Below are 41,998 nucleotides of genomic sequence, written 5' to 3'. Positions count from 1 at the left end.
GGCCCTCAGACGGGATGAACAACCTCCTCAGATCTCACAGCTAGTAAGTGAGTGGGAGTAAGTCGTTGGTATCGGACGGGGCTGTCGCGCTCTACGCCATCAAGAACTGCGACACGATGAAGAAGGCGTGCGCTTGGCTCGATGCCAAGGGCGTCGCCTACCGCTTCCATGACTACAAGGCTGAAGGCATCGACCGCTCGCGGCTGGAGACCTGGGCTCGCGCCGTAGGCTGGGAGGCGCTTCTCAACCGGGCCGGCACGACCTTTCGCAAGCTCCCGGAGGCTGACAGGGCCGATCTGGACGAGCGCAAGGCTCTCGCGCTGATGCTCGACCAGCCGTCCATGATCAAACGCCCCGTGCTCGAGCTCCACGGCCGCATCCTCGTCGGCTTCAAGCCGGAGCAGTACGAAGAGGCGGTTCGGTAGGGATCTGCTGCATTCCTCCCCGTCGTGCCCGGCCGTTTGCCGGGCATTTCGCTTTTGGGGCCCTCTCACGGCCTCGTCCTGAGGAGGACCGTCAGGTCCGTCTCAAGGGCGGGCGTCTCCAGTGTATTCTGGACCTTCGAGATGCCGCTCCGCGGTTCCTCAGGAATGAGGGCAGCAGGGTATGACCAAAGAAAAAGGGCGGGCTCGAAGGCCCGCCCTTTTCTATGACTGTGCGAACCACCTCACTGGATCGTCGGGGGTCCCAGGTCGAGGTTCAGTTCCGGCAGGCCGGGAAGGCCGCCCGGGGCTCCCGGGTCGCCGAGGCCGGGCACGATCAGGTTGTCAAGCTTCTGCTGCACGGCGGCAGGATCCACCACAGGCCCGGCAGCCTTGTAGTGCGTGACGATGCCCGGGAACAACACGACGATGGCCACCATGATGAGCTGGATTCCGACGAAGGGCACTGCGCCCCAGTAGATCTGCCCTGTGGTAATCGGCTCCATGCGCTTGCCCGTGACCTTGTCGAAGTAGGCCTGCTTCGGTGCGACGGAGCGCAGGAAGAACAGGGCAAAGCCGAAGGGCGGGTGCATGAACGAGGTTTGCATGTTCACGCCCAGCATGACGCCGAACCAGATCAGGTCGATTCCAAGCTTCTCCGCCGCAGGTCCCAGAAGCGGGATGATGATGAAGGCCAGCTCGAAGAAATCGAGGAAGAAGGCCAGGAGGAAGACCAGGATGTTGACGAAGATCAGGAAACCGACCTGACCGCCCGGAAGCGAGGTCAGCAGGTGCTCCACCCAGATGTGCCCGTTCACGCCATAGAAGGTGAGCGAGAACACGCGGGCGCCGATGAGGATGAAGAGCACGAACGCAGAGAGCTTCGCCGTCGCCTCGGTCGCTTGGCGGACGATGGTGAAGTTGAACCGGTTCGGGTTGTTGTCGAGCCGGCGCTTGATCGCCGCCAGGATGAGGGAGCCCAGCGCACCCATCGCGCCGCCTTCGGTCGGGGTGGCGAGGCCGATGAAGATGGTGCCGAGCACGAGGAAGATCAGCAGCAGCGGGGGCACCATGACGAAGGTGACCTGCTGGGCCATGTTCGACATGAGCCGGAAGCCGGTGAACCGCTGGACGAGGCCAACCACGAGGGCGTAGACCGCGCCGGCGATGACCATCTCCAGCAGAAGCGCCAGCGTGCCGTAATCCTGCTGCTGGAGCACGAAGTAGAGGCCGATCAGCGCTGCCGTGACGATGGCCGTCATGACGATGCGTTTGGCGCCGAATGCGTAGTTCATCAGTGCGCAGATCAGGGCGACCACGGTGGCGGTGCAGATCGTGAGGATCACGAAATCGGCGCCGGCGCGGGTCTCCGTCTGCATCAGCACGTAATAGCCGACGAGGCCCGAGAAGGCGACGAGCACGCCGAGCTGCCACACTCCGCGGGCGCCGTTGGGCTCGAGGTAGCCGATAGCTTCCTTCGGCAGCCCGGGAGCCGCCTTGGGGTCGATCATCGAGGCCAGGAAGATGTAGCCGGCATAGAGGCCCGAAAGGATCAGGCCGGGAAGGAACGCGCCTTCGTACATGTCGCCGACGGAGCGGCCGAGCTGGTCGGCCATGACGATGAGAACGAGGGAGGGCGGGATGATCTGGGCGAGCGTGCCGGAGGCAGCGATAATGCCTGTGGCGAGGCGCCGGTCATAGCCGTAGCGCAGCATGATCGGCAGCGAGATCAGGCCCATCGAGATCACGGAGGCCGCGACGACGCCGGTCGTGGCGGCGAGCAGGGCTCCAACGAACACGACCGCATAGGCAAGGCCGCCGCGCAGAGGGCCGAAGAGCTGTCCGATCGTGTCGAGCAGGTCCTCCGCCATGCCGGAGCGTTCGAGGATCAGCCCCATGAAGGTGAAGAACGGGATCGCCAGCAGCACCTCGTTCGACATGGTGCCGTAGATGCGGTCCGGCAGGGCCTGCAGGAGAGGCCAGGACAGGGTGATCGTGTCGGGCGCGAGGGGAGCGAGCTCCACCGCGATGAAAAAGAAGAGCAGGCCGTTCGCCGCGAGCGCGAAGGCGACCGGGTATCCGAGGAGAAGGAAGATGACGAGCGCCGCGAACATGATCGGCGCGAGGTTCTGGGCAATGAGCTCAGCCATGGACGGAAACTCCGAAAATCAACATCAGGGCGACGGGTTCAGCGAACACCGTCGCCTGGAGGCTCACCGCCATCCGGGTGCCGGGGATCGGCCATTTCCTTCAGGAGCCGCTCGGCCTCGACCTCAGGGCTGTGGCCGGTCGCATGATGCTCGTCCACGAGCTTGCCCTGCATGATGGCGATGCGCTTGATGAGCTCGCTCGCCCACTGGAAGAACAGGGAGATGAAGCCGAGCAGGATGAGTCCCTTCGCCGGCCAGATCAGCAGGCCGCCTGCATTCGATGACACCTCGCCGGAGACGTAGGAGCGTTCGAAATAGGGGACCGAGAGGTAGAGCATCAGCGCTAGGAACGGGAACAGGAAGAAGATGTGCCCCAGAATGTCGATCCAGTCGCGCCCCCGTTTCGAGAGCTTGTTGGAGACGATGTCGATACGGATGTGCTCGTTCGCCTTCAGGGTCCAGGCGGCGCACAGCATGAACACGGCGCCGAACAGGTACCACTGCAGCTCGAGCCAGGCATTGGACGAGACGCCGAAGATGCGGCGGATGATGGCGTTCACCGCCGATACCAGAATGGCCGCCACGATGGCCCAGGCGACGATCTTTCCGATGCGTTCGTTCACGGCATCGATGGCGCGGGATAGTTGAAGGAGCGCTGCCACCTGTTTCTTCCCCTTGATCTTGATCTTGTTGGTTTGACACGGCCGCCTAGCTACCGAACTTGGGGTCCATCCGCCAGTGCCGCCCTAGTCTATATGTTTCGTTGCGGGTCAGTAGCGGGGAAATTTTCGTGCCGCAAGTCACTGCCATGTTAAAAGTTTAGGCATTCCAAGCCTTTCGCCGGGAATCGAAGTTTCTAGTCAAACCTTTTTAGGACTTCCGGCCTAAGATTGTGCTTCCGAGCCGGATCATGTGACCTCGCATCCGGCGGAAGGCTTTGATTCCCAGATGGAGGGGCGTCGGTGGGACTGCTCGTACTTGGCCTGATCATCTTCATTGGCACGCATTCATTCAGCATGGCGCGCGACAGGCGGGCTGCGGTCATCAAGCGGATCGGGGAGGGGTCCTACAAGGGGCTCTATTCTCTTCTCTCTCTCGCCGGGGTCGTCCTGATCTCCATCGGCTACGGCCAGTACCGGGCCGAGGGCTACATCCCGGTCTGGGAGCCGCCGATCTGGACGCGGCACCTTGCGCTGCCGCTGGTCTGGGGCGCCTTCGTCTTCTTCGTAGCGGCCTATTTCCCCGGCCATATCACGCGGCGGCTGAAGCATCCGATGCTGGCGGGCGTCAAGATCTGGGCCTTCGCACACCTCCTCGCGAATGGCGACCTCGGCTCGATCATCCTCTTCGGCTCCATTCTGGCCTGGGCGGTCGTGGCGCGCATCAGCGCCAAGCGCCGGGACGTCGCGGCCCAGCACGGCGCGCCTGCAACCCCGCCCGCAGGGTTCCGCAACGACGTCCTCGCAACCGTGATCGGCACCGCGGCCTATATTGCCTTCGTGATCTGGCTGCACCCGGTCCTGATCGGCGTTCCCGCCCTGCCGATGCCGGCCTAGCTCGGGCCGTCTCTGATGACAGAAAGCCGTCCGGGGCTTTTCGGGCGGTATTGCCATTTCTATTGAACACTTTGAGAGAAATCGCTTGAGACGCGATCTGCCCCTCGCTTTGGAAGGGGGGCTGTGCTAGGCGACCCAATTCAAATAAGCCCACTTCGGTGAAGGAGGCGGCTCTTTTTTGGGCCGCAGAGTGAGTATGGCCCCGAACGACGAGTTTATCCGCGAGGTTGACGAGGAATATCGCCGCGATCAGATCGCCCAGATCTGGCAGCGCTACAACGGCGTCATCATCGGCGTGGCCCTTCTCGTCGTGATCGCCGTCGCCGGCTGGCGTTATTGGGAGTACCGGCAGCAGAGCCTCGCCCAAGCCGCCGCCGTCCAGTACGAGCAGGCGCTGAGCCTTTCCCGCGAGGAGAAGAGCCAGGAGGCGCAAGCCGCCCTCGAGGCGCTCGCCCGCGAAGGCGAGACCGGCTATGCGCAACTTGCCCGCTTCCGTCTTGCGGCCGAACTCGGTCAGCAGAACCCGGAGAACGGCGCGACCGCTTATGACGCGCTCGCCAACGATGCCTCGCTGCCGCCCGTCTGGCAGGACCTTGCGCGCCTTCGCGCCGCTTGGCTGAGGCTCCCTGCCGGCGACGCAGCACAAGTGCGACCCGCCATCGAGCGTCTTGCCGTGCCCACGAACCCGTGGCGGCACTCGGCCCGGGAACTCCTTGGCCTCTCGGGCCTTAAGGCCGGTGACATGGATTACGCCGGGCGCTGGTTCGACCAGATCGCGGCGGACCGCGAGACGCCCTCGGCCTTGAGGCAGCGGCTGGCGGTCTACACCGCGCTCGTGGCAGGCGGCCCCGTTCAGGTCACGCAGTAAAAAGGCGAGGCACAGGGACATGACGCCTACCGTCGCCATTGTCGGGCGGCCGAATGTCGGCAAATCGACTCTCTTCAACCGCCTCGTCGGCAAGAAGCTCGCGCTCGTGGACGACCGGCCCGGCGTGACCCGCGACCGCCGCGAGGGCGAGGCGCGCCTCGGCGATCTCGAATTCCGCATCATAGATACGGCAGGGCTGGAGGAGGCGACGGAGGAGTCGCTCCTCGGCCGCATGCGGGCCCAGACGGAAGCGGCCATCGAGGACGCCGACGTCATTCTTTTCGTCATCGACGCCCGCGTCGGGATTCTTCCCGCCGACCGGCCCTTCGCCGAGATGGTTCGCCGCTCCGGCAAGCCCGTCATCCTCATCGCCAACAAGGCCGAGGGCGGGGCGGGAATGGCCGGGGCCTACGATGCCTTCTCGCTGGGATTGGGCGACCCGGTTCCCCTCTCCGCCGAGCATGGCGAGGGCTTGGCCGACCTCTTCGAGGCGCTGATGCCCTACTTCCCCGATCCGAACGAGATGGAGGAAGAGGAGGACGACCCGAACAAGCCGCTGCAGGTCGCCATCGTCGGCCGCCCCAATGCGGGCAAGTCCACCCTCATCAACCGCATGGTCGGCGAGGACCGCCTGCTGACGGGCCCCGAGGCCGGCATCACCCGGGATTCGATCTCTCTCGACTGGGACTGGCGCGGCCGCCCAGTCCGCCTCTTCGATACGGCAGGCCTGCGCAAGCGCGCCAGGGTCGAGGACAAGCTCGAGAAGCTCTCCGTCGCCGATGCCCTGCGCGCCGTGCGCTTCGCCGAGGTCGTGGTCGTTCTGCTCGATGCGACCATTCCCTTCGAGAAGCAGGACCTGTCCATCGTCGATCTGGTGGAGCAGGAGGGCCGCGCCCTCGTCATCGGCCTCAACAAATGGGACCTCGTCGCCGACCAGCAGGGCCTCCTGAAGGACCTGAAGGAGAAGGCCGCCCGTCTGCTGCCGCAGGTGAGGGGCGCTCCCGTGGTGCCGCTTTCAGGGCTCGCCGGCAGCGGCATCGACCCGCTGATGAAGGCGGTGTTCCAGGCTTACGAGACCTGGAACACGCGTATCTCGACCGCCAAGCTCAACCAGTGGCTTTCCGAGGCGATCGACGCCAATCCGCCGCCCGCCGTCTCAGGGCGCCGGATCAAGATCCGCTACATGACCCAGGTGAAGTCGCGCCCGCCGCATTTCGCGATCTTCGGCAACCAGCTCGACGCTCTGCCGAAGAGCTACACGCGCTATCTCGTCAACAACATCCGCGAAGCCTTCGACCTCCCGGGCACCCCGATCCGCGTGTCGCTCCGCATGGGCCAGAACCCTTACGACAAGGGGCGGAAGTAGGACCTCTTGCGACCGCGCCCGGCCTCACCGCCGGGCGGCGGTGGCGGCGTAGATCCTGCGGGCGATGAGGAGCGCCAGGGGAATGGCGAGGAGGAAGCCGGCCGCGGTGGCGGCGGGGATCATGGTCATGCTCCGGTCGGCCAGAGACGGGACGGTGAGGACCGGCACGACGAGCATTCCCGCCAGGGTGGTTCCCAGGATGATCCAGATGAGAGGTGCGAGTTTCAGCATGGCAGCGCCTCGGTTGAAGATGCCTCACGGTAGCGCTTGGCGCGGCAAGACGCGTTGAGCTGAGTCAAATCCCTGGACAGGGGGCATAGGCGCGGCCCGGCCGCAGGACTCTGTCCATTATCGTACCGAGCCGAAACCTTGTCCGGATCCCTCCGTGCTGGCGGCGATTACCCAGCATTGGGGGCGCTACAGGAGGAGAGATCATGCACAGACATTCCGTTGCCATGCTCGCGGCCGCTTTGCTGGCGGGCAGCTCGACGGTCGCGCTCGCCCGGACGGGATATGGCGGCTATCAGGCAGGGCAGGGTTATCCGGCGCAGCCTTATCAGGGTCAGGACGAGTACCGTCGCCAGTGGGTTCCCGGACCCGTGGAGCCGATGGCGCCGAACCAGACGAACGCTCCCAATCCGTACAGCAGGCTCTGGGCGCCCGGCCCCGTCGAGCCGATGGCGGCGAATGCCCGGGGCCGGATGAGCGCCGGCCAGAGCCGCTATAACGACCGCGTGATGCTGCGCCGGCAGCTGCGGCAGGTGGGCTTCCAGAACATCCGCATTCTCGATGCCGCATTCCTGGTGCAGGCCCGGACGCCGCAGGGCCGGCAGGTCGTCATGATCCTCAGCCCGTCCGGGGACCAAGCCATGGTCACCAGCTCCGTCGGCGGGATGAACCGCTCCTTCGGCGGGCAGGGTCAGGCATTCGGCATGAACCAGCCTTACGGCATGGGCCAGCAGAACCGGCAGTTCGGAGCCGGCCAGCAGGGCCAGGCCTCCGGGATGAGCCGCCAGGGTCAGCAGTCCAGCATGAGCCAGAGCGGCGGCGGGCAGGCAAGCGACGACATGCAGAATGTCGGCCCGACCGTGGACCTGCGGGAGCTCGCCGCGCGGATGGAGCAGCCGGGGCTGGTGCCGCGTGGACAGGTGCGCTCGTATCTGCGTCAGCGCGGCTTCACGAACATCTCGGACCTGAGCCGCAACGGCAACATCTACAACGGCACCGCCAACTGGTTCGGCGAGCAGGTGAACCTGCGGATCGACGGGCGCAACGGCTACGTGATCGAGCCGAGCCACATGACCCGCGGTCAGCTGCGCAACATGCTGAGCAACAACGGCTTCAGCAATATCCGCAGCGTCGAGCTGCGCGACACCAGCTACCGCGTTCAGGCCTCCCGGGACGGCACGCCCGTCAATCTCTGGATCGACGCCAGGACCGGCGAGATCAACCGGCAGACGGCAGCCAACCAGGGCGGCTGATCCGCAAAGAGCAGCACCTTCGGGCCCGGAGCCTGTTGGCTCCGAGCCTGAAGGGGTGAGGGGGCGCGAGAGGCGTCCGGCTCAGAAATGGGTGAGATGGAAAGAGCCGGGTGGCCCCTCGCGCACGGCTTTTTTAGGCGGTCCATCACCCTCATCGGATGCGACTGGCCTCCCGTCGGGAGCGCGTGCGTCTCGCCCTCCCGCAGGACCGTGCCTGCTCCCGTTCTTGCTACGCCTCGCGAGCGCGCCCCTCGTGGAGCAGATCTGATGCAGGTTATAGCAAAGCTTGTCCCACCAGTCAAGAACAAAATGAGAACATTCACTCTGCATACCCGTTCACCCGTCATGGCCGAGCCTGTCCCGGCCGTCCCGGTGCGGCGAGGGGAGCACCTTTCCTACCAAGGCCGATCCGATGGATGTGGCGGCAAGGAAAATTGTCTGACTTGCGCGCGACTGCGGGTTATAACCTCTCCATTCAGGGGGCTGCAGCAATGACCATCTACATCTCGGACGCACAGAACACGACACAGACGCTGAACGACAGTCTCGTGGTCGAGCGAAGCGGCATCGTTCGCGCCGGACCGACGGCCATCGATGGATCATCGGGCTCATTCGCGGTCAAGATTTTCGGGTCGGTTTACGGAATCGGGAACGCAATCACGGTGGGCGATGCCTCCTATGTGGGCGTGGGCTCGACCGGCCTCGTCTATGCCGAGGCCAATGCCATCAGCATCGGCGTACAGGCCATTGTCCAGAATGACGGCCTGATCGCGACCCCTCACGGCAGGACCGGCACCGGCATTCTGGCGGCCGGGTTCAATAGCAGGATCACGAATACCGGATCGATCGAGGCCTATTGCGGCATCCGCGTGGGAATGGGAACTTCGCAGGAAACCGTCGTCAACGCTGGCAGGATCTCGTCCATCGATGGTTACGGCATCGACGTGAATGGCGCCGGTTGGATCACCAATAGCGGCTCCATTCATTCCATTGAGGGAATTGGCATCCGGATCGGGAACACGCCCTCCGGCCGCAGCAGCGTAATCGACAACACTGGCACCCTCTACGCCAGGACGGCGATCGAGGGATCGGAGCGGTCCGATGTCGTCAACAACTCGGGAAGCATCACGGGCGTGATCGACCTCGGAGACGGCAACGACCGCTACGAGGGCGCAAGCGGCGTGTTCAGTGGATCAGCCCTATTGGGGAGCGGCAACGACACCATGCGCGGCGGCGCAATGTCGGAGACGGTGAGTGGCGGAGCGGGCGACGATCTGATCGACGGCGGAGCGGGCAACGCCGACTCGGTGTTGTTCCAGGGCAGCGGCAATATCCGCGTCGACCTGCGCCTCACCGGTCCGCAGCAGACCGGCGAGGGGTTCGACACTCTCATCAATATCGAGCACGTCTACACCGGAGCCGGGCAGGACCGGCTGATCGGGGACGGCCAGGACAACGGCTTCCATGGCGGCGACGGCAACGACATCCTTGATGGCGGCCTTGGCGACGATACGCTCTACGGCGGCGATGGCATCGATACCCTCGTCTTCAGCGGCCGCACGGGCGCGACGCTCAACCTCAATCTCGTGCAGGTGAAGCAGAACACAGGCCATGGCCTCGACATCATCAGCGACATCGAGAACGTCGGCGGCGGCTCCGGCGCGGACCGGCTCACCGGTGACGGGCATGCGAACCTCCTGAGCGGCAACGACGGCAAGGACCGGCTCTCGGGGGGCAGCGGCAACGATACGCTGAAGGGCGGAACCGCCAACGACATCCTCGCTGGCGGCGCGGGCGTGGACGTGTTCGCGTTCAATGCGAAGCTCGGCACGGCCAAGACCGACCGGAAGGTGAACCTCGACACGATCAGGGACTTCCGGGCCCAGGACGACAGCCTCTGGCTCGACAACAGGTACTTCTCCAAGCTCGGAGCCAAGGGCTCGGAGAAGGCGCCGGCCAAGCTCAAGAGCAGCTACTTCCGGGAAGGCAAGGCCAGGGACAAGAACGACTACCTGCTCTACGACCGCAAGACCGGCATCCTCTCCTATGATGCGGACGGCTCAGGGTCCAAGCAGGCGATCGAGTTCGCCAAGCTGTCGAACAAGACCAAGCTCACCGCCAGCGACTTCTTCGTCGTGTGAGCGGGTTTGGCCCGAAGGCATGGGACCTACCCCTCCCCTCCCTGGTGCTGCGCCTTTGAGCAACAAAATAGGGCGGTCGTCAGGACCGCCCTTTCTGTTTTAGATCCTGCTACCCAGCCCAAGAGGCCGTCCACGAACAAGCCCCAAGCACCTGGCAGGCGACAAGGCCTACAGCTACCGACCAGTCTTTGCATCTTTGCGGCGGCGCCATATCCGGCCTATCATTCCACCTCGGACCGGCGGCAACATGGGTAAGGGCTGCGCTCGATCCTTCGATCTTGATCTTTACCGCAGACGCAACGTCATTGAGCGCTGTGTCGGATGGCCGAATTGATGCCGATCCATCGCCACCCGGCACGAGAAGCTTGCCGTCAACTTCGCAACGATGGTGAAGCTCGCGTTCTTGCGTCAGAACCTGCGCACGATTAGGCCGTCAGACAGGATCTAGATACGACCGTGCCAGGGTCACTGTTGACACCCAGTTCTACCTCATTGCCCACAAACTCCGATCAATGTCTTACCGAGATTGAACCGTCGATCCATGGCCGGATGCGAGCTGCCGTGCCGGAAGAAGACAACAGCTCGCATTGAGGCCTAGATTGTTTCCTTAAGATCCTTGGCAGGCCGGAAGGCGATTTTCTTTGAGGCCTTGATCTTCACGGGCTCACCGGTCTGCGGGTTGCGGCCCATGCGGGCAGCTCGCTTGCGAACCTGAAGAATGCCAAGGCCGCTCAGGCGAATTTTCTCGCCCTTTTTCAGGCTCTTCGTGATCATCTCGACCACTTGGGTCAGCATCTCGTTCGCCTGACGTTTCGGAAGCTCATGCGCTTCTGCAAGGTTTTCGGCAATGTTGCGCAGCGTCAGGACAGGAGACGCCTTCGTGGCCGAAATCTTGGCGGTACTCCGGACCGTCTTCCTCGCGGGCGCTTTTGTGCTGGCTTTTGGAGCGGCTGCCTTTGTCGCCTTCTTCGCCGGCGTCTTCGCGCCAGCCTTTACTGCCGAGGCTGTGCGGGCCGAGGTTGTCTTAGTCTTAGTTGCTGCTCTCGCCACTGTGTACTCCTTGATCAAGTGATTATCTGACAGTCAGGAATATACATATTCTTGTCAGCAAAAGAAAAGCTGCCCGAGCCTCTGAAAAAATCCATTCTAGTGCTCAACTTTAGGAATTGCTTTCACCGGTGTGGCGGGTCGGGTGAGGCCACCCTCGTCGACTGGTCAGGCTTTGATATCCTCTCGAGCAAGCACTCGTCTTGGATCCGAGCACCCACGCATTCCACTGTCAGATGGGACTGTGGCAGCAAAATCAGCCATATTCCGTTCAACAGTTCGCGTATCCTCTGACTTATCTCGCTCCTGAGTGGGCGGTGAGGTGCTCAAGCGCGTAGTCGCAGCAGTATCGGGGGGTAGCGCACGGAGGCGGCGGTGGCAGTTCTATACGGTTCGTATTGGGATGATATCATCCTTGGCTCTGACGGCCCCGATTTAGCGTACGGCTTCGACGGCGATGACGATATCTATGGCTACGCCGGAGACGACGATATCTATGGCGGCTGGGGCTATGACATTCTCGCTGGGGGATCTGGCGACGATTACCTGAACGGTAGCAATGGTCCCGACGACCTCTATGGCGGGTCGGGTGAGGATACCCTCGTCGGAGGGTCCGGCTTCGATATCCTCTTCGGGGAGAGCGGAAATGATGACCTTTACGGCGGCTCCGGTTACGATGATCTCTATGGAGGTTCGGGGCGGGACTACCTGTCTGGAGGCTCCAGCGATGATCTCCTTGTAGGAGGATCCGGCAGGGATACTCTTAGTGGGGGGACCGGAGCAGATATCTTTGAGTTCAGATCCGGCACATCCGGGATCACTCGAACGACGGCTGACCAAATCACTGATTGGAACCCGGCCAATGACTGGATTGACATGAGCATCAGAGGGACATTGGGCAACTATCGCGAGGCTCGCACGAGCGTCACCTCGGTTGCCGCTGCTGCGGCTGAGGCTGAAAGCTTGTTCCCGAGCGTCGGCGTAGCGCACGTGTTCCTCTATAATTCGCGAGCCGACACCGGTTATCTGCTATCGGACCTAAATATAATGATAACCGGTTTGAGACTGGCGTGGTCCTGGACGATGCAGGTCGGGCCTCAGACATGAGTTACCTCTACATCATATAGGATTATCTGGTCTGACGCGGCCCGCACTGATACCTATAGTTCGAGAACTTGAAACTATGACCGCTGCCTATTCGGGGGCGGCAGGGGTTACGACGCCAACCGGAGCGCCGCACACAACGTTGCGGCGCGGCCCTTCTGCCACGATACGGCGCCGGCAGGACGTCAACGCAGCACTGGCTGGCCTGCTCAGAAGAGTGCGCAAGAAAATCAGGTAGTGCGGCCGCCGCTAGCGACCACCGGACGCTCCCTTGTTACTGCCTCACGGTACCTGCTGGCGCAGTAGACGGAGATTGGATCGAGAGCACGCTGGCCCTGAGACTCGCCATGGCGAGGACTAGCTGCGAGTGTATCTAGCGTCGAGGTGTCCTAAAGCCTCGTGGAGGGCGTACAAGCTCTCAAAGGCTCGGTAAGTCATGCGGTATAACTCAGGATCAGTCGCAATGAACGGGGTTCCTGCCAATTGATCATCAATCGCCTTCATCAGTGTGAGAGCAGTGCAAGCAGTTTCGGAGAGGCCTCGAGGAGGCACTTGTCGAAGACATTTTACGCGGTCCAAGCGAGTTGCCTCAATGACCTCGTCCGAGTCGGGCTGAAGCATTATCGTCCCTCCGTGTGGACGCAGTTGCTGATGTCGCGTTCGCCTCAGTTCTTATCCGCAAATCACTAACCATATGTTTGCGTGGTATTGGCAATAGTATACGCCTGGGTGACTGCGTGGGAGGATCTGTCACAGTTGCCGCGGCTCATAACGTGGTTCACCGGCTGCTTGCATTAGGGCGCTCTGCCATCCGAGAGTAGTGGGGTGAGGCCGAAGACTTTCCAGTCGGTGCGCAGAACCCCCGAATTGGCGGATCACGGCAAGTATCCGGCTGAATAGATATCGACCGGCACCATGCTTTTGATAAAGCTAAAGAGTCCTATGCGGCGGAGCATCACCTCTTCTTTATCGCTCCTACGCAGACTGAGACACACTGATCGTAACCAGGATCTAGCTATGATCTAAATTGTGGAAAGGCTTGCCGCCTCACTTATCGAAAATTACGCGTTGTTATCTGAATTACTGGCTCCAAGGGTTCTTTGGGATTTCTCGAAATTTTCGGATCTCCGATCTCTCGGCGGCTCTTTTGGTGCACATCCCGTGTCCCGGTCTTCGCCTCATCTCCACGCCCGGTCGGCGTAATCAGGGTCTCGCTTCGGCCTCCGACTGAGTGCAGGAGATCCGTCATATCGATAAGGTGCTCGGCGATAAGATGCGTGACCCCGCCTTCGCGCTGAAGCCTTCCCCGGCAGCCGATCATGCCGGTGGACAGGATCAGCCGCCGGTGCTTCTCGAACACGGTGGACCAGATCACGATGTTTGCCACATCAGTTTCGTCCTCGATGGTCATGAAAGTCACGCCCTTGGCCGAGCCTGGCTTCTGACGCACCAGCACGAGGCCTGCCACTGTGACCCTCTGGCCGTCCCTGATGTGCTGGAGGTCAGCACACGAGCGGATGCGCCGTTCCGCCAGTTCCTGACGCAGGAAGGCGAGGGGATGCCGGCGCAGGGTCAAACCCTTCGAGCGGTAGTCCTCCACGACCTCACGGCCCTCGGTCATCGGCGCCAAGGCGACTTCAGGCTCCGCCGCCTCGGGCCGGATCACCCGCTCCCGCTCGTCGGCAGCGGCAAATAGCGGCATGACCTCATCGGATAACCCTTTGATGGTCCAGAGCGCTTCGCGACGGTTTACCCTGATGGAGCCGTAGGTATCGGCCTCGGCCAGCCGTTCGAGAGCCGAGACCGGGATGCCGGCCCGGCGCCAGAGATCCTCAATGGACGCGTAGGAGCGCTCCGCCCGGACCAGCGGGATCAGGGCGGCATCGGCATTGGCGAGGCCGTGCACCATCCGAAGACCGAGACGGACGGCATAGCGCTTCGGATGTCTGGTCGGCTCCAAGGTGCAGTCCCAGCGGGAATGGTTGATGTCAACGGGACGCACCTCGATTCCGTGTCTCTGGGCATCCCGCACCAGCTGGGCGGGCGCATAAAAGCCCATCGGCTGCGAGTTCAAGATCGCACAACAGAACACGTCCGGATGGTGGCACTTCATCCAGGACGAGGCATAGGCGATCTTGGCGAAGGAAGCCGCATGGCTCTCTGGAAAGCCGTAGGAGCCGAAACCCTCGAGCTGCTTGAATGTGCGCTCGGCAAAGGCCGCGTCGTAGCCGCGCGCGACCATGCCCGTGATCAGCTTGTCGCGGAACTTCGACACGCCTGCGGTGAACTTGAAGGTCGCCATGGCACGCCGGAGCTGATCGGCTTCCGAGGGCGTGAACCCGGCGCATTCGATGGCGACCCGCATAGCCTGCTCCTGAAAGAGAGGCACGCCAAGCGTCTTCTCCAGCACGCGTCTGAGTTCCGGTCGGGGGTATTCGACCTCTTCACGCTTTTCTCGGCGGCGCAGATAGGGATGCACCATGTCGCCCTGGATGGGACCGGGCCGGACGATCGCCACCTGAATGGCGATGTCATAGAAAGTCTTCGGCTTCATGCGCGGCAGCATCGCCATCTGTGCACGGCTCTCGAGCTGGAAGGTGCCCACCGTGTCCGCCTTCTGGATCATGGTGTAGGTCGCCTTGTCCTCACCCGGGATGGTGGCGATGTCGTAGCTCTCGCCCTTGTGCTCGCGCAGGAGATCGAAGGCGCGGCGCATGCAGCCGAGCATGCCTAGTCCCAGCACGTCGACCTTCATGAACTTCAGGATGTCGATATCGTTCTTGTCCCACTCGATCACCTGCCGGTTCTCCATGGCGGCCGGCTCGATGGGAACGAGATCGTTGAGACGATCCTGTGTCAGGACAAAGCCGCCCGGATGCTGCGAGAGGTGGCGCGGTGCGCCGATGAGCTCGGAGGCGAGCTCTAGGGTCATGCGCAGGCGCGGATCGTCAAGGTTGAGGTTGAGCTCCTTCGCCTCCTTCTCTGTCACGCCGTCAGCACCCCAGCCCCAGACGAGACTGGCGAGACCCGCCGTCACATCTTCAGGCACGCCGAGTGCCTTGCCGACCTCACGCACGGCGCCTCTCGCCCGGTAGGTGGAGACCACCGCCGTGAGCGCCGCCCGGTGCCGGCCATAGGTGTCGTAGATCCATTGGATCACTTCTTCCCGCCGCTCATGCTCGAAGTCGACGTCGATGTCTGGCGGTTCTCGCCGCTCCTGGGAGACGAAGCGCTCGAACAGCAGGTCGTGCTCTGTCGGGTTAATGGAGGTGATCCCGATCACGAAGCAGACGGCGGAGTTCGCGGCCGAGCCGCGCCCCTGACACAGGATGCCGCGTGAACGGGCGAAGGAAACGATAGCATGGACGGTGAGGAAGTAGGGGGCATAGCCCAGTTCCTCGATCAGGCGCAGCTCATGGCGGCAGGTGGCCGCGACCACGTCCGGGATACCGTCCGGGTAGCTGCGCCGGGCTCCCTCCCAGGTCAGTCGCTCCAGCTTCTCCTGCGCCGTCTCGCCAGGGTCTGTTTCGGACGGATATTGGTAGCGCAGCTCGTCGAGCGAGAAGGTGCAGCGAGCGAGGATCTCCTGACCCCGCCGGAACGCTTCCGGGTGGCGCTCGAACAGGCGCTCCATCTCGACCGGATCCTTGAGGTGGCGGTCGGCATGACGCTCGAGGCGATAGCCCGCCTCGTCGATGGTGCAGCCCTGCCGGATGCAGGAGACTACGTCCTGCAAGCGCCGGCGCGAGGGGTGGTGGTAGAGAATGTCGCCCATGGCGACCGTCGGCACCCTAGCTGCCTGAGCCGCCTGTTCGACATGATAGAGGCGCAGGTGCTCGTTGGGGGCGAAGCGCCGGATCAGGGCCATGTAGGCGCGATTGCCAAAGACGGCTTTGAGACGTGTCAGGTTTGCCTTCAGGACAACGTCGGCTTCATCGCCGAGCAGGATCGCGAGCATTCCCTCGTTCCAGGCCACCACGTCGTCCCATGTGAGGTGGCACTGGCCCTTGCCGCCGCGGCTCTTGCCGATGCTGAGCAGCCGGCACAAGCGGGAATAGGCGGCGCGGTCCGTCGGATAGACGAGGAGCGACGTCCCGTCGGTGAGATCGAGCCGGCAGCCCACGACGAGGCACACGCCCGTCTCTTTTGAGGCCTCATAGGCCCGCACGATGCCGGCCAGCGAGTTGCGGTCGGTGATGCCGAGCGCTGTAAGGCCGAGGAGTTTGGCCTGCTCAAACAGTTCCTGCGGGCTCGAAGCACCACGCAGGAATGAGAAGTGGGTCGTGACTTGAAGCTCGACATACACCGATCCGGTAGCACCTCTCGTCATGCGAAGAACCCGTGCATCCACCAGCGCCCGCCCTGATCGGCCGGGGCATCGCGGAAGATCCAGAAGCGACCGCCTTGCTCAGTCTCGAGGCGGTAGTAGTCACGAGGCGTCGAGCCACTGTCGCCATTCCACCATTCCGGGGTGATCCGCTCCGGCCCATCGGCCCTGGCGACCATGTGGCGAATCTTGCGCCAGACGAAAAAGCGGGGCGGGTGATCCGGGAGCAGGGCGGTGGCTACCACAGGCTCGGGTGGATCGAGCAGGCGCGTGGGACGCGGCAGATTCTCGGGCCAGACTGAGCCTGTCGGTGGGGCAAGGGCAGGGATTCTACGCGCCATGCGCTCCGGCACGAGGCTCGGAACGGGAGCGAGGCGGTAGACCTGGCCCGCACCGACGCGCGCTCCGAGACGGTCGACGAGCCGGCCCATATCGGCCTCGACCTCGCTCTCGCCCGCAAGGACGCGTGCTTCCGTCTGCGTCTCGGTGAGAGGCTCGACCCTGCTGGCGATCAGCACAATCTCCTCAATGCCGAAGCCCGGGTCGATGGTCTGGAGCCGCTCGTCGAAGAGCCTGGCGAGGTGAGCCGCATCCCGGTTGGCTCTGGCTGTCCCGATCCGCAGGCTGGCGCCTCGCTGGTCAACGCGCTGGACCACGAGATCCAGCCGGCGCACGCCTTCGCTGCGCCGCTCCAGTTGCCGGCACAGATCCTGTGCGAGATGCAGCACGACCCTTTTAAGATCCTCGAGCCGGCCGATGGGCTCGGCAAAGACCCGGGTAGCCATCGGGGTCTCCTGCGGGATCAGCGGCGAGATCGGCTCGAAGACATGGCCCATAGCCTGATCGAGCCGCAGCGCTACGTCCCGCCCGAAACGCCGGACCAGAGGCGCACGCGGCATGGCCGCCAGCTGCCCGACACGCTCGATGCCAAGGCGGTGCAGGGCGCCGAGCTTGTCGGCGGCAAGCCTCAAAGAGGCGAGGGGGAGTGTTGCAACCGCATCCACCATGCGTCCGGTCGGCACGATCCCACCCGGTCCGAAGCGTGCCACGGCCCAGGCGGCTCCTGGCGCATCGGCGACAGCGGCTTTGGCGGCAATGCCCTGGCGCGTCAGGCGGTCGGTCAGGTCCTGGAGCAGGGCCTCCTCGCTGCCAAAAAGATGCGCCACGCCGGCAATATCGATCCACAGCCCGTCCGGTGGATCGGGAGCGACCACGGGCGAGTAGCCGATGGCCCAGCGCGCCAGCTCCCGCAAGGAGGCCTCGTCCTCCTCCGGTGTGGCATTAGTCACGTGCAGGTTCGGCACGAGCGCCTGCGCCTGGGCAAGCGCCATGCCGGTATGCAGCCCCAGGGCTTGAGCGGCCATGCAGGCTGCGCGCACGAGGCGGCGTGATCCGACTGCGTGCACGGTCACAAGCGACTCATCGCGCGGTGGCTCGCCGGTTCGCCGCCTGATCCGGTCGGTCGGCCAGGTCGGCAGGTAGAGCGAGACGACCCTTCGCATCGCAGGCCTCCACAATCCAGGTACGGGGTTCGGCGCTGCGGCAGCGCAAAAGCTCGATCTGCCAGCGCTCCCGTCCGAGACCGGGCGCCGGCATGGGCTCAGAAGGAGCAGGGGCGATACGCCAGCGAGTGACAGCAGCAGTCGGGAGGTGCACCAAGTCCTTCTCGGCCACCGTCCACCAGCGCCGGATGACGAGAGCGGGTACGCCCGAACTTTCAGCCGCCAGTTGCAGGCGGCGGGAGGCGGTGAGCCCCATGCGCGTGACCTCGCCAATAACGACAGCAAGGCCTTTCTCCTTCAGGCCTTCTTCAATGAGGGGAAGGATGTCCCGATCCCGTGCAGCCTCGGCATAGATCACCCGGTCGGGGTGCAGTCCGGCGCGCAGGAGACCGGGAGCAAACAGATCCCGGCGCGTGAGGCACCAGAGCACGGGCCCTTTAAGACGGGCGGCGATGCCGGCGGTGAAGAGCGTGGCGCAGCCGGCAAACTCGGCGGCGAGTCCCGCCTCTACCATCTCGTGTAGAGCGCCGCGGGCGAGGCCATTTCCTGGCAGATGGCTGTCGATAGCGGCAACGCCGAAGGGCAGGGGGCAGACCTTGGAGGAGCCACCTTCGAGCCGGGCAATCCGGAGCCGTAAATCGGCAAGCCTATCCTGTTGCCCGGGATCCATGATCCGTGCCTGCTCGCGTGTTCTATTGACGATGTTCCTATTATGTTCTCATGCTTGAGTGAGTCAACTGCACGCAGCGGTAGCTGTGAATTCCGGGGAGAAGGATATTGCTCAAGCCCGTAATCAGAGAGGCGCTCGCGGCTTTCTGCCCGTTAGAAGTCCGGACCAGCGAAGACCTCTGGCTGGACGTGGTGAAGCGCACGACACACTGGCCGGCCGGCGCTCAGGCAGCGATTGCCTGGGACACCTCTAACTTAGCCTCAACCTCTCCACGCACTACCCTGGCTCGGGCTGACCATTGGCAGCCGCAATCCCGCGGGCGAGGGGAGTGCCCTCTTCCTCCTGCCGGTCGCGGCCGGCTTCTAGAAAAGTAAGCTCCGGCCGCAGGGCAGGGAGGCGCCCTATAGAGGGTGGTGGGCTTCTGTCAGGTCTCCGAGGAAGCTGTCGAGATCGGGAACGCGGATCTAGTTTCACTGCTCTTGGCGTGTGAGTTTATGACCCGGGTCACGGACCAATACCGCAGCAATTCCAAGCTGCTCGAATTCGTCGAGCTGTTTCTGTCCCGTCCGCCGGTGAAGGTCACACTGGGCGTGAAACTCATAACGTGACGTCGAAGGCTGTCGCTCATGGTGGCACGTCAACCGCCACTATGAGCGCGAGATCGGCTCCGATCTCGCTAGCTCCACATACCAGCTGGTAACAGCAGAGCTATAGAGCAACCTGTCAGCGCTGATATCCTCAACTCCCAATCAGCACTCGGGTGATGGAGCTAACGGGATCATGTGCCGGGCTGACGAGTTGCCGGATAGTGTCGACATCCCATCCGAGAGTGCGGATTGAGGTGCTTGTCATCCTTCGGCGTACTCCAATCTGCAAGCAGAGGACATGAACCAGTCCAAACCTTCCCGTGCAGCTCAGAGTGTTCTTCAACCAGGGCGCAACTGCTGGCGCATCGAAACAGCCCACCGCGCTTCCTGCCTTATAGACGGCGAAGAGTATTTCCCAGCGGTCAAGCAAGTCCTGCTGCGAGCGCAGCATTCAGTACTGCTCCTCGCCTGGGACTTTGCCGAACGCGCACGGCTGGAGCCGGGCAACCCGCATGCGAGCGAGCCTGACCGGATCGGCGATCTGCTCCAGACACTTGTCGCCAGCCGCAAGGATCTGCAGGTTCGGGTGTTGGTCTGGGATAAGGCGATGTGGCTGGCCCTTCGTCGCCAGCGCATCCCTGGTATGCAGGCCCAGCACCTCAATGACGAACGCTTGCGTTATATTCTGGATGACCGGCATCCCACCTTGGCGTGCCACCACCAGAAGGTGCTGGTTATCGACGACACCATTGCTTTCTGCGGTGGCTTTGATCTTGCCGCAAACCGCTGGGACACCCGCGCCCATCTGAGACACGACCGCAGACGCCATAAGCCGTCCGGGCAGCCCTACCAACCGCATCATGACGTGATGATGGCTGTCAACGGCCCAGCAGCAAGGGCCCTCGGCGACCTGGCCCGGGCACGGCTCTACCGGGCGACGGGCGAGCGGCTCGAGCCAGCCGCACCGGGACAGGATCCCTGGCCTGAATGCCTTAAGCCAGACTTTTGGGATGTTCCGGTTGGGATCGCGCGGACCATACCAGCCTGGCAGGATCAGGTTGGCATCCGGGAGGTCGAGCAGCTCTACATCGATGCCATCGCCTCCGCGCGGCAGACGATCTACATGGAAAACCAGTACCTTGCCTCACATCGCGTCGGTGATGCTCTGGCAGAGCGCCTGACCGAGCTGGATGGTCCGGAGATCGTGATCATCAATCCCCAGCATGCGCCGAGCACAATCGAGCAGATGGCGATGGATCATGCCCGGACCGTGATCGTGCAGCGCCTGCGGGATGCTGACCGGTTTGGCCGCTTACGCTGCTATGCCGCCCTGACTGAGGACGCCGAGATCGTCGTCCACTCCAAGGTCATGGTCGTGGATGACCGTTTTCTGCGGATCGGATCATCGAATTTGAACAACAGATCCATGGGCACTGATACCGAGTGCGATCTGGCCATTGATGCAACACCCGGCATGGAAAGAGAGGCGGACATCCGCAAGGCAATCCGGCATGTCCGCAACCGGCTCGTTGCTGAGCATGTTGGTGCTTCGATCCGGGATCTCTCGAAGGCCACGAATGAGTATGCGTCTGTCATCGGCGCCATTGAGCGTCTGAATGGCCGCAGCTCTCGGAGGCTTGTGAAGTTCCCAGAGGCGCAGCCTAGTCACACATCCACATATGCCCACGACCGCCTCACTGACCCGGCTTCGCCGCCCGTCGGCGAGCTCAGAAGACGATTTCGCCTTGGCAGAAAGGGGGGCGGCGCCAGACTGGCCGTGGGCGGGCTGATGTCTCTTTCCGTCTGCGTCCTCCTGTGGTGGATGGATGCGCGATCTCGTCGGAGCAAGAGCTCGTAAGCAATCTGAGATCTGGGTGACTCGCAAGTCAACCGAGATCTGTCTTGCCGAAGCGTACTTTGCTGCCAGCTTCGCCCTGCTCACGTCCGTGGATGGCCGGGTTGTGCTGCTCAAGTGTACTGGGAGGCGAAGTTCCCCGCACGATAACTCGTGGAACAAAGGGGATTTCTCAACAGCGGATTGCCGTGCACTGACACAGTTGCCGCAATGCGAAGCGAAGTCCTTCCGCATCAGGGCTGATGCGTTGGATCAAGAGCAGTGTCCGAACATAAACCAACAGCAGACTCTCCGAAACAGTGGCTCTACGCGCCCGATTGACCCGCAGCGGTCCATTCGGTGACGCTGCATTCCATAGGGCCCGTTCCGCGAAATTGCTAAAGCGCGCGTTCCATGATGATGGTCCGCTCATCTCCATGATAACTGTCACGAACGGCCTTGAAGCCCAACTTGGCATAGAAGCCTTCGGCCGTGACGGATGACGGAACCACCAGCGTGGTGTTCCCCTTCTCTCGGGCCAGACGGTCGAGCACCCGCATCAGCGCTGCCCCGATCCCTTTTCGCTGACAGTCAGGTGCCACGAACAGTTCGCACAACCTTGCCGTCCAGGCTGGCTGTCCCGATAATCCTGGATCCCTCTACGGCCACAAAGACATCACGCCGCGCTATGAGGGTGGCGATGCCAGCAGGGGAAAAGCTCTCGGCGCAGCAACCCTCATCGAACCGGACGTTCTGAAAACGCAGGGAATCTCGGTTCCTGACCCAGTGCAGACTTGCAGGGCGAATATCCGGTAGCTCTAGGCATTGCAATGCCAGAGGCAGAAAGCCAGGTCAGCTCCGATAATCAGCAAAGGTGATCGGTCGCATTCCATCTCTGCATTGGTTCTCAGTCGATTCCGCTGGTAGGAAATGGCCGAGTCCAATTCTCCTTCGGAGCCTGCTGTGCCCCGCTTTCCGTACGAGACTGTAGACGTCTTCACCGACCGCGCCTTCGGCGGCAATCCGCTGGCTGTCTTCACCGATGCGCGTGGGCTTTCCGACACCCAGATGCAGGCGCTGGCGGCGGAAATGAACTACAGCGAGACAACGTTCGTCCTGCCAGCCGACGATCCGGCCAATGACGCCCGTGTGCGCATCTTCCATCGCACGGCCGAGATGCCCTTTGCCGGCCATCCCAATGTCGGCACGGCTTATGTGCTAGCAAGCCATGGCCGCGACCGCGATGGCGTGCTGCGGTTCGAGCAGAAGGCTGGCCTCGTCGAGGTCGCTGTCGAGCGCGATCCAGCCGGGGCGGTGACAGGGGCAGTTATTGCGGCGCCGCAGGCCTTGTCGCTCGGTATGGAGTTGCCTATCGACGAGATCGCCACCTGCGTCGGGCTTTCACGTGATGATATCGCTACAGCAGCCCACAAGCCGGTGCACGCCTCGGTCGGCGTCAAGTTCGTGCTGACGCAGGTCAGGCCGGAAGCTCTTGCCAGAGCGGCGCCTGATCTCGCCGCTTTTCGCAAGCTCGTGCGGCTGCGTGGCGAGCTGGCCGGACGCTTGTCTCTGTTCCTCTACGCGCGTGACGGCGATACGATCCGAGCCCGGATGTTCGCCCCGCTTGCGGGCACCTGGGAAGACCCGGCCACAGGCAGCGCGAGCGCCACGCTTGGTGCGCTGCTGCTCTCGCTCGATGGTGGCGACAAGGCCGCCTTCAGCATTACACAGGGCGTCGAAATGGGCCGGCCGAGCTTGCTCAAGGTGACGTCGTGGCGCACTGAGGAAGGCTGCCACTCGCGCGTCGGCGGCAGTTGTATCCCGATGTTCCGAGGCGAAGCGCTGCTTTAGAGAACCCAGTGCACCAAGAGCGTCCCTCTGTAGCATAAAACTGGAACCCGGGAAGAGCCGCTTCTGGCATGAGGGGGACCTTCTCCTGACTTCCGTGTTCGGCCACTAAGCGGATGTTCATTCTTTCAACGAGCAGATTGCCGCTGACTGGCAAGGTATTCCCTCATGAACTCTAGGAAACGGGCATCATTAGCGTATGCGACATTGATACGCATCATCGGGCAAAGCATTGTCTTCTCAGGCGTGAAAAGTGATCCAGGTGCAACGAATATGCTTTGCTCGGCGGCTCTCTTTGCCAGATCGCGCTCATCCACTCCCGGCGGCAACTGTCCCCACAGGTAATATCCGCCGCTGGGCGCTATCGGAAATTCGATCCCGATTTCCTTAAGGCGTGCAACCGCTGCCTCCGTGGCGGTCGCAACACGGGCCTTTAATCGGCGCAGATGACGCAGATACTGCCCTCCAGTGATCGCGCTGTAGACAACCCTCTCTACGAATTCCGACGTGCTGGTGATCGTCACCATCTTCAGATCGCAAAGCGTTTTCGCGAGCGATGGTTCTGCCGCGATATAGCCGACCCGCAGGCTTGCCGACAAAGTCTTCGAGAAGGTCCCAACGTAGATGACCCGCCCGAGCTGGTCCAAGGCCGCAAGGCGCGCGCTGGACGAAGGAAGGATGTCCGCGAACGGGTCATCCTCCACGACGTAAAAGCCGTGGCTTTCGGCGACTTGCAGTAGGCGATGAGCGACTGGGAGCGAAAGCGAACTGCCGGTCGGATTATGCGCGAGAGATTGGGTAAAAAACACCTTCGGCTTGACGATTGCGGCTTTCGCAGCGAGGTCGTCACGGTCCGGACCGTCGCCGAGGCGGCGGACCCCAACGATGTTGACCCCCAGAAGCTTTAGCTTAGCAAAAAGCGGGTAGTATCCAGGATCATCGACCAGCACTGTATCACCTGGTTGCAGAAGACGACGCGCAATGAGGTCGAGGGCGTGATTGGCGCCGTGTGTCAGGATAATCTGCTCCAAGGAGACCTGGATTGAGCGCTCAGCGAGAGCGAGCGCCACCCGTTCCCGAAGCGGGGCAAATCCGTGAGGGGTCCCGTAGCCATGGTCACTCTCGCCAGTTGGGGATAGATGGCGAGCGGAACTCCCCAGCTCGATCCGCTCCGTCCACGATGCTGGCGGGCGGCCGTCCCCGACTCGGACAGCATAATGCTGCACGAGTTGCTCTTCGAGGAGTGATACGAAGTCGACAGCCTCTATCACATGCGGCGGCCGTTCCGTTGCCAATGGCCTTTTCGTCTGAGCAACATAGTAGCCGGAGCCCTGTTTCGCGGAAAGGTAACCAAGCGCGACAAGGCGGTCATAGGCTTCCGCCATTGTGTTTTTGGAGACGCCGTACTCGATCCCACCCGCCCGAACAGACAGAACCCGGTGACCCGGCTTGAGGATGTCGCTGTCGATGAGGTGAATGATCCTCTCGACGATGCTGCTGACGCGGGTCATTACCGATTGATCCGTGGCTCTATTCCCATCTGTACCGACCATATAACTGGGACAGTGTCGCCGACAAACAGGCAAACTGTCCCTTGAGCTGTCCCGAACTGTCATAGACGATAGCGCGTCAGGAAGGGTACCGATAAGGCCCTAATTCAAACATAAGGGAAAACGCCATGACCTCTAATGATCGTCGTAAGATCGTTAAGACGCTGGGACTTGGGATAGCAGGAATCGCTATGGGTCTCGGTCTAGCGACGTCAGCCGTCGCCCAGGAAAATGTGACCTGGCGCATGCAGTCGCTTTGGGATCCGGGCACCACTCCCCAGAAATTTGAGGAGCAGTTCGTAAAGCGCGTAGGCGAGTTGACGAACGGACGCTTCAAAATCGACCTGTTCGCCGCCGGGCAGATCGTTCCTGCCGCTCAGATGTTCGATGCGGTACGCGGCGGTGCCTTCCAGCTCATGAAGACCTTCGACGGGTATGAGGCTGGTAAAATTCCGGCATTTGCCTTCACAAGCACCGTCCCCTTCGGCTTTCCTGAGCCGGAGCAGTTCGAGGCTTGGTTCTATGAGGGCGGAGGGCTCCAGCTGGCTAAGGAGGCCTACTCACCTGCCGGTCTCATCTACATTGCCCCCACAGTTTATGGCCAGGAGCCGATTCATTCAAAAGTGCCGATCAGCAAGATTGCCGATTTGGCCGGCAAGAAGGGTCGTTTCGTGGGCTTGGCGTCGGCCGTGATGGGTGCCTTCGGCGTCAGCGTGACTCCGCTCCCGACCTCTGAAGTCTATTCAGCCCTGGACAAGGGTGTGATCGACATTGCCGACCGTGGCGATCTGACAGCGAACTACGAGGCCGGTCTGGCCGAGGTGGCAAAGCACGTGGTGCTGCCGGGCGTGCATCAGCCGACGACGGCGACGAGCTATGTGGCTAACCGCACCGCTTACGAGCGCCTGCCTGCTGAATTCAAGAGCGCGCTGGAAACGGCCGCAAAGGAGACTTCGAAGGCTCTGCGCGAGCACATCCGGGAGCAGGACAAGACTGTTCTCGACAAGTACCGCGAGAAGGGGGTCACGATCCATACCCTCGATCCAGCCGACATCCGTGAAAACCGGGCCAAGGCCGTAGAAGCTTGGAAAGCTGCCACCAAGGATAACGCTCTCGCGAAGAAGGTCCTGGACAGCCAGATGGACTACATGAAGAAGCAGGGTGTCTTGTAAAAGGTTCATAAAAACAGGCGCCGGGCTTCCGGCGCCTGACACCTTTCCGTGTTTTCCTGCAGGAGTGGCTCGTGCCATCGCCCGTCGCTGTCTTTGCGGCTGCGGTGACGGCCGTCAACAGGGCGGCCTTCAACCTCGCCGTGGTTCTCGTCTTCGTCATCGTGCCAATCATGCTGATCGAGGTCACGATGCGCTATCTGTTCAACAGCCCGACCGTGTGGGGAATGGAGCTCGCCACATTGCTGTTCGGCCCGTATTTCCTGCTCGGCGGCCCTTACGTTCTCCATCTGAGGGGGCATGTCGCTATGGACCTCCTTTACCAGCGCCTCAGCCTCCGCGCGAGGCGCACGGTGGATCTCGTGAACCTGCCCATCATCATGGCGTTCTGCCTGATCCTGCTCTGGTACACAGTGCCCGTCACCCTCGATTCCTTCATGTATGGCGAGACATCATTCTCCGCCTGGAACCCGCCGATCTGGTGGACGAAAGCCGCCGTTCCAATCGCGCTTTTCCTTCTTCTCGCCCAGGCTCTCGCCGAATTTTTGATGACCCTCACAGGTGGAGTCGAGGCTGCGCCGATGGATGCCGGCCTATGAGCTCCACCGCCATTCTCGTTCTCATGTTCGGCGGGCTGATCCTGTTCATGCTCTCTGGTCTGCCGATCGCCTTCGTTCTGGGTGGGTTGTCCCTTCTGGTGACGGTCGCCCTCTGGAACGCCGATGCCGTCGTGATCATCGTCCTCCAGGTGTTCGACACGATGCGCTCGGAGGCGCTCCTTGGCATTCCTCTCTACATCCTCATGGCGGGCATTCTCTCCCGCTCCGGCGTAATCGAGCAGCTCTACCGAGCCATGGAGCTATGGTTCGGCCGCCTGCGGGGCGGGCTTGCCATCGGCACTGTGGTGATCTCGGTCGTCATGGCGGCCATGACGGGTGTGGTTGGTGCCGCAGTCACCGCTATGGGGATGCTGGCCCTGCCGGAGATGCTTCGCCGGCGTTACGATCCGGGGCTCGCGACCGGAACCATCTGCGCCTCCGGGACGCTCGGCATTCTCATTCCTCCGTCCGTTCTGACCATCGTTTATGCCGTGACCGCACAGGTCTCGATCGGCAAAATGCTGATTGCAGGCATCGTGCCGGGCCTCATTCTGGCGAGCCTTTATATCAGCTACATTGTGATGGTCTCCTGGCTCAGGCCAAAAGCCGCTCCACTACCGGATGACTTTGAGCCTGCGCCTCTCTTGGTTCGGCTCGCGGCGCTCAAAGCGCTGGTCCTGCCGACCTTGCTGATCGTTCTCATTCTCGGCTCAATCTTCTTCGGTGTCGCAACGCCGACGGAGGCCGCTGCCGTCGGCGTGCTCGGGGCTTGCATTGCCGCAGCAACGCAGCGCCGTTTGACGCTCAGCGCTCTCTGGGGCGCAGGCGTCGATACCCTCAAAGCAACGTCGATGATCCTCTGGATCACCATCGGCGCGAAAGCCTATGTGGCGATCTTCACTGGTCTTGGCGGGGCGGACGCGCTCTTGAACTTCATCAAGACTCTTGAGATCGCTCCCTACTTTATTCTTATCGTGATGATGCTGATCTTGATCTTCTTGGGCACTGTACTCGATGAGATTGGGATCATCCTTCTCACTGTTCCGGTGTTCATCCCAATCGTGAAACTACTGGGTTTCGACGAAATCTGGTTCGGCGTCCTTTACGCGATCACGATCCAGATGGGCTACATCTCGCCACCGTTCGGCTACACCCTGTTCTACATGAAGGGCACGCTGCCCCCGCATCTGAACATGGGTGTTGTCTATCGCGGAATCCTGCCCTTCTGGATGCTTCAGACCATAGGCCTTGCGCTCGCGATGGCGTTCCCCGGCCTCATGACCATCCTTCCTCGCATTATGGACCAATAACAAGAGCTGGAGTCCTCTCATGGCTGATATGCCGAACCCTTCGAAGCGCTCCTCGCGCATCTCCGGATTTCACAAGAACACGACCCCTGAGCGCCTGAAAATCGTGGCGGAATTCTGCGGTCTCGACGAGCAGGCAATTGAGTTGCTGTCGAATACCGGAAATCTCGATCCCCACATTGCAGACCATATGATCGAGAACCTTGTAGGCACCATGACGATCCCGATCGGTGTGGCCACCAATATGCAGATTGATGGTAAGGACATCCTGATCCCGATGGCGACTGAGGAATCCTCAGTCGTCGCGGCCGTTTGCAATGCGGCGAGGCAATGCTATGACGCCGGAGGCTTCACGACCTCTATGTCCGGAGCGCTGATGATCGCTCAGGTGCAGCTGGTGAGCGTGAGCGATCCAGAAAACGCGCGGATCAAAATCCTCGAGCGCAAGGAAGAGATCAAGGCGATTTGCGATGCCTGCGATCCTGTGCTCGTGAAGTTCGGCGGCGGCTTCCGCGATCTTGAGGTTCGCGTCATCGAGAGCCGCGGCGGTCCCATGGTCATCACCCATCTTATTGTCGACACCCGCGACGCCATGGGCGCCAATGCGGTCAACACAATGGCCGAGAAGCTCGCGCCCAGTATCGAGTCCTGGACCGGTGGCAAAGTTTTCCTGCGCATCCTCTCGAATCTGGCCGACCGGCGCGTTGCACGCGCACGGGCCGTCTGGCCCGCAGAGGCTATCGGCGGTGAGACCGTTCGTGACGGCATTATCAGCGCCTATCATTTCGCGGACGCTGATCCCTACCGCGCGGCCACCCACAATAAGGGCATCATGAACGGAGTCTCGGCCGTCGTTCTCGCAACCGGCAACGATACGCGCGCCGTCGAAGCCGGTGCTCATGCCTATGCCGCTCGATTCGGCCGCTATTCCAGCCTTACTCGATGGGAAAAGACGTCAGAAGGCCATCTCGCAGGTGTCCTCGAGATGCCAATGGCCGTCGGGTTGATCGGCGGTGCAACGAAGGTGCACCCAGTTGCACGCGCGTGCCTTTCTATTCTCGGCGTCAAGACGGCGGAGGAGCTGGCGCGCATCATTGGAGCAGTAGGCCTCGCCCAGAATTTTTCGGCTCTGCGCGCGCTTGCTACAACCGGAATTCAGAAGGGGCACATGGCTCTCCATGCACAGAACGTCGCCATCATGGCGGGTGCACTGGGCCCGGAAGTCGACGCCGTCGCCCGCGCTCTCGTTGCCGCTGGCATTGTCCGGGTCGACGCCGCAGAGGCGGAGTTGGTAAAGCTACGGAAGGGCTAGAAAGATGAGGGATCAAGTTCGCCTTGTGGAGGTCGGGCCTCGTGACGGGCTCCAGAACGAGTCCTCACACCTGCCCACCAACGTGAAGATCGAGCTGATCCGCCGGCTGTTCGGCGCTGGCATCCGTCACATAGAGGCGGGGGCCTTCGTGTCGCCGAAGTGGGTTCCGCAAATGGCGGACAGCGCAGCCGTGATCGATGCACTCAACGCGCCCGAGAGGGCAGAAGTTCTGGCGCTGGTTCCAAACGAGGCTGGGCTGAAATCGGCATTGGCCAGTCAGGTTGAAACTATCGCGGTGTTCACCGCCGCATCGGAGACGTTCTCCAAACGCAACACGAATTGCAGCATTGAGGACGGTCTCGCGCGTCTTCGTCCTGTTGTCCAACAGGCGAGGGATGCAGGACGGCAGGTGAGGGGCTATGTGAGTTGCATCGTCGGCTGTCCCTATGAGGGGCGAGTTCCTATCGCTTCCGTTGTTCGGGTCGCCGAGGAGCTCTTCGCTATGGGGTGCGATGAAATTGCGCTTGGTGACACAAACGGTGTTGCTCGTCCTGCCGAGATCCGAGCTCTCCTTAAAGCTGTCACAGCGGGTATCCCGGCTAGTCAGATCGCGATCCACGTTCATGACACCTACGGAATGGGGCTCGCCAATGTACTGACTTCGCTCGAACTCGGGCTGCGCTCAGTTGATGCCTCCGTGGCGGGCCTCGGGGGATGTCCCTATGCGCCAGGCGCAAGCGGCAATGTGGCGACAGAGGACGTCGTATATCTTCTGGAAGGTCAAGGCCTCACGACGGGCATTGACCTCGACGCGTTGATCCAGGTGGGAACGTGGATCTGTAATACGCTCGGGCGAGTCCCGTCATCGCGCGTCAGTGCTGCCAGATCGACAAGATCATAATCTCAAGAACTTGCCACCTGAACAAGGGTGCTCTCCTATTGGCCCGAAGGAATGGATCAACCGGATTTGCTTCGAGCAAAGATCATGCGAGCGGCACTGAACGAGAAGATAGAAACGTCAGCAGAAGCTAGAAGGCTCCAAAGAACTTCAGGTTTGGCACGAGGCGAAATAAGTCGGAGGTCGCTTTGAGACAGGAGCAGCCGACATTCGTAAAGAGCAGGGGGGTTCGGGGCTTGACCCTTAGGAGACGTTCAGTTGTCTCTCTTCTGACTTGTGTGAGTTCCGGTGCTGGGCATGACACATGTCGTCCCGCCGGCTCGGCCGGCAGGGCGACACCCTCAAATGCTTCAGTGAGGAGAGGCTCTCAGGCCGCCTTCCAAGCCTGCTGTGCCGTCAGCTTCTCGGCTTGCTCGTCCGCCCGCTTTGCGGCAGGGCGATGGACATGTCGCTCGCTATACGTCTGGAACACAGGACGCTTCTCGATCAGGCCCGTCATCATGCCCCATTGAAGGTGGCTCGCGAGCAGGACATCGGCGGCCGTGAAGCGATCACCCGCGACATAGGTGCGGCCCTCCAGCCAAGCGGATAACGTATCGAGCACACGCGCATAGGAGCCGTAGCCGAAGCGCATTTCCATGTCGGGCGAGGGATCCCAGCCGATGGAATGGTTGGAGATGGCGGGCTCCAGGCAGCCGGCGGTGAAGAAGAGCCAGCGGTAATAATCGCCGCGATGCCGGGGCTCGGGCGCAAGGCCGGCCTCAGGGAAGGCGTCGGCCAAGTAGGCGCAGATGGCGGCAGCCTCCGTCACGACCGTGCCGCCGTGCTTGATTGCCGGTACCTTGCCCATGGGATTGATGGTGAGATAATCCGTCTCTTTCATGGTGGTCGTGAAATCCAGCACCCTGAGGGTGTAGGGACGGCCGATCTCCTCCAGCATCCAGTGCACGATGTTCCCGCGCGATTGCGAGTTGGTGTAGAAGACGAGGTCTGCGTCCTTGGTGTCCTGGCTCATGTGGGTGTCTCCCTGGTGTGGTGTGAACGGGAGACTGAATAGCGCATCCCACTGTCAGATTCTGGCAGTAGCGTTTGCTGCCATTCCTTCATGAGCTGCCGGCGCGGCCTCGGCAGGCGCTCGGGCAGGATCTCAGCCGTCTCAATCCGGTCAGCGCGGAAATGGCGGAAGTTCTGACGCAGTTCGCACCAGGCCACCAGTACGCGGGTCGACTCAAAGAAGCCGAGTGTGGTGGGCCAGACGATCCGTACGGTGCGTGCGCCCTTCTCGTCGGCGTAGGAGAGGGACAGCTTGCGTCCCTCGTCCAGCGCGCGCCGGAGAAGCGCGAGATCGACCGCCTGCGGTCGCTCCCAGCCAGGACCGACGACCATAGCATCATCTTCCAAGCGCTCTCGCAGATCAGCGGGAAGGACGGCGGCGACTTTGGCCATGGCGTTGCGGGCCGCCTGACCCATTCCCTCATCGGTGCGCTGCCCGACCCATTTGAGGCCGAGCGCCAGCGCTTCGATCTCCTCGGGCGAGAACATCAGGGGCGGGAGCAGAAAGCCTGGCTTCAGCACATAACCGAGCCCTGGCTCGCCCTCGATCTGCGCGCCCATGGCCTGAAGCGACGCAATGTCACGATAGAGCGTGCGCAGCGAGATCCCCGCCTCGCGTGCCAGGGTCGCCCCACTTACAGGGCGTCGGTGGTGGCGGAGGATCTGAAGGAGATCAAAAAGGCGTTCGGCTCGGGACATAGACCAAGCCTAACACGGAATGCTGTCAGATCATGACAGTAGGATCGATCGGGCAGCACCGTCCTGTAAGAGCCGATTAGCCTTCACGTCCAACCAGCGACGATTAGTAGATGTCCAGATGTCGTTGCACAAGGTGCCAGCTCAAACCCACACCATAAAGGTCCGCATTTAGCACTTCTGGGAAGTAGGCCGACGGTCTGCTTCAGCAAGGAGCAGCGGATGCTCCCGGAGGGCAGGGGATCCGTCACTGCATGACCCGCACCGGACCTTCAGCCACAGAGTCTATCGACCCATCCTGGACCATCAAGCATCATCTCATCACACGTCCCCATCCCGAACGCTGCGGCTGACGTGGTGGGCCGTGATGGACGTGGGTGGTTCTCCTGCACGTGAGATTGGCCTATCCAGGCGATAGCACTGCACAAGACGTGTGTTGAAACCGGATTGAAGGTTGGTGCGGCGATGAGCCGGCCGTACCGCTGAGATGCGGCGCGGTATGTTCGAGCCTGGCTCCACTCGATGAGGACCCTCCTTTCTCACTTGGGCGTCGCCTCACAAACTCCCTTGTGGCTACGGGATGATGCCTCTGCTCGCCAGCGCCTGAATGACGTGCGATGTAAGCCGTTCAGGCTCCTCCGTTCCTGATGCGAGCACCAGATCCGGGTGCTCGGGCGGTTCGTAGGGGCTGCCGATCCCGGTGAAGTTCGGGATCAGACCGGCGCGGGTCTTCCGGTAAAGGCCTTTGGGATCCCGCGCCTCACAGATTGCCAGGGGCGCATCCACGAAGATCTCAAGGAACTCGTCCTCCTCAACTAGGCTGCGGGCCATCAGCCGCTCGCTGCGGAACGGCGAGATGAGGCTCACCAGTACAATCAGCCCTGCCTCGACCATGAGCCTCGCGACCTCCGCCACACGGCGGACGTTTTCCACCCGATCAACGTCAGTGAAGCCAAGATCCTTGTTCAGGCCGTTGCGGACATTGTCGCCATCCAGGCTCATGGTCCGGCACCCCCGGCGATGCAGCTCCTGCTCGACGAGATCGGCGATAGTGGACTTCCCGGCTCCGGATAGGCCGGTGAACCACAGCACGCAGGGCTTTTGCCCGCTGGCCGCCGCGCGGGCTGCCTTGTTCACCGTCATCTTCTGGCGGTGGACATTCGACGCGCGGCGCAGGGCAAACTCGATCATGCCGCAGCCCACCGTGGCATTGCTCATCCGGTCGATCAGGATAAAGCTACCCATCGCCTGGTTCGTTCTGTAGGGCTCAAGCGCAATCGGCTGGTCCGTCGCGAGGTTGCAGACACCGACTTCGTTCCGGGCAAGGCACTTGGCAGCCACACGCTCCTGCGTGCTGACGTTTACCGCATATTTCAGCTCGGTTACCTGAGCTCCGACGCTCGCGGTGCCCAGGCGCAGGAGGTAGGGACGGCCAGGAAGCAGGGGCTGCTCGCCCATCCAGACCACGTGGGCCAAAAACTGGTCGCAGACCTCGGGCCGATCGTCAGCGGAGGCAATGACATCCCCACGTGAGACATCGAGGTCGTCTGACAGAACCAAGGTGACCGCATCGCCTGCGTTAGCTACCTCTAGGACCCCATCCATGGTGACGATTTGCTCGATCCGGGTGGTGCGGCCGCCCGGCAGGACAGCGACAGGATCGCCCACCTGGACGCAGCCGCTGGCGACGGTGCCCGCAAAACCGCGGAAATCCTGGTGGGGTCGGTTGACCCACTGCACCGGCATGCGGAACGCACTGGACCTTGCAGGGAAGGCGATCTCAACCGTCTCAAGATACTGGAGGAGACTCGGACCGTCGTACCACGCCATCGCAGGCGAGGCGGACGTGACGTTGTCGCCCGTCAGAGCCGACAGGGGGATGCACGTCACGTGCTCCAGCCCAAGCTCGCGGGCAAAGGCCCGGTACGCCGCGGTGATGCGCTCGAACACTGCCCTATCCCAGCCGATAGCGTCCATCTTGTTGACAGCCAGAACCACGTGGCGGACACCCAGCAGCGAGACAATGTGGCTGTGGCGCCGCGTCTGGGTGAGCAGGCCCTTGCGTGCATCCACCAGCAGCACGGCTGCTTGGGCTGTGGAGGCGCCCGTTACCATATTACGGGTATACTGCTCATGCCCGGGCGTGTCGGCCACGATGAACCTGCGGCGGCCGGTTGCGAAGAAGCGGTAGGCAACATCAATGGTAATGCCCTGCTCACGTTCGGCGGCCAATCCATCGACGAGCAGCGCCAGGTCGAGCTGACCCGCGCCCGTGGTGCCAAAGCGGCGGGAGTCCGTCTCCAGGCTCGCGAGCTGATCCTCGAACAGGAGCTTGCAATCGTACAGGAGGCGGCCAATGAGGGTCGACTTGCCGTCGTCGACCGAGCCGCAGGTGATGAACCGCAACAGATTGGTGCGAGTGTGCCGGGGCAAGTCCGGCTGCCCGCCGGCGGAGTGATCCCGTGTCGGGCCTGCCATCAGAAGTAGCCTTCCTGCTTCTTGATCTCCATGGACGATCCCGCATCGTGATCGATAACCCGGCCCTGGCGCTCGGAGGTCCGTGCCAGCCGCATCTCCTGGATGATCTCCGGCACGGTTTCGGCCCTGCTTTCCACCGCCCCTGTCAGGGGATAGCAGCCCAGGGTCCGAAACCGCACCCAACGCATCTCAGGTAGCTCCCCGGGACGGAGCGGCATGCGCTCGTCATCCACCATGATCAGGGCGCCGTCGCGCTCGACCACCGGGCGCGGCCTGGCGAAGTACAGCGGCACGACAGGGATGTTCTCCTGGTCGATGTACTGCCAGATGTCGAGCTCCGTCCAGTTGGACAGCGGGAACACACGAACGCTCTCCCCTTGACTGACCCGCCCGTTGTAGAGGTTCCACAGTTCCGGGCGTTGGTTCTTCGGATCCCAGCGATGATTGGGGCTCCGGAAGGAGAAGATGCGCTCCTTGGCGCGGGACTTCTCCTCGTCCCGGCGCGCCCCGCCGAGGGCTGCATCGAAACCGTACCGGTCGATCGCCTGCTTCAGGCTCTGGGTCTTCATGATGTCCGTATGCACGGCAGAGCCGTGCGTGAATGGCCCAATCCCTTGCCGCACGCCCTCCTCGTTTACCTGGACGATCAGGTTGAGGCCCAACTCCCCAGCGCGACGATCGCGAAAGGCGATCATGTCCTGGAACTTCCACGTGCTGTCGACGTGCAGGAGGGAAAATGGAGGCTTTGAGGGATAGAACGCCTTCAAGGCCAGGTGCAGCATGACCGAGCTGTCCTTGCCGATCGAATAGAGCAGCACCGGGTTGCGGAACTGAGCCGCCACTTCCCGCATGATGTAAATGGACTCGGCCTCAAGACGCCTGAGATGAGGATTAGGCGATATCCTGCTCTGCAATACTGACATCCGGTTCTCTTCCCCATAAGCGGGAGCGCTCAATTGGACAGCCGCTCAGCGTCCTCAGTCTCAACACCTGTGGCGCCATGGCTCGGGATGTGCGAGACGAGCAGCCAATGAAGGGGCCTGACATCCGTGTCTCTGCCTCCTTAATTGGCCGAGTCGGGGAAGGAAAGCACCCATGACGGCCCCGGGAAGGCGGTTGCCAGGAGGCTTGATGCCGCACTGGGACGGAGCACCACGCATACCAGCCGGAGTGGAAATCCCACACCATACAGACGTCGTGCAAGATTGGCGTGAGCACTCTTGACCGTATCGCGGCTGGATATTGCTACGTATGTTGAACCATCTAAAGGGGGGCATGCCACCTCCTGGCGCTGGGCGGCGCACAGCGATGCTTGCGCGCCCTTTGCCTGCTCATAGTTTCCGTATAGGGAGGGCTTCACCCTCATCCCAAGGGCAAAGACCTACCTTTCAAGGCTGTAAGCATGCTCCCGGGCGACAATAAACCAACCTCGTCTCGCTACCATTTCATCTCCGGACTGCCCCGGTCCGGCTCAACCCTGCTATCGGCGCTTCTGCGTCAGAACCCCGCCTTCTCCGCCGGCATCTCCAGCCCGCTAGGCTCCCTGTTCCAAGCGAACCGAAACGCTATGGGAGCGTGGTCCGAAACGTCGGTTCTGATGACGGATGCGCATCGGGGGCGTATCCTGCGGTCGCTCTTCGACGCCTACTATGCCGACCAGGACGACAAGCGCGTCATCTTCGACACTAACCGCTCCTGGTGCGCGCGCCTTCCCGCCCTCAAACGATTGTTTCCTGATGCCAAAGTGATTTGTTGCGTGCGCAGCGTCGCCTGGATCATGGACAGTGTCGAGCGGCTGATCCGCCAGAATGCCTTTCATGAAAGCCGCCTGTTTAACAACGACTCCGAACGATCCACCGTTTACACCCGGGTGGATGCGCTCTCGCAGCACGACCGTTTTGTTGGGTACGCGTGGTCGGCGTTGAAGGAGGCGGTTTATGGTGAGCATGCCGACAGCCTCCTGCTGGTCGATTTTGACCTGCTCACCGCCGCACCAGACAGAGTCTTGAACCTGATCTATGACTTCATCGGCGAGCCTGCGTTCGAGCACGATGTGAACAATGTTGTGTTCGATGCTCCGGATTTCGACCAGAACCTTGGATTGCCTGGTCTGCATCGGATCAGGCCGAAGGTTAGCCCGATTCAGAGACAGACGGTGCTGCCGCCGGATCTCTTTGCCCGCTTGGATGCTTTGTCGTTCTGGCGGAACCTAGGGAACAGCCGAGCCCACCTGATCGCCGCGAAGCCAATGCTAAACTCCCCGGAGCCAGGGTAGGATTTGAGGACCACACCGAGAGAGAGCTCGACTGATAGTGAGGGTAGGGCCGATTCGATGCCAACGGCACTCCCGACAGGCCGCCACAGGGTGAGATTGGCCCCGCAGACGTCTTTACGGGGCTGCCGGATAAAGTTTTGCAGGGTAGTCGTAGCCTCTCTCGCAGGAATGAATTCTGCACACAAATCAGAGGCATCTGTACTGCCGGGTGTCCTTTGCTGTTCCTGACCGACCGAAGGCTCTGTGTTGACGCTGCGGTAACATTGCCTGCATAGCTTGATCAGCAAAGGCCCAAGTCCTCCGCATCAACAATCGTGGACTGGGCGCAAGTGGGGCACCTATGACGACCGACACCGCTGCGGGCGAGACCGCCGGCCTTTCCCTGTCCATCACCACCGCCGATGGGGCCGAGGCATCCGCCCGGACGGAGATCGTGTTCGTCGATGCCCGCGTGCATGACTACGACACGATCGTGCAGGGCATCAGCCCGACTGCCGAGGTGGTACTGATCGACTCCAGCCAGGATGGCGTCCAGCAGATGGCCGAGGCGCTATCCGGACGCTCCGGGGTGGATGCGATCCACATCGTCAGCCATGGCGATGACGGCGTGCTACTCTTGGGCAACGGGCCGCTGCATGCGGGTAACATGGAGGGCTATGCGGTCGCGCTGGCGCAGGTCGGGCAGGCGCTCACCGCCGGGGGCGACATTCAGCTCTGGGGCTGCGAAGTCGGGGCCGGCGAGAAGGGGCAAGCATTCGTTGATGCGCTGGCCCAGGCCACGGGAGCGGATGTGGCGGCGTCCAGCGATGGGACGGGGCAGGGCGGCGACTGGGAGCTGGAGATCCGCTCCGGCGAAGTGACAGAGCCTGTCGCATTGGATGCCGCCGCTCTGGCCTCCTACGAGCACAGCTTGGCCACCTTCACCGCCTCAAACCTTGCCGAACTACAAAGCGCCTTGACGATGGCGGCCAGCAACGGTCAGGCGGACACGATCACGCTTTTGGCGGACATTAGCGCCTCGGGCACGGGCAATCTCACCAATGGTTACTTGACCTACATCAACCTAGCCGAGACCCACGCGCTCACCATTGTGGGCGGAGGACACGCGCTGGACGCGAACTACTATGGCGGCGTGGTCTCTGTCTCCTCAGGTGACAATGTCGAGTTCCAGAACCTGACCATCCGCGGCGGCCTGCTGGCGGGTGCAGGGGGCGATGGAGGCACCTCTGCGACGAGCAGCCTAGGGGCGGGCGTCGTCAATCACGGCAACCTGACCCTGGACAGCGTCACTGTCACCGCGAACGTTGCCTCTGGCGGCGGCGGCGGCGGTGGCGTGTCACCCGATCTCGCCGGCGGCGGTGGCGGCGGTGGCGGCGGGTTCAACGGGACTGGCGGTGGCACTGGCGGCAATGCCATGCATGGAACTGGATTCTATGCAGGTGTTGCTGGAGCCTCAGGAACTGGCGGTCGAGGTGGAGGTTACGACGCGACCTACATGGGCGGTCGGGGTGGAAGCACTACTGGAGGCAACGGCGGTATAGGTACGTTTGGCTACAGTAACGGTGGCGCTGGCGCAACGGCAACCAATGGTTTGATCTCCATCGGTGGTGGAGGTGGCGGTGCCGGGTGGAATACTATTGGAGGAACTGGTGGTTCGGCCGCTGGCGGTATCTTCAATGCGTCGGGCGCCACTCTGACCATCGTCGGCACCTCCATCATCTCTAACAATCTCGGTGCCGGCGGCGGCGGCGGCGGTGGGTCAGGCACCGGATCAAACAATCTGAACGGTGGTGATGGCGGCCGGGGTGTAGGGGCGATCTGGAACGAGGGTACGCTACAGATCACCGCCAGCAACTTCAGCGCCATGACCAGCAATGCCGGGGCTAGCGGCCAAGGCGGTCTGGAGGGCGGCACCGGCCAGCCGGGCGTCACGCCGACCAGCCACAACAATATCTACACCTCTGGCACCGGTATCACCGATTCGAACTACGTGCCCAACCCGGCGCCCGCACTGGATGCCAACGGGGCCGGTAGCGGAACGACCCATGTCACCACCTTCACCGAGGACGGCGGCGCGATCCGCATCGCCACCAGCGATGCGGCGCTGACCGACGACGACACCCTCACGGGCATGACCCTGGTGCTGTCTGCCGCCCCCAATGGCGTCTTGGAAAGCATCACCTACGATGCCGCGCTGAACGGTGGGGCGACGCTCGCCTCGCTCGCCCTGACCGGCAGCTACAACTCGGCCACGCACACCTACACGCTCTCCGGCACAGCATCGGCTGCCGTGTATCAGGGCGTGCTGCGGGCCATGGTGTACAACAACACCAGCCAGGCCCCTGACACGGCTACACGCACCATCACGGTCTCAGCCACCGACGCGGAGGGGGCGACCGGCCAGACTACGTCGACCATCACCGTCACGGCAGTGAACGATGCGCCGACGGCCATGCACCTGTCGCAGACAAAGGCGGTGACGGAGGGCGGGGCAGCGATTGCGCTCGACGACATCGTAGTCTCCGATGTGGACGGCAGCGACGCCATCACGGCAACGCTTACCTTGAGCAACCCTGCTGCCGGCAGCCTCTCCACCGGCACCTTCGGCGCAGCCACCTCCACCTTTAACGCCGGTACCGGTGTGTGGACGATCACCGGATCCGTGACCGACGTGAATGCGGCGCTGGCCGCCGTGACGTTGACGCCCTCGGCCAATAACGACCAAAACTTCACCGTCACTACCCGGATCCAGGACACGTCCAATACCGGACCGGCAGACGGTACGATCACCGTCACCGTCACTCCAGTCAATGACGCTCCCACCGCTACGCACCTGAGCCAGAGCAAGGGGTTCACAGAGGACGCAGTCCCTGTCGCGCTTAATGACATAGTGGTCAGCGACGTCGAACCGGGCGACACGATCACGGCGACACTGACCCTGAGCAACCCGGCCGCCGGCTCGCTCTCGGACGGCACATTCGGTTCCGCGACCTCCACTTATGTCGCCAGTACCGGTGTGTGGACGATTACCGGATCCGTGACGGACGTGAATGCAGCTCTGGCCGCTGTGAGCTTTACACCGACCGCCAATTGGGATCAGAACGTCACCATTACCACCCGCATCCGGGATGCGGCGAACATGGGTCCGGCCGATGGAACGATCACGCTCACTGCCATACCAGTGAACGATGCGCCGACACTCGGCACGAACCTCACCGCCTCAACAGACACGGGCAACTCTCTCACCATCACCTCTGCGCAGCTGAATGCGAACGATCCGGATGATGCAGGCACGGGCCTGACCTACACGATCACTGATGCCACCGATAATGGCACGCTGTTCCGCGACGGCAATGGCAACAACGTCGTTGACGGGGGCGAGGCGCTCGGTGCCAGCAGCACCTTCACTCAGGACGACATCAATCAGGGGCTCATTAAGTACCGGCATGGCGGTGGGGCTGGAACAGGCGACAGCTTCACGTTCTCCCTTGCAGATGGTGGTGAGGATGGAGCAGTGCCCGTCACGGGACAGACCTTCAATATCGCCGTCGCGGCCCGGCCGGTCGTCTCGGTCGGGAGTGGCAGTGCAGCCCATGCCGAGGATGGGGGGGCGACTGTTATCGCTCCCGGCCTGACGGTCTCGGATACCGACAGCGCAATGCTGAGCGGAGCGACCATCACCATCACCGATTATGTAGCCGGGGACATCCTGAGCTTCACCAACGCCAGTGGCATTGTCGGCAGCTTTAATGCCGCTACGGGCGTGCTGACCCTCTCCGGTTCGGCAACGGTGACGGACTACCAGGCGGCATTGCGCTCGGTTACCTATTCCACAACGAGCAACAACCCCGCGACCGGGGCTGGCAATGCCGACCGCGTGATCGAATTCCGCGTGAATGACGGCCAAGTGCAGAGCGTCGCCGGAACGAGTCGGGCGGTCACCGTCACCAACACGAACGATGCGCCTGTGCTCGACGTGACACAGTCTCCCGCCCTGACAGGCATTTCTGAGGACGTCGGCAGCCCGACCAATGGCAGCACGGCCAACAGTACGCTCGTGTCCGCCCTTCTGGGCGGCATGATCGATGTCGATACGGGCGCTTTGCAGGGCGTTGCGGTTGTCGGCGTCAGCGGCCAAGGCAGCCTGTGGTACTCCACTGATGGTGGTGCGAGCTGGAGCCAGGTCACGGCCGCTCTCTCGGCGACCAACGCTCTGGTGCTCCACAGCGACGCACGACTCTCCTTCAGGCCTGCGGCTAACTTCCATGGCACGGTGGCGGATGCCATCACCATCAAGGCCTGGGATCGCACGGACGGTCAGACCAATGGCACCACCGGCATCGATACCACCAGCGGTTCCTCGTTTTCGACTGCTGCCGATACGGTCTCTCTCACTGTTGGCAGCGTCAACGACTCCCCGGTCCTAGCCGATACTCCACTCGCCCTGGATCCCGTAGTCGAAGATCCTGGCAGCCCGGTCGGCGCCGTGGGGACGCTCGTCTCCTCCCTGACCGGCGGCATCTCAGATGCCGATCCTGGAGACCCGGCGGGCATTGCCATCGTTGGAGCAGACACCGGGAACGGGATCTGGTTCTTCTCGACCGACAATGGCGCCCACTGGCAGTCATTCGGCGCGCTGAGTATCGGCGCAGCCCGCCTGCTGCTGGCGGATGCCGGCACACGGGTCTACTTCCAGCCTGCGGCAAACTACCAGGGCACAGTGTCCGCAGCTCTGACCATCCGGGCCTGGGATGGAACCACGGGGACGAATGGCGGGACGGCTGATACCACATCGACGGGTGGCGCAACGGCCTTCTCGGCCACCACCAACTTGGTCTCGGTGACGGTCACACCGGTGAACGATGCGCCGACGCTCTCGGGTGGACCAGTTCCACTGACCGGAACTAACGAGGACTCAACCAGCTCTTCGACGCTTGTTTCCACCATCCTCGCATCGGTCATGCGCACCGACGCCGACCCGGGCAGCTTGGCCGGCCTTGCAATCACGGGGGCAACTGGCAACGGGACCTGGCAGTACTCGACGGACGGCGTGGCCTGGACGGACTTCGGCTCGCTCTCCGAGGGCTCTGCCCTGCTGCTGGGTTCGACAATGCGGATCCGTTTTGTTGGCGATGGAGCCAACGGCGGCCCTGCCAATTTCACCTTCCGGGCCTGGGATCAGACCTCGGGCATGGCCTCGGCCAACGGCATGCCACAGAAAGCCGATGTCTCGGTCAACGGCGGTGCGACTGCCTTCTCTGCCGGCACGGCGACGGCGCAGATGACCGTGACATCGGTTAACGACGCCCCGATCCTTGCCAACATTCCAAGCACTCCCATGGCCGTCATCGATGGTCGGACCATTGAGCTGCCGGACATCACGGTCACTGACGTGGACAGCGATACGCTGAGCGTCACCCTGACGGCCACGAACGGCACCATCAACAATTTGGTCGATGCTGATCCGGACGCCGCCGGGCTTCAGCTCACCGGTACGGCATCGACGATCAATGCACAGCTTGCCGACGCCACCTTCACGGCGGCGAGCGTCGGAACGGGATCCGTCGCTATCAGCGTCACGGATGGGATCTCAACACTGGTCACAGGCGCGTTGGAGTTGGTGGTCAATCCAGCGGGCCGCACAGTCGATGGCGTTCTTCTTCAGACGGAAACTATCACCAACCCGGATGGCAGCACCTCGCAGGTGATCACCATCCCGGTCGTGAGGGGAAGCCGGAGCGAGACAGACGGCGACGTC

Annotated in this window: 30 protein-coding genes; 17 read left to right on the top strand and 13 right to left on the bottom strand. The window is 62.3% G+C overall.

Translation table 11 applies throughout. The features are described from left to right. Positions 1-65 precede the first annotated feature (65 nt). Positions 66-425, top strand: a complete 360-nt coding sequence (locus LG661_RS16840) for an ArsC family reductase (RefSeq protein ID WP_268995480.1) — start codon at positions 66-68, stop codon at positions 423-425. A 242-nt stretch (positions 426-667) separates the two neighbouring features. On the opposite strand, the gene LG661_RS16835 is transcribed toward LG661_RS16840, so the two are convergent. Both LG661_RS16835 and LG661_RS16830 read right to left on the bottom strand, forming a co-directional pair. Then, positions 668-2,572, bottom strand: a complete 1,905-nt coding sequence (locus tag LG661_RS16835; RefSeq protein WP_230533037.1) for a TRAP transporter large permease — start codon at positions 2,570-2,572, stop codon at positions 668-670. 38 nt (positions 2,573-2,610) lie between these two features. Continuing rightward, entirely contained in the window at positions 2,611-3,234 is a 624-nt protein-coding gene (locus LG661_RS16830) for a TRAP transporter small permease subunit (protein ID WP_230533036.1), read from the bottom strand. A 300-nt stretch (positions 3,235-3,534) separates the two neighbouring features. Here LG661_RS16830 and LG661_RS16825 point away from each other — a divergent pair, with 300 nt between their 5' ends. The 3 genes from LG661_RS16825 to der all read left to right on the top strand — a co-directional run bounded on the left by LG661_RS16825 (position 3,535) and on the right by der (position 6,362). Further along, the gene (locus LG661_RS16825; RefSeq protein ID WP_230533035.1) at positions 3,535-4,128 is read left to right on the top strand and encodes an NnrU family protein; all 594 of its coding nucleotides are present in this window, start codon (positions 3,535-3,537) and stop codon (positions 4,126-4,128) included. 196 nt (positions 4,129-4,324) lie between these two features. Then, positions 4,325-4,996 carry a tetratricopeptide repeat protein gene (locus LG661_RS16820; protein ID WP_230533034.1) on the top strand — a complete coding sequence of 224 codons (672 nt, stop codon included), beginning with the start codon at positions 4,325-4,327 and terminating at the stop codon, positions 4,994-4,996. 19 nt (positions 4,997-5,015) lie between these two features. Then, complete coding sequence (gene der / locus LG661_RS16815; protein WP_230533033.1) at positions 5,016-6,362, top strand: ribosome biogenesis GTPase Der; 1,347 nt, start codon at positions 5,016-5,018, stop codon at positions 6,360-6,362. 24 nt (positions 6,363-6,386) lie between these two features. Here der and LG661_RS16810 read toward each other — a convergent pair whose 3' ends face one another. Then, positions 6,387-6,593, bottom strand: a complete 207-nt coding sequence (locus LG661_RS16810; RefSeq protein WP_230533032.1) for a hypothetical protein — start codon at positions 6,591-6,593, stop codon at positions 6,387-6,389. 203 nt (positions 6,594-6,796) lie between these two features. Here LG661_RS16810 and LG661_RS16805 point away from each other — a divergent pair, with 203 nt between their 5' ends. Next, positions 6,797-7,843 (top strand): hypothetical protein, encoded by a 1,047-nt coding sequence (locus LG661_RS16805; RefSeq protein ID WP_230533031.1) that lies wholly within the window; start codon positions 6,797-6,799, stop codon positions 7,841-7,843. 491 nt (positions 7,844-8,334) lie between these two features. Further along, entirely contained in the window at positions 8,335-9,984 is a 1,650-nt protein-coding gene (locus LG661_RS16800) for a calcium-binding protein (RefSeq protein WP_230533030.1), read from the top strand. 594 nt (positions 9,985-10,578) lie between these two features. Here LG661_RS16800 and LG661_RS16795 read toward each other — a convergent pair. Then, a complete protein-coding gene (locus LG661_RS16795) occupies positions 10,579-10,875 on the bottom strand; it encodes an HU family DNA-binding protein (protein WP_230533040.1) in 297 nt (98 codons plus the stop codon). Between LG661_RS16795 and LG661_RS16790 the strand changes: the two genes are divergently transcribed. Together LG661_RS16790 and LG661_RS16785 are read left to right on the top strand one after the other, a co-directional pair. Beyond that, positions 10,865-11,056, top strand: a complete 192-nt coding sequence (locus tag LG661_RS16790; RefSeq protein WP_230533042.1) for a hypothetical protein — start codon at positions 10,865-10,867, stop codon at positions 11,054-11,056. The two genes, LG661_RS16795 and LG661_RS16790, sit on opposite strands and share 11 nt — an antisense overlap. A 350-nt stretch (positions 11,057-11,406) precedes the next feature. Next, positions 11,407-12,138 carry a calcium-binding protein gene (locus LG661_RS16785; RefSeq protein WP_230533029.1) on the top strand — a complete coding sequence of 244 codons (732 nt, stop codon included), beginning with the start codon at positions 11,407-11,409 and terminating at the stop codon, positions 12,136-12,138. Between the two features lie 1,048 nt (positions 12,139-13,186). Here LG661_RS16785 and LG661_RS16780 read toward each other — a convergent pair. Genes LG661_RS16780 through LG661_RS16770 form a run of 3 tightly spaced genes read right to left on the bottom strand, consistent with a single transcriptional unit; the run spans position 13,187 to position 18,634 of the window. Next, complete coding sequence (locus LG661_RS16780) at positions 13,187-16,465, bottom strand: error-prone DNA polymerase (RefSeq protein ID WP_230533028.1); 3,279 nt, start codon at positions 16,463-16,465, stop codon at positions 13,187-13,189. Continuing rightward, positions 16,462-17,964 carry a DNA polymerase Y family protein gene (locus LG661_RS16775; protein ID WP_230533027.1) on the bottom strand — a complete coding sequence of 501 codons (1,503 nt, stop codon included), beginning with the start codon at positions 17,962-17,964 and terminating at the stop codon, positions 16,462-16,464. Before LG661_RS16775 ends, LG661_RS16780 begins: the two co-directional genes overlap by 4 nt. Next, positions 17,882-18,634 carry an ImuA family protein gene (locus LG661_RS16770; RefSeq protein ID WP_230533026.1) on the bottom strand — a complete coding sequence of 251 codons (753 nt, stop codon included), beginning with the start codon at positions 18,632-18,634 and terminating at the stop codon, positions 17,882-17,884. The genes LG661_RS16775 and LG661_RS16770 overlap by 83 nt, the downstream gene beginning before the upstream one ends. 885 nt (positions 18,635-19,519) lie before the next feature. Here LG661_RS16770 and LG661_RS16765 point away from each other — a divergent pair. Continuing rightward, on the top strand, positions 19,520-21,079 hold the full coding sequence (locus LG661_RS16765) for a phospholipase D-like domain-containing protein (RefSeq protein ID WP_230533025.1): 1,560 nt from the start codon (positions 19,520-19,522) through the stop codon (positions 21,077-21,079). A 374-nt stretch (positions 21,080-21,453) separates the two neighbouring features. On the opposite strand, the gene LG661_RS16760 is transcribed toward LG661_RS16765, so the two are convergent. Continuing rightward, entirely contained in the window at positions 21,454-21,657 is a 204-nt protein-coding gene (locus LG661_RS16760) for a GNAT family N-acetyltransferase (RefSeq protein WP_230533039.1), read from the bottom strand. 361 nt (positions 21,658-22,018) lie between these two features. Between LG661_RS16760 and LG661_RS16755 the strand changes: the two genes are divergently transcribed. Beyond that, entirely contained in the window at positions 22,019-22,906 is an 888-nt protein-coding gene (locus LG661_RS16755; protein WP_230533024.1) for a PhzF family phenazine biosynthesis protein, read from the top strand. 125 nt (positions 22,907-23,031) lie between these two features. Here LG661_RS16755 and LG661_RS16750 read toward each other — a convergent pair whose 3' ends face one another. Further along, positions 23,032-24,414, bottom strand: coding sequence for an aminotransferase-like domain-containing protein (locus tag LG661_RS16750; RefSeq protein ID WP_230533023.1), 1,383 nt, complete (start codon positions 24,412-24,414; stop codon positions 23,032-23,034). A gap of 167 nt (positions 24,415-24,581) precedes the next feature. On the opposite strand from LG661_RS16750, the gene dctP reads away from it, so the two are divergent. The 5 genes from dctP to LG661_RS16725 all read left to right on the top strand — a co-directional run bounded on the left by dctP (position 24,582) and on the right by LG661_RS16725 (position 29,741). Then, a complete protein-coding gene (gene dctP / locus LG661_RS16745; RefSeq protein ID WP_230533022.1) occupies positions 24,582-25,625 on the top strand; it encodes a TRAP transporter substrate-binding protein DctP in 1,044 nt (347 codons plus the stop codon). Positions 25,626-25,696: 71 nt separating this feature from the next. After that, positions 25,697-26,221, top strand: coding sequence for a TRAP transporter small permease subunit (locus tag LG661_RS16740; RefSeq protein ID WP_230533021.1), 525 nt, complete (start codon positions 25,697-25,699; stop codon positions 26,219-26,221). Then, on the top strand, positions 26,218-27,531 hold the full coding sequence (locus tag LG661_RS16735) for a TRAP transporter large permease (RefSeq protein ID WP_230533020.1): 1,314 nt from the start codon (positions 26,218-26,220) through the stop codon (positions 27,529-27,531). Before LG661_RS16740 ends, LG661_RS16735 begins: the two co-directional genes overlap by 4 nt. A 19-nt stretch (positions 27,532-27,550) precedes the next feature. Next, positions 27,551-28,840, top strand: coding sequence for a hydroxymethylglutaryl-CoA reductase, degradative (locus tag LG661_RS16730; RefSeq protein WP_230533019.1), 1,290 nt, complete (start codon positions 27,551-27,553; stop codon positions 28,838-28,840). Between the two features lie 4 nt (positions 28,841-28,844). Next, a complete protein-coding gene (locus LG661_RS16725) occupies positions 28,845-29,741 on the top strand; it encodes a hydroxymethylglutaryl-CoA lyase (RefSeq protein WP_230533018.1) in 897 nt (298 codons plus the stop codon). A 364-nt stretch (positions 29,742-30,105) separates the two neighbouring features. Here LG661_RS16725 and LG661_RS16720 read toward each other — a convergent pair whose 3' ends face one another. The 4 genes from LG661_RS16720 to cysD form a co-directional block, all read right to left on the bottom strand. Then, complete coding sequence (locus LG661_RS16720; RefSeq protein ID WP_230533017.1) at positions 30,106-30,753, bottom strand: glutathione S-transferase family protein; 648 nt, start codon at positions 30,751-30,753, stop codon at positions 30,106-30,108. Next, positions 30,750-31,490, bottom strand: a complete 741-nt coding sequence (locus LG661_RS16715; protein WP_230533016.1) for a helix-turn-helix transcriptional regulator — start codon at positions 31,488-31,490, stop codon at positions 30,750-30,752. The genes LG661_RS16720 and LG661_RS16715 overlap by 4 nt, the downstream gene beginning before the upstream one ends. A gap of 570 nt (positions 31,491-32,060) precedes the next feature. Then, on the bottom strand, positions 32,061-33,965 hold the full coding sequence (gene cysN, locus LG661_RS16710; RefSeq protein WP_230533015.1) for a sulfate adenylyltransferase subunit CysN: 1,905 nt from the start codon (positions 33,963-33,965) through the stop codon (positions 32,061-32,063). Next, positions 33,965-34,888: a sulfate adenylyltransferase subunit CysD gene (gene cysD, locus LG661_RS16705; RefSeq protein ID WP_230533014.1), complete on the bottom strand. Its 924-nt coding sequence runs from the start codon at positions 34,886-34,888 to the stop codon at positions 33,965-33,967. The genes cysN and cysD overlap by 1 nt, the downstream gene beginning before the upstream one ends. A gap of 479 nt (positions 34,889-35,367) precedes the next feature. On the opposite strand from cysD, the gene LG661_RS16700 reads away from it, so the two are divergent. Together LG661_RS16700 and LG661_RS25145 are read left to right on the top strand one after the other, a co-directional pair. Then, on the top strand, positions 35,368-36,240 hold the full coding sequence (locus LG661_RS16700) for a sulfotransferase family protein (RefSeq protein ID WP_230533013.1): 873 nt from the start codon (positions 35,368-35,370) through the stop codon (positions 36,238-36,240). 340 nt (positions 36,241-36,580) lie between these two features. Beyond that, positions 36,581-41,998 (top strand): DUF4347 domain-containing protein (locus LG661_RS25145; protein ID WP_268995479.1); only part of this gene is annotated, 5,418 nt, incomplete at its 3' end.

The sequence above is a fragment of the Microvirga roseola genome, from assembly GCF_020866965.1.
Classification (GTDB): Bacteria; Pseudomonadota; Alphaproteobacteria; order Rhizobiales; family Beijerinckiaceae; genus Microvirga; species Microvirga roseola.
Note: the sequence above shows the minus strand (reverse complement) of the source record. Positions and strands in the feature narration are given on the sequence as shown.

Coding starts and splice junctions, on each gene's coding strand:
- LG661_RS16780 (WP_230533028.1), bottom strand. CDS start 16,465: ATGACGAGAGGTGCTACCGGATCGGTGTATGTCGAGCTTCAAGTCACG.
- der (WP_230533033.1), top strand. CDS start 5,016: ATGACGCCTACCGTCGCCATTGTCGGGCGGCCGAATGTCGGCAAATCG.
- LG661_RS16835 (WP_230533037.1), bottom strand. CDS start 2,572: ATGGCTGAGCTCATTGCCCAGAACCTCGCGCCGATCATGTTCGCGGCG.
- LG661_RS16765 (WP_230533025.1), top strand. CDS start 19,520: ATGAACCAGTCCAAACCTTCCCGTGCAGCTCAGAGTGTTCTTCAACCA.
- dctP (WP_230533022.1), top strand. CDS start 24,582: ATGACCTCTAATGATCGTCGTAAGATCGTTAAGACGCTGGGACTTGGG.
- LG661_RS16715 (WP_230533016.1), bottom strand. CDS start 31,490: ATGTCCCGAGCCGAACGCCTTTTTGATCTCCTTCAGATCCTCCGCCAC.
- LG661_RS16725 (WP_230533018.1), top strand. CDS start 28,845: ATGAGGGATCAAGTTCGCCTTGTGGAGGTCGGGCCTCGTGACGGGCTC.
- cysD (WP_230533014.1), bottom strand. CDS start 34,888: ATGTCAGTATTGCAGAGCAGGATATCGCCTAATCCTCATCTCAGGCGT.
- LG661_RS16810 (WP_230533032.1), bottom strand. CDS start 6,593: ATGCTGAAACTCGCACCTCTCATCTGGATCATCCTGGGAACCACCCTG.
- LG661_RS16730 (WP_230533019.1), top strand. CDS start 27,551: ATGGCTGATATGCCGAACCCTTCGAAGCGCTCCTCGCGCATCTCCGGA.
- LG661_RS16800 (WP_230533030.1), top strand. CDS start 8,335: ATGACCATCTACATCTCGGACGCACAGAACACGACACAGACGCTGAAC.
- LG661_RS16750 (WP_230533023.1), bottom strand. CDS start 24,414: ATGACCCGCGTCAGCAGCATCGTCGAGAGGATCATTCACCTCATCGAC.
- LG661_RS16700 (WP_230533013.1), top strand. CDS start 35,368: ATGCTCCCGGGCGACAATAAACCAACCTCGTCTCGCTACCATTTCATC.
- LG661_RS16735 (WP_230533020.1), top strand. CDS start 26,218: ATGAGCTCCACCGCCATTCTCGTTCTCATGTTCGGCGGGCTGATCCTG.
- LG661_RS16805 (WP_230533031.1), top strand. CDS start 6,797: ATGCACAGACATTCCGTTGCCATGCTCGCGGCCGCTTTGCTGGCGGGC.
- LG661_RS16775 (WP_230533027.1), bottom strand. CDS start 17,964: ATGCGAAGGGTCGTCTCGCTCTACCTGCCGACCTGGCCGACCGACCGG.
- cysN (WP_230533015.1), bottom strand. CDS start 33,965: ATGGCAGGCCCGACACGGGATCACTCCGCCGGCGGGCAGCCGGACTTG.
- LG661_RS16720 (WP_230533017.1), bottom strand. CDS start 30,753: ATGAGCCAGGACACCAAGGACGCAGACCTCGTCTTCTACACCAACTCG.
- LG661_RS16820 (WP_230533034.1), top strand. CDS start 4,325: ATGGCCCCGAACGACGAGTTTATCCGCGAGGTTGACGAGGAATATCGC.
- LG661_RS16770 (WP_230533026.1), bottom strand. CDS start 18,634: ATGGATCCCGGGCAACAGGATAGGCTTGCCGATTTACGGCTCCGGATT.